General features: G+C 72.0%; 46 protein-coding genes (1 of these 46 running past the window's edge). 23 read left to right on the forward strand and 23 right to left on the reverse strand.

What is annotated here, in order from left to right:
- Positions 1-4: 4 nt before the first annotated feature.
- Both M1E25_RS17820 and M1E25_RS17825 read right to left on the reverse strand, forming a co-directional pair.
- Positions 5-1,225, reverse strand: coding sequence for an acetyl-CoA C-acetyltransferase (locus tag M1E25_RS17820; protein WP_251416677.1), 1,221 nt, complete (start codon positions 1,223-1,225; stop codon positions 5-7).
- Positions 1,226-1,446: 221 nt separating this feature from the next.
- On the reverse strand, positions 1,447-2,508 hold the full coding sequence (locus M1E25_RS17825) for an SGNH/GDSL hydrolase family protein (protein WP_251416680.1): 1,062 nt from the start codon (positions 2,506-2,508) through the stop codon (positions 1,447-1,449).
- A 172-nt stretch (positions 2,509-2,680) separates the two neighbouring features.
- On the opposite strand from M1E25_RS17825, the gene M1E25_RS17830 reads away from it, so the two are divergent.
- The 3 genes from M1E25_RS17830 (at position 2,681) to M1E25_RS17840 (ending at position 6,786) form a co-directional block, all read left to right on the forward strand.
- Positions 2,681-4,069, forward strand: coding sequence for a cystathionine beta-synthase (locus M1E25_RS17830; protein ID WP_251416683.1), 1,389 nt, complete (start codon positions 2,681-2,683; stop codon positions 4,067-4,069).
- Between the two features lie 325 nt (positions 4,070-4,394).
- A complete protein-coding gene (locus M1E25_RS17835; protein WP_251416684.1) occupies positions 4,395-5,783 on the forward strand; it encodes an acyl-CoA synthetase in 1,389 nt (462 codons plus the stop codon).
- A 157-nt stretch (positions 5,784-5,940) separates the two neighbouring features.
- Complete coding sequence (locus M1E25_RS17840) at positions 5,941-6,786, forward strand: MurR/RpiR family transcriptional regulator (protein WP_251416687.1); 846 nt, start codon at positions 5,941-5,943, stop codon at positions 6,784-6,786.
- 23 nt (positions 6,787-6,809) lie between these two features.
- Here the strand turns inward: M1E25_RS17840 and M1E25_RS17845 are convergent, their stop codons facing one another.
- Together M1E25_RS17845 and M1E25_RS17850 are read right to left on the reverse strand one after the other, a co-directional pair.
- Positions 6,810-8,201, reverse strand: coding sequence for an APC family permease (locus M1E25_RS17845; protein ID WP_251416689.1), 1,392 nt, complete (start codon positions 8,199-8,201; stop codon positions 6,810-6,812).
- 45 nt (positions 8,202-8,246) lie between these two features.
- Complete coding sequence (locus tag M1E25_RS17850; protein WP_251416691.1) at positions 8,247-9,629, reverse strand: type III PLP-dependent enzyme domain-containing protein; 1,383 nt, start codon at positions 9,627-9,629, stop codon at positions 8,247-8,249.
- 145 nt (positions 9,630-9,774) lie between these two features.
- Between M1E25_RS17850 and hutU the strand changes: the two genes are divergently transcribed.
- Genes hutU through hutI form a run of 4 tightly spaced genes read left to right on the forward strand, consistent with a single transcriptional unit; the run spans position 9,775 to position 15,232 of the window.
- A complete protein-coding gene (hutU, locus tag M1E25_RS17855) occupies positions 9,775-11,454 on the forward strand; it encodes a urocanate hydratase (protein WP_251416693.1) in 1,680 nt (559 codons plus the stop codon).
- Positions 11,455-11,471: 17 nt separating this feature from the next.
- Positions 11,472-12,683: an allantoate amidohydrolase gene (locus tag M1E25_RS17860; RefSeq protein ID WP_251416821.1), complete on the forward strand. Its 1,212-nt coding sequence runs from the start codon at positions 11,472-11,474 to the stop codon at positions 12,681-12,683.
- Positions 12,674-14,020 carry a formimidoylglutamate deiminase gene (locus M1E25_RS17865; protein WP_251416695.1) on the forward strand — a complete coding sequence of 449 codons (1,347 nt, stop codon included), beginning with the start codon at positions 12,674-12,676 and terminating at the stop codon, positions 14,018-14,020. Before M1E25_RS17860 ends, M1E25_RS17865 begins: the two co-directional genes overlap by 10 nt.
- A gap of 42 nt (positions 14,021-14,062) precedes the next feature.
- Entirely contained in the window at positions 14,063-15,232 is a 1,170-nt protein-coding gene (gene hutI / locus M1E25_RS17870; protein ID WP_251416698.1) for an imidazolonepropionase, read from the forward strand.
- Between the two features lie 117 nt (positions 15,233-15,349).
- Here hutI and M1E25_RS17875 read toward each other — a convergent pair whose 3' ends face one another.
- Positions 15,350-16,285 (reverse strand): RNA polymerase sigma factor SigF, encoded by a 936-nt coding sequence (locus M1E25_RS17875; RefSeq protein ID WP_251416699.1) that lies wholly within the window; start codon positions 16,283-16,285, stop codon positions 15,350-15,352.
- A gap of 242 nt (positions 16,286-16,527) precedes the next feature.
- Between M1E25_RS17875 and M1E25_RS17880 the strand changes: the two genes are divergently transcribed.
- Both M1E25_RS17880 and M1E25_RS17885 read left to right on the forward strand, forming a co-directional pair.
- The gene (locus M1E25_RS17880; protein WP_251416701.1) at positions 16,528-16,896 is read left to right on the forward strand and encodes an STAS domain-containing protein; all 369 of its coding nucleotides are present in this window, start codon (positions 16,528-16,530) and stop codon (positions 16,894-16,896) included.
- Between the two features lie 171 nt (positions 16,897-17,067).
- Positions 17,068-17,556: an ATP-binding protein gene (locus M1E25_RS17885; protein ID WP_251416703.1), complete on the forward strand. Its 489-nt coding sequence runs from the start codon at positions 17,068-17,070 to the stop codon at positions 17,554-17,556.
- A gap of 127 nt (positions 17,557-17,683) precedes the next feature.
- Here M1E25_RS17885 and M1E25_RS17890 read toward each other — a convergent pair whose 3' ends face one another.
- From M1E25_RS17890 to M1E25_RS17900, 3 genes are all read right to left on the reverse strand, one after another.
- Positions 17,684-19,198, reverse strand: a complete 1,515-nt coding sequence (locus M1E25_RS17890) for a DEAD/DEAH box helicase (protein WP_251416705.1) — start codon at positions 19,196-19,198, stop codon at positions 17,684-17,686.
- Positions 19,199-19,376: 178 nt separating this feature from the next.
- The gene (locus M1E25_RS17895; protein WP_251416707.1) at positions 19,377-19,580 is read right to left on the reverse strand and encodes a cold-shock protein; all 204 of its coding nucleotides are present in this window, start codon (positions 19,578-19,580) and stop codon (positions 19,377-19,379) included.
- A 280-nt stretch (positions 19,581-19,860) separates the two neighbouring features.
- Positions 19,861-21,387, reverse strand: a complete 1,527-nt coding sequence (locus M1E25_RS17900) for a peptide MFS transporter (protein WP_251416708.1) — start codon at positions 21,385-21,387, stop codon at positions 19,861-19,863.
- Positions 21,388-21,711: 324 nt separating this feature from the next.
- On the opposite strand from M1E25_RS17900, the gene M1E25_RS17905 reads away from it, so the two are divergent.
- Positions 21,712-22,395: a response regulator transcription factor gene (locus tag M1E25_RS17905; protein ID WP_251416710.1), complete on the forward strand. Its 684-nt coding sequence runs from the start codon at positions 21,712-21,714 to the stop codon at positions 22,393-22,395.
- A 22-nt stretch (positions 22,396-22,417) separates the two neighbouring features.
- Positions 22,418-23,671 (forward strand): sensor histidine kinase, encoded by a 1,254-nt coding sequence (locus M1E25_RS17910; RefSeq protein ID WP_251416712.1) that lies wholly within the window; start codon positions 22,418-22,420, stop codon positions 23,669-23,671.
- A gap of 40 nt (positions 23,672-23,711) precedes the next feature.
- Here the strand turns inward: M1E25_RS17910 and M1E25_RS17915 are convergent, their stop codons facing one another.
- Positions 23,712-24,284 carry a GtrA family protein gene (locus M1E25_RS17915; RefSeq protein WP_372501018.1) on the reverse strand — a complete coding sequence of 191 codons (573 nt, stop codon included), beginning with the start codon at positions 24,282-24,284 and terminating at the stop codon, positions 23,712-23,714.
- A 151-nt stretch (positions 24,285-24,435) separates the two neighbouring features.
- On the opposite strand from M1E25_RS17915, the gene M1E25_RS17920 reads away from it, so the two are divergent.
- From M1E25_RS17920 to M1E25_RS17930, 3 genes are all read left to right on the forward strand, one after another.
- Positions 24,436-25,575, forward strand: a complete 1,140-nt coding sequence (locus tag M1E25_RS17920) for a 5-(carboxyamino)imidazole ribonucleotide synthase (RefSeq protein WP_308290440.1) — start codon at positions 24,436-24,438, stop codon at positions 25,573-25,575.
- Between the two features lie 65 nt (positions 25,576-25,640).
- A complete protein-coding gene (gene purE / locus M1E25_RS17925; protein ID WP_251416828.1) occupies positions 25,641-26,138 on the forward strand; it encodes a 5-(carboxyamino)imidazole ribonucleotide mutase in 498 nt (165 codons plus the stop codon).
- 40 nt (positions 26,139-26,178) lie between these two features.
- Positions 26,179-27,375: a dipeptidase gene (locus M1E25_RS17930; RefSeq protein ID WP_251416714.1), complete on the forward strand. Its 1,197-nt coding sequence runs from the start codon at positions 26,179-26,181 to the stop codon at positions 27,373-27,375.
- 25 nt (positions 27,376-27,400) lie between these two features.
- Here M1E25_RS17930 and M1E25_RS17935 read toward each other — a convergent pair whose 3' ends face one another.
- The 3 genes from M1E25_RS17935 to M1E25_RS17945 form a co-directional block, all read right to left on the reverse strand.
- Positions 27,401-27,760 carry a VOC family protein gene (locus M1E25_RS17935; protein ID WP_251416716.1) on the reverse strand — a complete coding sequence of 120 codons (360 nt, stop codon included), beginning with the start codon at positions 27,758-27,760 and terminating at the stop codon, positions 27,401-27,403.
- Positions 27,761-27,902: 142 nt separating this feature from the next.
- A complete protein-coding gene (locus M1E25_RS17940; protein ID WP_251416718.1) occupies positions 27,903-28,619 on the reverse strand; it encodes a hypothetical protein in 717 nt (238 codons plus the stop codon).
- 114 nt (positions 28,620-28,733) lie between these two features.
- Complete coding sequence (locus tag M1E25_RS17945; RefSeq protein ID WP_251416720.1) at positions 28,734-30,074, reverse strand: UDP-glucose dehydrogenase family protein; 1,341 nt, start codon at positions 30,072-30,074, stop codon at positions 28,734-28,736.
- Between the two features lie 173 nt (positions 30,075-30,247).
- On the opposite strand from M1E25_RS17945, the gene M1E25_RS17950 reads away from it, so the two are divergent.
- A complete protein-coding gene (locus M1E25_RS17950) occupies positions 30,248-31,408 on the forward strand; it encodes an acyl-CoA dehydrogenase (RefSeq protein WP_251416722.1) in 1,161 nt (386 codons plus the stop codon).
- Between the two features lie 68 nt (positions 31,409-31,476).
- Here the strand turns inward: M1E25_RS17950 and M1E25_RS17955 are convergent, their stop codons facing one another.
- From M1E25_RS17955 to M1E25_RS17965, 3 genes are all read right to left on the reverse strand, one after another.
- Complete coding sequence (locus M1E25_RS17955; RefSeq protein ID WP_251416724.1) at positions 31,477-32,547, reverse strand: DNA polymerase III subunit beta family protein; 1,071 nt, start codon at positions 32,545-32,547, stop codon at positions 31,477-31,479.
- Positions 32,548-32,676: 129 nt separating this feature from the next.
- Positions 32,677-33,279: a Uma2 family endonuclease gene (locus tag M1E25_RS17960; RefSeq protein WP_251416726.1), complete on the reverse strand. Its 603-nt coding sequence runs from the start codon at positions 33,277-33,279 to the stop codon at positions 32,677-32,679.
- A gap of 201 nt (positions 33,280-33,480) precedes the next feature.
- A complete protein-coding gene (locus M1E25_RS17965) occupies positions 33,481-34,686 on the reverse strand; it encodes an LCP family protein (protein WP_251416728.1) in 1,206 nt (401 codons plus the stop codon).
- Between the two features lie 130 nt (positions 34,687-34,816).
- Between M1E25_RS17965 and M1E25_RS17970 the strand changes: the two genes are divergently transcribed.
- The gene (locus tag M1E25_RS17970) at positions 34,817-35,365 is read left to right on the forward strand and encodes an acyl-CoA thioesterase (RefSeq protein WP_251416732.1); all 549 of its coding nucleotides are present in this window, start codon (positions 34,817-34,819) and stop codon (positions 35,363-35,365) included.
- 69 nt (positions 35,366-35,434) lie between these two features.
- Here the strand turns inward: M1E25_RS17970 and M1E25_RS17975 are convergent, their stop codons facing one another.
- Positions 35,435-36,949, reverse strand: a complete 1,515-nt coding sequence (locus M1E25_RS17975) for an LCP family protein (protein WP_251416735.1) — start codon at positions 36,947-36,949, stop codon at positions 35,435-35,437.
- Positions 36,950-37,157: 208 nt separating this feature from the next.
- On the opposite strand from M1E25_RS17975, the gene M1E25_RS17980 reads away from it, so the two are divergent.
- Positions 37,158-38,189 carry a glycosyltransferase family 2 protein gene (locus M1E25_RS17980; protein WP_251416737.1) on the forward strand — a complete coding sequence of 344 codons (1,032 nt, stop codon included), beginning with the start codon at positions 37,158-37,160 and terminating at the stop codon, positions 38,187-38,189.
- A 108-nt stretch (positions 38,190-38,297) separates the two neighbouring features.
- On the opposite strand, the gene M1E25_RS17985 is transcribed toward M1E25_RS17980, so the two are convergent.
- The 4 genes from M1E25_RS17985 to M1E25_RS18000 form a co-directional block, all read right to left on the reverse strand.
- Positions 38,298-39,743 carry an LCP family protein gene (locus M1E25_RS17985; RefSeq protein WP_308290441.1) on the reverse strand — a complete coding sequence of 482 codons (1,446 nt, stop codon included), beginning with the start codon at positions 39,741-39,743 and terminating at the stop codon, positions 38,298-38,300.
- Positions 39,744-39,968: 225 nt separating this feature from the next.
- On the reverse strand, positions 39,969-41,651 hold the full coding sequence (locus M1E25_RS17990) for an LCP family protein (RefSeq protein ID WP_251416741.1): 1,683 nt from the start codon (positions 41,649-41,651) through the stop codon (positions 39,969-39,971).
- Positions 41,652-41,861: 210 nt separating this feature from the next.
- Positions 41,862-43,085, reverse strand: coding sequence for an LCP family protein (locus M1E25_RS17995; RefSeq protein ID WP_372501025.1), 1,224 nt, complete (start codon positions 43,083-43,085; stop codon positions 41,862-41,864).
- A gap of 147 nt (positions 43,086-43,232) precedes the next feature.
- Complete coding sequence (locus tag M1E25_RS18000) at positions 43,233-43,988, reverse strand: TIGR03089 family protein (RefSeq protein ID WP_251416743.1); 756 nt, start codon at positions 43,986-43,988, stop codon at positions 43,233-43,235.
- A gap of 140 nt (positions 43,989-44,128) precedes the next feature.
- Between M1E25_RS18000 and M1E25_RS18005 the strand changes: the two genes are divergently transcribed.
- The 3 genes from M1E25_RS18005 to M1E25_RS18015 all read left to right on the forward strand — a co-directional run bounded on the left by M1E25_RS18005 (position 44,129) and on the right by M1E25_RS18015 (position 47,753).
- Positions 44,129-45,520, forward strand: a complete 1,392-nt coding sequence (locus M1E25_RS18005) for a peptidoglycan recognition protein family protein (RefSeq protein ID WP_251416745.1) — start codon at positions 44,129-44,131, stop codon at positions 45,518-45,520.
- 87 nt (positions 45,521-45,607) lie between these two features.
- Positions 45,608-46,690, forward strand: coding sequence for a mannose-1-phosphate guanylyltransferase (manB, locus tag M1E25_RS18010; RefSeq protein ID WP_251416747.1), 1,083 nt, complete (start codon positions 45,608-45,610; stop codon positions 46,688-46,690).
- Between the two features lie 115 nt (positions 46,691-46,805).
- A complete protein-coding gene (locus tag M1E25_RS18015; RefSeq protein ID WP_285830913.1) occupies positions 46,806-47,753 on the forward strand; it encodes a DNA-3-methyladenine glycosylase family protein in 948 nt (315 codons plus the stop codon).
- A gap of 136 nt (positions 47,754-47,889) precedes the next feature.
- Here M1E25_RS18015 and M1E25_RS18020 read toward each other — a convergent pair whose 3' ends face one another.
- The 3 genes from M1E25_RS18020 to M1E25_RS18030 are packed head-to-tail and all read right to left on the reverse strand — an operon-like array spanning position 47,890 to position 50,809.
- Complete coding sequence (locus M1E25_RS18020; protein ID WP_251416749.1) at positions 47,890-49,257, reverse strand: coenzyme F420-0:L-glutamate ligase; 1,368 nt, start codon at positions 49,255-49,257, stop codon at positions 47,890-47,892.
- A complete protein-coding gene (gene cofD / locus M1E25_RS18025) occupies positions 49,254-50,234 on the reverse strand; it encodes a 2-phospho-L-lactate transferase (protein WP_251416752.1) in 981 nt (326 codons plus the stop codon). The genes M1E25_RS18020 and cofD overlap by 4 nt, the downstream gene beginning before the upstream one ends.
- Before the next feature lie 32 nt (positions 50,235-50,266).
- On the reverse strand, positions 50,267-50,809 hold the full coding sequence (locus tag M1E25_RS18030) for a cysteine dioxygenase (protein ID WP_251416754.1): 543 nt from the start codon (positions 50,807-50,809) through the stop codon (positions 50,267-50,269).
- 712 nt (positions 50,810-51,521) lie between these two features.
- On the opposite strand from M1E25_RS18030, the gene M1E25_RS18035 reads away from it, so the two are divergent.
- The 3 genes from M1E25_RS18035 to M1E25_RS18045 all read left to right on the forward strand — a co-directional run.
- A complete protein-coding gene (locus M1E25_RS18035; RefSeq protein WP_176161945.1) occupies positions 51,522-51,785 on the forward strand; it encodes a WhiB family transcriptional regulator in 264 nt (87 codons plus the stop codon).
- 277 nt (positions 51,786-52,062) lie between these two features.
- Positions 52,063-55,836 carry a glycosyltransferase gene (locus M1E25_RS18040; RefSeq protein ID WP_251416833.1) on the forward strand — a complete coding sequence of 1,258 codons (3,774 nt, stop codon included), beginning with the start codon at positions 52,063-52,065 and terminating at the stop codon, positions 55,834-55,836.
- Positions 55,833-57,355 carry the 5' portion of a DUF5719 family protein gene (locus M1E25_RS18045; RefSeq protein WP_251416756.1) on the forward strand. Its footprint extends 7 nt past the window's final position, so the window shows 1,523 of its 1,530 coding nt (coding positions 1-1,523); it begins with the start codon at positions 55,833-55,835; the stop codon falls past the right edge of the window. The genes M1E25_RS18040 and M1E25_RS18045 overlap by 4 nt, the downstream gene beginning before the upstream one ends.

The following is a 57,355-nucleotide window of genomic DNA, read 5'->3' on the forward strand; positions in this document are numbered from 1 at the left end:
CAGCTCAGCTCAGCCGCTCGATGACCATCGCCATGCCCTGGCCGCCGCCCACGCACATCGTCTCCAGGCCGAACTGCTTGTCGTGGAACCGGAGCGAGTTGATCAGCGTTCCGGTGATGCGGGCGCCCGTCATGCCGAACGGGTGGCCGACGGCGATGGCGCCACCGTTCACATTCAGCTTGTCCAGGTCGACGCCCAGATCGCGGTAGGAGGGGATCACCTGGGCCGCGAAGGCCTCGTTGATCTCCACCTGGTCGATGTCACCGATCGTCAGCCCCGCCCGCTTGAGCGCCTGCTTCGACGCCTCGACCGGCCCGAGGCCCATGATCTCGGGAGAGAGGCCGGAGACGCCCGTGGAGACGATGCGGGCCAGCGGGGTCAGGCCGAGTTCGCGGGCCTTGGTGTCGGACATGATCACCAAGGCGGCGGCGCCGTCGTTCAGCGGGCAGCAGTTGCCCGCGGTGACCAGGCCGTCGGGGCGGAAGACCGGCTTCAGGCCCTGGACGCCCTCGAGCGTCACACCGGCGCGCGGCCCGTCGTCCTTCGACACGACCGTGCCGTCAGGGGTGGTGATCGGGGTGATCTCCCGCTCCCAGAAGCCGTTCTTGATGGCCTGTTCGGCCAGGTTCTGGGAACGGACGCCGAACTCGTCCATGTCCTGACGGGTCACGCCCTTGAAACGCGCCAGGTTCTCCGCGGTCTGCCCCATGGCGATGTACGCGTCCGGGACCAGGCCGTCCTCGCGGGGGTCGTGCCAGTCCGTGCCCTCCTGCTCGGCACGCGCCGCGGTCCGGGCCTCCGCGTCGGCGAACAGCGGGTTGTGCGTTCCCGGCATGCCGTCGGACGAGCCGTTGATCTGTCGCGACACCGTCTCCACGCCGGCGGAGACGAAGACGTCGCCCTCGCCCGCCTTGATCGCGTGCAGGGCCATGCGGGAGGTCTGCAGCGAAGAGGAGCAGTACCGGGTGATGGTGCAGCCCGGCAGGTGGTCCATGCCCATCTGCACGGCGACGATCCGGCCCAGGTTGTGCCCCTGCTCGCCGCCGGGCAGGCCGCAGCCGAGCATCAGGTCGTCGATGTCGCGGGGGTCGAGTTCGGGAACCTTCGCCAGCGCGGCCTTGACGATCTCTGCGGTCAGGTCGTCCGGGCGCACGTCCTTCAGCGAGCCCTTGAAGGCCCGCCCGATCGGCGAACGGGCTGCGGAAACGATCACGGCTTCGGGCATCACGGCTCCAGAGAGACGAAGAAGGCAGGACTGTGGGGGAAGTTACCCGTACGTACCGCTGAGGTCACGGGACGGGTGCTGTGACGCGGAACTCTTTTCTAAGCGTACGCTCAGCTTCCGCGCCGCGGGCGGCTCCGGCCGTTCCGGTCCGGGACCGCAGCCTGCCCTGCCGCGGCGGTCCGCCCCCACCGGTCCGCCCGCCGACCGCGGTCCCGAACCGGTCACCGGCGCCGCAGATGGAATCCGTTCGACGCCGGCTCCGGACCGGCGGAAGCCAGCTCCTCCTCCGGCGTCTCGTCCGTGAGGTTCCGCCGGCGCCGGTGCTTGAGCAGCACCCAGGGAGCCCGGATACCCAACCGCGTCGCCTCCACGACCTCCGTACCGCTCTCGGATGCCGCCCGGGCCGCGGCCTCGGCCACCGGCAGGATGCCCTCGTGGCGGAACGTGTCGACCCGCTCCTCCTCCGGCCAGAGCCCCAGGGCGGCGCACACGGTGGGGAACATGGCCATCGCCGCGGTCGCGTACCCCTCGGCGGACGGGTGGTAGTTGTCCGGGCCGAACAGCTCGTGCGGGTTCGCCGCGAACTCGGGGCCCAGGAGGTCGCCGAGCGAGACCGTACGGCCGCCCTGCTCGACCACGCCGATGGTCTGGGCGGCGGCCAGCTGACGGCTCATCCTCCGTGCCACCCAGCGCAGCGGCTGGTAGACGGGCTCGATGGTGCCGAGATCCGGGCACGTGCCGACGACCACCTCGCAGTTCGCGGCGCGAAGCCGTCGGACGGCGTCGGTGAGCAGCCGCACCGAGCGGGCAGCGGGCATGCGGTGCGTGACGTCGTTCGCGCCGATCATGATCACGCAGACGTCCGGGGTGAAGTCCGGGTCGGCCAGCAGCAGGGTCACCTGCCGGTCGAGGTCGTCCGACTGTGCACCGGAGAGCGCGACGTTGTGCAGGTCGACAGGGCGCTCGGCCACCGCCGCCAGCCCCGAGGCGAGCAGCGCGCCGGGCGTCTGCCGTGGCCGGTGCACGCCCTGGCCGGCGGCCGTGGAGTCCCCGGCGAAGCCGAGCCGGAGCGGACGGGCGTCCGACTGCCGGGCGAAGACCGCCCCGTACCGTCCGTCCGCGCGCGGCGGTACGTCCGACGAGCCGCCCACGAGTCGCTTCGCCAGGCTGGCCTCGGTCAGCAGCAGGCCGACGGCGGCCCCGCCGAGCAGCCCGAGTCCGCCCCCGCCGTAGGCGGCGGCGGCAGCGATGCGTCTGGCGACTCTCGCTCTCGACATGGACATGTGCCCCGATCGCCTCCCGCTGTGACCGTCTCCGCTAACAGCTTGTTGCCCGGTCCTGCCCCGAGTGCAACTCTCCACACTCCCTGTCGGGCGCGCAATTAGGCTTGGCGCCACGGGCACGAGACAGCGGCTGCCCCCGACTGCGGAGATCCCGCCGAATCTGGAGAACGTCGTGCAGTATCACGATTCGATCATTGAGCTTGTCGGAGACACCCCGCTCCTGCGGCTCAACAAGGTGACCGAGGGCATCCGGGCGACCGTCCTGGCCAAGGTCGAGTACTTCAACCCCGGTGGCTCCGTGAAGGACCGGATCGCAGTCCGCATGATCGAGGCGGCCGAGGCATCCGGTGCGTTGAAGCCGGGCGGCACCATCGTGGAGCCGACGTCCGGCAACACCGGTGTCGGACTGGCGATCGTGGCCCAGCAGAAGGGCTACAAGTGCATCTTCGTCTGCCCGGACAAGGTGTCCACGGACAAGATCAACGTCCTGCGGGCCTACGGAGCGGAGGTCGTCGTGTGCCCGACGGCCGTGGACCCCGAGCACCCCGACTCCTACTACAACGTCTCCGACCGGCTGGTCCGCGAGACGCCGGGCGCCTGGAAACCCGACCAGTACAGCAACCCCGACAACCCGCGCTCGCACTACGAGACGACCGGCCCCGAGCTCTGGGAGCAGACCGAGGGGAGGATCACGCACTTCGTGGCGGGCGTCGGCACCGGCGGCACCATCGGCGGCACCGGCCGGTACCTGAAGGAGATCTCCGAGGGACGGGTGCGGGTCGTCGGCGCCGACCCCGAGGGTTCGGTGTACTCCGGTGGATCCGGGCGGCCGTACCTGATCGAGGGCGTCGGTGAGGACTTCTGGCCGAGCGCCTACGACCCCGAGATCCCCGACGAGATCGTCGCCGTCTCCGACAAGGACGCGTTCCGGATGACGCGGCGGCTGGCACGCGAGGAGGGGCTGCTGGTCGGCGGCTCCTGCGGCATGGCCGTCGTGGCGGCGCTGGAGGTCGCGAAGAAGCTGACCGAGGACGACGTGGTGGTCGTGCTCCTGCCGGACAGTGGCCGCGGCTACCTCAGCAAGATCTTCAACGACGAGTGGATGAACGACTACGGCTTCCTCGACGAGACCGGGTCGTCGGCGCGCGTCGCGGACGTGCTGAAGAACAAGGAGGGCAGCCTGTTGCCCTCGCTCGTCCACATGCACCCCGACGAGACCATCGGCGAGGCGATCGACGTTCTGCGCGAGTACGGCGTCTCGCAGATGCCCATCGTCAAGCCGGGCGCCGGGCACCCGGACGTCATGGCGGCCGAGGTCATCGGGTCGGTCGTGGAACGGGAACTGCTGGACGCCCTGTTCACCCAGCGGGCCGTCCTCGGCGACTCGCTGGAGAAGCACATGAGCCCGCCGCTGCCGCAGGTGGGCTCGGGTGAGCCGGTCGAGGACCTGATGGCCGTCCTGGAGGGGGCCGACGCCGCGATCGTGCTGGTCGAGGGGAAGCCGACCGGGGTGGTGAGCCGGCAGGACCTGCTGGCGTTCCTCGCGAAGAACCCCAAGTAGCGGCAACCGGCAGCAGCCGGACGACGACCGGAGGGCCCGGCGGTGCGGACGCGCCGCCGGGCCCTCCGCGTTGCCCGCCGGCGGCCCGCCGCCGGGTGGCCCGACGGGCGGTACGGAGGTGTCACACGCACGCCGTATGCGCCTGACACCGCTGGTGCATCGCCAGGGGACCGGCGCCGCCCCCGCCCGCCGCTGCCGCGGCTCCCCGGCATCGGCAACGGCGCGCGGTGTGGGTAACGTCGGGGCCCGGTGCCGGTGGCAGCGGGATCCGGCGGCGCCGGCGTCCGCCACTGCGAAAAGCGCCCTCGACTGACAGGAGCCGTTCGTGTCCACGCCTCTGCTGCCGGCCCTCCACCGTTCCGAAGGCGACAGCCCCGACGCGGTCACCGTCGCCGGGCGGTCCTGCTCGCGCGAGCAACTGCTCGGCGCAGCGGGTGCGGTGGCGCGCCGGATCGCGGGAGCGCCCGCCGTCGCGGTCCGTGCGGACGCCTCGCTGGAGACGGTGGCGTCCGTCGTCGGGGGCCTGCTCGCCGGGGTCCCGGTGGTGCCCCTGGCCCCGGATGCCGGTCCGGTCGAACGCGGGCACGTCCTGCGCGATTCGGGGGCCGGGCTCCTGCTCACCGCCGAGCCGCGAGCCGTCGAGTGCGCGGAAATCGAGACCGTACGGGTCGACGCCGCCGAGCGGGCGGACTGGACGGGCACCGAGCCGGACCCGGACACCACCGCCATGATCCTCTACACCTCCGGTACCACCGGCTCGCCCAAGGGCGCCCTCCTGCCGCGCCGGGCGCTGGCCGCCGACCTGGACGGGCTGGCCGAGGTCTGGCAGTGGACGGCCGAGGACACGCTCGTGCACGGGCTGCCGCTGTTCCACGTGCACGGGCTGGTGCTCGGTGTGCTCGGGGCGCTGCGCACCGGCAGCCGGCTGGTGCACACCGGCCGGCCGACCCCGCAGGCCTACGCCGAGGCGGCGGGCAGCCTCTACTTCGGGGTGCCGACCGTCTGGTCCCGGGTGGCCCGGGACCCGGACGCCGCCCGCCGGCTGAGCGGTGCCCGGCTGCTGGTCTCCGGCAGCGCGCCGTTGCCCGGACCGGTGTTCCGCGATCTGGCCGCGCTCACCGGGCAGCAGCCCGTGGAGCGGTACGGCATGACGGAGACCCTCATCACCGTGGCCGCGCGGGCCGACGGGCCGAGGCGTCCGGGGTACGTCGGCACGCCCATCCCCGGGATCGAGACCCGCATCGCGGGCGAGGACGGCTCCGGGATCGGTGAACTGCAGCTCACCGGAACGACGTTGTTCACCGGTTACCTGGGCCGTCCGGAGGCCACCGCGGAGTCCTTCACCGCCGACGGCTGGTTCCGCACCGGGGACATCGCCGCGATCGAGGACGACGGCAGCCACCGCATCGTCGGCCGCAGTTCCACCGACATGATCAAGTCGGGCGGCTACCGGATCGGCGCGGGAGAGGTGGAGAACGCCCTGCTGGACCATCCGGCGGTGGCCGAGGCGGCCGTCGTCGGGGTCGAGCACCCCGACCTCGGGCAGGAGATCGTGGCGTACGTCGTCGCCGACGGGGTGGGCGAGCGCGAGCTGATCGACTTCGTGGCCGGTCATCTGTCGGTGCACAAGCGTCCGCGGAAGGTCCGCTTCCTGGACGCGCTGCCCCGCAACGCCATGGGCAAGCCCCAGAAGCGGCTGCTCCCGGGGCTCTGAGCCCCCGGTCCGGCAGACGGACCCGCCTTGCCCCGCTGTATGGACTCATGCAGAGTTCTCGCATGCTGAATACTTGCTGTGGGGGCGCGGAACGGCTCCGGCCGGAGGGGCCGCCGGAGCCGGCCGGGCAGCCGGGGGCAGCCGACGGGAGAGGCCGATGAGCGACGCGAACACCGGTGCGTCGACCCGGCTGCAGAAGCTGTTCGAAGGCCACCGGCTCACGCCCACGCAGCGCCGGATCGCGCACTGCATGGTGCGCAGGTCCGCCGATGCCCCGTTCCTGTCGAGCGTCGAACTGGCCGAGCTCGCGGGCGTCAGTCAGCCGTCCGTGACCCGGTTCGCCGTCGCCCTCGGCTTCGACGGCTACCCCGCGCTGCGCCGTCATCTGCGGGAGGTCGCGCCTGCCGAGCCGGCCACCGGGGCGCGGACCCGCAACGCGTACCAGCAGGCCGTGCTCGCCGAGATCGAGAACCTGCGGCACCTGGAGGCGTTTCTCGCCGACCCGGCACCGGTGGTGCGCGCCGGACGGATGCTCGCCGCCTCCGTCCCGCTGCCGGTGCTCGGCCTGCGCGCCGCCTCCGCCCAGGCGCGCGGGTTCGCCTACTTCGCGGCCAAGGTCCACCCCGACGTGCGGGTGCTCGACGAGGGCGGCTCGATGCTGGAGGACCGCATCGACGCCGCCGTGCGCGCCGGCGGGAGCACACTGCTGTGCTTCGCCCTGCCCCGTCACCCCCGCGAGGTCGTGGACGCGCTGGGGCACGCACGCCGGGCCGGGCTGGCGGTGGTGACGGTCGCCGACAGCGCCTTCGCGCCCATCGCCGCCCACACCGACCTGCTGCTCCCCGCCGCCGTCGGCACCGGCCTGGCCTTCGACACCCCCTGCGGGCCGATGCTGCTGGGCCGGGTGCTGCTGGAGGCGATGTGCGACGCCCTGCCGGACGCCCAGGCCCGGCTGGAACAGTTCGACGCCCGGGCCGCCGAGCGGGGTCTGTTCGCCGATTGAGCGTCCGGCAGGTGCCGCGGCGGTCAATCGCCGTGCATCCGGAGCACCAGCTTGTTCACCCCCCACAGCGCGATGCCGACGGCGAGCAGGACACCCGCGCGGATGTAGACCTCTGCGGCGCGGTCGGCGAGCGGGCTCGCCAGGATCAGGGCCGTGACCGCGCCGAGCACGGGAAGGGCCGTCGGGGTGCGGAAATGGGCATGTTCCACCCGGTCCCTGCGCAGCACCAGCACGGCCACGTTGACCACCGCGAAGACGCACAGCAGCAGGAATGACGTGGTGTCACCCAGCCCCTCGATCTCCCCGGTCGACACCAGCCCGACGGCGATGGCCGCCGTGAAAAGGATTCCGGCGATCGGGGTGCGGCGACGGGGCAGGACCCGTCCCATGACGCGGGGCAGGATCCGTTCGTTGGCCATGCCGTAGCAGAGCCGCGAGGCCATCATGATGTTGATCAGGGCGGAGTTGGTGACCGCGAACAGCGCGATGGCCGCGAAGAGCTGCGGCGGGAAGTCGACGCCGCCGGCCTTGACGACCTCCAACAGCGGGCCGGACGACCCCGCCAGCGTGCCGGAGTCGACGAGCAGGGACGAGACCAGGGCCACCAGCACGTAGACCACGCCGGTGACGGCGACCCCGATGAAGATGGCCCGGGGGAAGGACCGGGCGGGGTTCTTGGTCTCCTCGGCCATGTTGACCGAGTCCTCGAAGCCGACGAAGGCGAAGAACGCGAGCGCGGTCGCTCCGAGCACGCCGCTCGCGAGCGCACTGCCGGAGCCCCCGGCCTCGAACTCACCGAGCCGGGAGGGGTCGCCCTCACCGGAGAACACGGCGAACGCCCCGATCGCGAGGATGATCAGGAGCCCCGACACCTCGACGAGGGTCATCACCACGTTGGCCTTCACCGACTCCGAGACGCCCCGCAGGTTCAGGGCCGCCAGGGCCAGGACGAACAGGATCGCGACGAGTGTCGGCGACACGTCCACGAATTCCGCGAGGTAGTCGCCTCCGAAGGCACGGGCGGCGGCGCTCGCCGAGGACAGCCCGGAGCACATGACCATGAAGGCCACGATGAAGGTCAGGAAGGGGACCTTGAAGGCCTTCTGCGTGTAGAGGGCGGCGCCGGCGGCCTTCGGGTACTTGCCGACGAGTTCGACGTACGAGGCCGCGGTCAGGATCGCCAGGACGAAACCGATGGCGAACGGCAGCCACAACGCCCCGCCGACCTTGCCGGCCACCTTGCCGGTGGTGGCGTAGATGCCGGTGCCGAGGATGTCGCCGATCACGAAAAGGATCAGCAGCCTTGGCCCGATGGCGCGTTTCAGCGGAGTGCCGTCGCCCGCCGTGTCCGGTGCTGTGCCCGGCGCGGGGCCGGAGGCGGCGCCGGGGGACGAGGAGTCGGAGGGTGTCTGCATGGCCCAAGACTTCCCCGGCCGCCGCCGCTTTCACCCGGCGCCCGGTCAGAGATGCCGCACCAGGGCGTCACGGTGCTCGCCGCCGCTCTCGGCCACGATCTCCGCGGTCGTCTGCGCCGAGCGCGCCGGCGCGAACCGCACCCCGCCAGGGGCCTCCGGGTCCGTCCTGAAGCCGTGCACGGCGGGCCGAGGCAGACTGTTGTACGCGAAGTGGTGCGAGAAGTAGTACGCGCCGGTGTCCAGCAGGGCGGCCAGGTCGCCCGCCTCCAGCATCGGCAACTCCCGCCCCTCCGCGACGAGATCGCCGGCGAAGCAGCACGGCCCGGCGACGTCCTGCACCACCGGCGGGCCCTGTTTCGGGCGGCCCGCGGAGTCGAAGCAGGCGACGCGGATCGGCCACGCATCGGGTGCGTAGACGGTCCGGGTGGCGAGCTGAGCCCCCGCGTGGGTCACCGCGATCGGGCGGCCGCCGGCCGACTTGGCGTACTCGACACGCGCCAGCACCAGCCCGTGCTTGGCCAGCAGGGACCGGCCGAACTCGGTGATCAGCCCGTACCGCCCGTCGAACAGTCCGGGAACGGTGTCGCGCAGCACCCGGGCGTAGTCATGGAAGGTGGGAGTGGCCTCGTCGGAGGCGAAGTTGACGGGCAGCCCGCCGCCGATGTTGACGGTGTCGATCTGCTGCCGTCCCGCCGCGGCGTTGATCTCCTCGGCCAGTTCGTACGTCTCGCGCACGCCGTCGGCCATCCGCTCCAACGCAACGCCCTGGGAGCCCACATGGGCGTGCAGCCGGGTCATCCAGGGGCGGTCGAGGTAGGCGCGCACCACCCGGTCACGGGCGCCCTCGTCACGCAGGGCGACGCCGAACTTGGAGGTGGCCGTGGCGGTGCTCAGGGCCTCGATGCTGCCGGCGCCGACCTGCGGGTTGACGCGCAGGCCGATCGGGGCGGGCGCCGGTTCGTTCCCGACGAGCGCGTCGATCCGCTCCAGCTCCTGCGGGTTGTCGGCGTTGACGGCGATACCCAGCCCGAGCGCCTCGCGCAGCTCGTCGGTGGTCTTGGCGGGCGAGTCCAGCACCGTGCGCGAGGCGGGCACTCCGGCGGCGCGCGCCAGGGCGAGTTCCCCGGGGCTCGCCACCTCGCAGCCCAGGCCCTCGGCGGCGAGCAGCCGCAAGACCGGCACGAGGGAGCCGGCCTTCACGGCGAAGGCGTGCAGAACCGGCGTTCCGGGCGCGGTGGTCTCCTCGAAGGCGTGGCGCAGCTCCGCGGCCGAGTTGCGGATTCCCTCGACGTCCAGCAGGCCGGTGACCGGTTCGCCGGTGCCGATCAGGCCCTGTTCCACAGCGGCTCGGACGGCCTGTTCCCGGCGTCCCGCGGAGGCGGTGGCGAGGTGGTTCGCGGTGTCCCTGATCGTCTCGCTGGAGGTCATGCCCCCACTCCATCACCCGTGGCCCGGCTTGCCCAGTGGGTCCCGCGTCCGGAGTGCGGCGGCGTGCGCCCCTCCGTTGTTGACTAGAGGTATTCACCAGCGACAAAATGTGAATACATCGATCCAGTTCAGTGAGGAGCGACCGATGCCGGGACCGCGACCTGTACGAGCGCCGCGTGGTACGGAACTCAGCGCCCTGGGGTGGCAGCAGGAAGCCGCTCTGCGGATGCTGCAGAACAACCTCGACCCCGAGGTCGCCGAGCACCCGGACCGGCTCGTCGTCTACGGCGGCACCGGCAAGGCCGCTCGCGACTGGCGCTCCTTCGACGCCATGGTCCGCACGCTGCGCACGCTGAAGCAGGACGAGACGATGCTCGTCCAGTCGGGCCGCCCCGTCGGCGTCATGCAGACCCACGAGTGGGCGCCGCGGGTGCTCATCGCCAACTCCAACCTGGTCGGCGACTGGGCCAACTGGGAGGAGTTCCGCCGCCTCGAGCAGCTCGGTCTCACCATGTACGGGCAGATGACCGCCGGCTCGTGGATCTACATCGGCACCCAGGGCATCCTGCAGGGCACGTACGAGACGTTCGCCGCCGTCGCCGAGAAGAAGTTCGGCGGCTCCCTCGCAGGCACCGTCACCCTCACCGCCGGGCTGGGCGGTATGGGAGGCGCCCAGCCGCTGGCCGTCACCATGAACGGCGGCGTGGCGATCTGCGTCGACTGCGACCCGCGGGCCATCGAGCGCCGCATCGGGCACCGCTACCTCGACGTCCGGGCCGACAGCCCCGAGCACGCCCTGCGGCTGGCGGTGGAGGCGCGGGACGCCCGCCGCCCGCTCTCCATCGGCCTGCTCGGCAACGCCGCCGAGGTGCTGCCCCGGATGCTCGCCGAGGGAGCCCCGGTCGACATCGTCACCGACCAGACCAGCGCCCACGACCCGCTGGCCTACCTGCCCGTCGGCGTGGACTTCGCCGACATGGCCTCCTACGCGGCGGAGAAGCCCGCGGACTTCACCCGGCGGGCCCGCGAGTCCATGGCCCGCCACGTCGAGGCCATGGTCGGCTTCCAGGACGCCGGCGCCGAGGTGTTCGACTACGGCAACTCCATCCGCGGCGAGGCACAACTCGCCGGTTACGAGCGGGCGTTCGACTTCCCGGGCTTCGTGCCCGCCTACATCAGACCGCTCTTCTGCGAGGGCAAGGGCCCCTTCCGGTGGGCCGCCCTCTCCGGCGACCCGGCCGACATCGCGGCCACCGACCGGGCGATCCTGGAACTGTTCCCGGAGAACGAGTCCCTGGCCCGCTGGATCCGGCTGGCAGGGGAGCGGGTGCACTTCCAGGGCCTGCCCGCCCGGATCTGCTGGCTCGGCTACGGCGAGCGCGACCGGGCCGGCGAGCGCTTCAACGAGATGGTCGCCGACGGCACCCTGCGCGCCCCGCTGGCCATCGGCCGCGACCACCTCGACTGCGGCTCCGTGGCCTCCCCCTACCGGGAGACCGAGGCCATGCTCGACGGCTCCGACGCCATCGCCGACTGGCCGCTGCTCAACGCCATGGTCAACGTGGCCTCCGGCGCGTCCTGGGTGTCGATCCACCACGGTGGCGGCGTCGGCATGGGCCGCTCGATCCACGCCGGTCAGGTCACGGTCGCCGACGGCACGCCGCTCGCCGCCGAGAAGATCCGCCGCGTCCTGACCAACGACCCGGGCATGGGCGTCATCCGGCACGTCGACGCCGGCTACGACCGGGCCGCGGAGATCGCCGGCGAGCGCGGCGTGAGCGTACCCATGCAGCAGGGACCGGAGAGCGAGGGCACGGACGCGTGAGCGCGGACTTCCACGAGATGTGGTCCGGGCTGCTGCCGGTCGGCCGCCACCCGGACACCGGCGGATACCGCCGGTACGCCTGGACCGGCGCCGACGCCGACTGCCGCGCCTGGTTCCGTGACCAGGCCGAGTCCCGTGGCCTCGGCTACGAGGTCGACCGCAACGGCAACCAGTGGGCCTGGCTCGGCGACCCGGCCGCCGGGGACGCCGTCGTCACCGGCTCGCACCTGGACTCCGTGCCCGACGGTGGCGCCTTCGACGGGCCGCTCGGCGTCGTCTCCGCCTTCGCCGCCCTCGACGAGCTGCGCGCCCGGGGCGCCGAGCCCGCCGGGCCGCTGGCCGTGGTCAACTTCGGCGACGAGGAGGGCGCCCGTTTCGGCCTCGCCTGTGTCGGCTCCCGGCTCGCCTCCGGACACCTCACCGCGGAACGCGCCCGCGAACTGCGCGACGCCGACGGGATCACCTTGCCGCAGGCCATGGAACGGGCGGGTCTCGACCCCGACTCCCTGGGACCCGACCCCGAACGCCTCGCCAGCATCGGCGCGTTCGTCGAACTCCATGTGGAACAGGGCCGGGCCCTCGCGGACGACCCGCGCCGGGGCGGCGCCCCGGTGGGCGTCGCCTCCGCGATCTGGCCGCACGGCCGCTGGCGGTTCGACTTCCGCGGCGAGGCCAACCACGCGGGCACCACCCGTATCGGCGACCGTCGCGACCCGATGCTCGCCTACGCCGCCGCCGTGCTCGCCTCCCGCGAGACCGCGGCCCGGGCCGGCGCCCTCGCGACCTTCGGCAAGGTGTCCGTCGAACCGGGCGGGGTGAACGCCATCGCCTCCCTGGTCCGCGGCTGGCTCGACAGCCGTGCCGCCGACGAGGAGACACTGGCCGAGGTCGTCGCCGCCGTCGAACGGGCCGCAACCGACCGGGGGACATCGGAGGGCGTCTCCGTGCAGGTCACCCGAGAGTCGTTCACCCCGGTCGTGGAGTTCGAGCACGGCCTGCGGGACCGGATCGCGGCCCTGGCCGGCGGGGACGCCGGCCCCGTCCCCGTGCTGCCGACCGGAGCCGGACACGACGCCGGCGTTTTGTCCGGCTCGGTGCCGACCGCCATGCTGTTCGTACGGAATCCCACCGGGATCTCGCACTCGCCCGCGGAGAGCGCGGCCGAGGACGACTGCCTGGCCGGGGTGATCGCACTCGCCGACGTACTGGAGGGCCTGGCGTGTCCCTGACGGCGCAGACGTACTGGGCGGAGCACGCCTGGCTGAACGGCACCGTGGAGCCGGGCGTGCTCATCGAGACGGGCGCGGACGGCCTCATCCGGTCGGTGCGGCCCGCCGTGCCCGCCCCGCCGGCCGGGGCGGTCAGCCTGCGCGGTCTGACCCTGCCCGGCCTGGCCAACGCCCATTCACACGCCTTCCACCGCGCGCTGCGCTCCACCGTCCAGGTCGGTTCCGGCACCTTCTGGACCTGGCGCGAGAGCATGTACGCCACGGCGGCGGCCCTCGACCCCGACTCGTACTTCGACCTCGCGCGGGCCGTCTACGCGGAGATGGCGCTGGCGGGCATCACCTGCGTCGGCGAGTTCCACTACCTCCACCACGCCCCCGGCGGCACCCCGTACGACGACCCGAACGCCATGGGGCAGGCGCTGATCGCCGCCGCGGCCGAGGCCGGCATCCGGATCACCCTGCTCGACACCTGCTACCTCTCCTCCGGGTTCGGCACCGCGCCCAGCCAGCAGCAGGAGCGCTTCAGCGACACCACTGCCGAGCAGTGGGCGGAGCGGGCGAGCGCACTCGGGAGCGGCCGGGGCGTGCGCATCGGTGCGGCCGTCCACTCGGTGCGCGCCGTCCCCGCCCGCGAGCTGGGCACGGTCGTCCGGTGGGCGGAGGAACGACGTGCCCCGCTGCACGTCCACCTCTCCGAGCAGACCGCCGAGAACGACGCCTGCGTCGAGGCCCACGGCTTCACCCCCACCCGGCTCCTCGCCGACCACGGGGTGCTGGGCCCGCGCACCACAGCCGTGCACGCCACCCACCTCACCCAGGGCGACATCCGCCTGCTCGGCCGGTCGTCCACCGGCGTCTGCATGTGCCCCACCACCGAGCGCGACCTCGCCGACGGCATCGGTCCCGCCGCCCGGCTCCAGGCGACCGGCTGCACGCTGAGCCTCGGCAGCGACAGCCACGCCGTCATCGACCTGTTCGAGGAGGCCCGCGCCATGGAACTGGACGAGCGGCTCCGCACCCGGGCGCGCGGCCACTGGACCGCTGCCCAGCTGCTGCGCGCCGCCACGGTCGACGGCCACAGCGCCCTGGGCTGGCCGGAGGCGGGCCTGCTGGAGACCGGCATGCTGGCGGACTTCACCACAGTGGCGCTGGACTCCGTGCGCACCGCGGGGCCGGTGCCGCGGCTCGGCGCCGAGACGGCCGTGTTCGCCGCGACGGCGGCTGACGTCCGGCACACCGTGGTGGCGGGCCGTCACATCGTGTGCGACGGTGCCCATCAGCTCGTCAACGACGTCCCCGCCGCCCTCGCCGAGTCGATCGCGGCGCTGCGTCCCTGACGGACCGCCGCTCGTCACACCTCCCAGGAGCCCTGCCCGCCCATGGCCACCGCCGTCACCCACATCGCCGCACTCGTCACCAACGACCCGTCACTCGGCGACGGTCCTCTGGGGATCGTCCACGACGCCGCACTCGTCATCGACGGCGAGCGGATCGCCTGGGTGGGCAGGACGGCCGACGTCCCCGCCACCGACAACCGGGTGGTGGCCGAAGGCCGGGCCGCCGTCCCCGGATTCGTGGATTCCCACTCCCACCTGGTCTTCGCCGGCGACCGGACCGAGGAGTTCAACGCCCGCATGTCCGGGCGCAGTTACACGGCGGGTGGTATCCGCACGACCGTCGCCGCGACCCGCGCCGCGTCCAACAACGTGCTGCACGCCAACGCCGGGCGCCACGTCCGGGAGGCACTGCTCCAGGGCACCACCACGATCGAGATCAAGTCCGGGTACGGGCTCACCACCGAGGACGAGGCCCGCTCGCTGTCGATCGCCGCCGCGCACACCGACGAGGTCACCTACCTCGGCGCCCACATCGTCGCCCCGGAGTTCGCCGACGACCCGGCCGCGTACGTCGAGCTGGTGACCGGTCCGATGCTCGACGCCTGTGCCCCGTACGCCCGTTGGATCGACGTGTTCTGCGAGACGGGCGCGTTCGACGGTGACCAGGCCCGCGCGGTCCTGACCGCCGGCGCCCGGCGCGGCCTCGTCCCCCGCATCCACGCCAACCAGCTCTCGTACGGGCCGGGGGTGCAGCTCGCCGTGGAACTCGGCGCAGCCTCGGCCGACCACTGCACGCACCTCACCGATGACGACGTCGCGGCCCTCGCGGGCAGCGACACCGTCGCCACGCTGCTGCCCGGCGCCGAGTTCTCCACCCGTGCGCGCTACCCCGACGCCCGCCGGCTCCTCGACGCGGGCGCCACCGTCGCGCTCTCCCCGGACTGCAACCCCGGCTCCTCATATACGAGTTCAATGGCGTTCTGCATTGCCGTCGCCGTGCGGGAGATGGGGATGACGCCCGACGAGGCGCTGTGGTCGGCCACCGCCGGCGGGGCCCGTGCCCTGCGCCGGGACGACGTGGGCCGGCTGGCGCCCGGGGCCCGCGCCGACGTCGTCCTGCTGGATGCGCCCTCGCACGTGCACCTCGCCTACCGGCCGGGGGTTCCGCTGGTGTCCGCGGTCTGGCGGGCCGGCGAACTCGTGCGCTCCTGAGCACCATCCCGGCACGCACCCGGACCCGCACCCGGACACGGCGAAGGGGCCTGCCACACGGCAGGCCCCTTCGCAGGTGATGCGGCGACGCCCCGTTCCGGGTGACGCCGGACGAGGTCACTCCTCGACCATCAGTCCCTTGCGGAGTCTGGTCAGCGTGCGCGTCAGCAGACGGGAGACGTGCATCTGCGAGATGCCCAGCTCCTCGCCGATCTCGGCCTGGGTCAGGTTCGAGACGAAGCGCAGCGAGAGGATCTGCCGGTCGCGCGGGGCGAGTTCGGCGATCAGCGGCTTGAGCGACTCGACGTACTCGACGCCCTCGAGGCCGTTGTCCTCGTAGCCGAGACGGTCGGCCAGGGTGCCCTCGGAGTCGTTCTCCTCGGGCTGGGCGTCCAGGGAGCTCGCCGTGTACGCGTTGCTCGCGGCCATGCCCTCGACGACCTCGGCGTGGCTGAGGTCCAGACGGTCGGCGAGTTCGCCGACGGTGGGTGCGCGGTCCAGCTTCTGGGCGAGCTCGTCGCCGGCCTTCGCCAGGTCGAGCCGCAGCTCCTGAAGGCGGCGCGGCACCCGCACGGACCAGCTGGTGTCACGGAAGAAGCGCTTGATCTCGCCGATGATGGTCGGCATCGCGAAGGTCGGGAACTCGACCCCGCGGCTCAGCTCGAAACGGTCGATGGCCTTGATCAGGCCGATGGTGCCGACCTGGACGATGTCCTCCATGGGTTCGCTGCGCGAGCGGAACCGCCCGGCGGCGAACTTCACCAGGGCCAGATTGAGTTCGACCAGGGTGTTGCGGACGTACGCGTACTCGTGCGTCCCCTCCTCGAGCGACTCGAGGCGCGCGAAGAGGGTCTTGGACAGAGCCCGTGCGTCAAGGGGCCCCACCTCGTCGTAGGCCGGGATCTCCGCGAGCTCGGCGAGCCAGTCCTCGGACGTGATCGCGCTGTCGTTGTCGATCCCCGGCACCGGGGTTGCCGACGTCGCCGTCCGTGCGCTCTCCCCGAAGGCGGGGGGAGCCCAGTCGGTATGCGGTTCGTCGAGCTGGGGTGACATGGTCTCCTCCGTCGTTCTCGGCATCGGCTGCCGACGGCTGTGTTCCGGTCCTGAACTGCGCGGCGCCTCCGTGGCACACCGTGGCCGAACGTTTCCTTACTAGGCCTACCGGTTCCACCCTGCACAAAGCAAGGTCGCGTTCATCACCATTGCCTCTTTCCCGGGCATCTTCGGCTACCGGGCTGCGTATCCAAGGCGTAGTGTTCGCAGTGCGCCGTCACAAGCGAACAGAAGGGGTGCGCATGGACCGCGGGACTGTTGGCAGTACCAACAGGGGCCGGCTTCGTGTCGACGTCCGTCGGCAGGAAGCGACTGCCGTGGTGACGCCTGCAGGAGAGCTGGACCACCACACGGCCGACCTGCTTCGGGAGCCGTTGGAGGGGTGTGTCGCCGAGGGCGCCACCCGGATCGTCGTGGACTGCTCGGAGCTGGAGTTCTGCGACTCCACCGGACTGAACGTGCTGCTGGGGGTGCGCCTCAAGGCCGAGGAGGCCGGGGGAGGCGTCCATCTGGCGGGTATGCGGCCGGTGGTTGCCCGGGTGTTCGAGATCACAGGTGCGGACCTGGTCTTCACCGTGCACGAATCACTGGAAGCGGCCCTTGCCGACTGACTTCACGCGGGCTGGGAACTGCTCCAGGTGAGGTCGCGTAGCGCGGCTCACATTCATCCGTGGGCAGAAACGGGTGTTCTCCGGGATCGGCCGGGCAGGAGACCAGCTGAATCCGTTGGATCTGTCAGGAATGCCATCGTGAAATCGGCGAATCGGTGAGGTGAAACGCTGATGAGCACCACGCGTCCGTACTCGCCGGGCGAACGCGGACCGGAGTCGGGTGCCGTGTCATCCTCTGCCGTTGAGCTGACCACGCAGACGCGCAGACTGGTGCTGGCGGGTGCCAGCGGCATTGTCCCCGCCGCCCGTGACTTCACCCGGCAGGCGCTGTACGACTGGGGCTGGCTGCCCGCGGCCACCGCGGACAAGCAGGCCGCCGCCGAGGACGTACTGCTCGTCGTCTCCGAGCTGGTGACCAACGCCTGCCTGCACGCCGAGGGGCCCGAGGAACTCCGCGTGGCCTGCACCGGGAAGGTCCTGCGCCTCGAAGTCGCCGACGGCGGCAGCGGCGCCCCGGCCCCCCGTACCCCGCACCGGGCCGGACGCCCCGGCGGGCACGGCATGTTCATCGTCCAGCGTCTGTGCCTGGACTGGGGGGTCGTGCGCAACGCAGGCGGCCCCGGCAAGACCGTGTGGGCGGAGCTGGCCGCACCCGCATAGAGCCATCACCCGGCCCCGGGCCGGAGGAGAACCGCTGCCGGCGCAGCGAGCGCAGTCCAGGCCACCTCGGGTGACCTGGACTTTTCGTGTGTCCCGGTGGCCCACCATCACCGGTGGACCGGGCCCGTCAGTCCGTCCGGGCCGCGCCCGTCCGGCCCCGGCCGCCACGCCGGCGACGGCTCCGCCCCTCTCCGCTGCGCTTGCGGTGCGGCGGACCGTCCGAGGCCCGCGGCTGCTGCCGCTTTCCGGCCGGAGCCTGTGCGGGGGCCGGCCCGGCCAGGGCCACGGGCTCACCCGACGGGGGACGGGCCCCGGTGATCCGGGCGAGTTCGGGGGCCCCGGGGCGCACCCGTGCCGTGCCGGGCGTGATCCGCGCCTGCGACATCAGCCGGGACACGTCCCGGCGCTGATCGGGGGTGACCAGGGTGACGACGGTGCCGGACTCGCCGGCGCGGGCCGTGCGGCCGCCCCGGTGCAGATAGTCCTTGGCCTCGGTGGGCGGGTCGACGTTGACCACGAGGTCGAGACCGTCGATGTGGATGCCCCGGGCCGCAACGTTGGTCGCCACCAGGGCGGTGGCCCGGCCGGTGCGGAAGTGCTCCAGCGTCCGGTTCCGCTGCGGCTGCGACTTCCCGCCGTGCAGAGCGGCGGCCGGCACCCCCGCGGCCAGCAGGTGCTTGGTCAGCCGGTCGGCTCCCCGCTTGGTGTCCACGAACATGATCGTGCGGCCCTCGCGGGCGGCGATCTCGATCGTGGTGGCGCGCTTGTCGGTGACCTCCACGTGCAGGAGGTGGTGCTCCATCGCGGTCACCGTCGCGGCGGACGGGTCGACCGAGTGCATGACCGGGTCGACGAGGAATCGTCGCACCAGTTTGTCCACGTTGCGGTCCAGCGTGGCCGAGAAGAGCATCCGCTGTCCGTCCGCGGAGACCTGCTCCATGAGCCGGGTGACCTGGGGGAGGAAGCCCATGTCCGTCATCTGGTCGGCCTCGTCGAGCACCGTGATCGCGACCCGGTCGAGGGAGCAGGACCCGCGGTCGATCAGGTCGGCCAGCCGCCCGGGTGTGGCGACGAGCACCTCGGCGCCCTTGCGCAGCGCGTCGGCCTGACGGTTGATCGACATGCCGCCGACCACGGTGGCGATCCGCAGCCCCAGTGCCCCCGCGTAGGGGGTGAGCGCCTCGGTGACCTGGGCGGCCAGCTCGCGCGTCGGAACCAGGACGAGGGCCAGTGGACGCTTGCTGTCCGCCCGCCGGCCGGCCGTACGGCTCAGCAGCGGCAGCCCGAAGGCGAGGGTCTTGCCGGAGCCGGTGCGCCCGCGCCCCAGGACGTCCCGCCCGGAGAGCGAGTCCGGGAGCGTCGCGGCCTGGATGGGGAACGGCTCACGCACCCCGTTCGCGGCCAGTGCGTCCGGCAGGCCGGGCGCGAGCGGGAGCTCGGCGAAGGTGGCGGCCGGCGGAAGCGACGGGGTGCCGGGCGCGCCGCCCGGACCCTGCATCGCGTCGGAGCCGCGTGGCTCCGGTACGCGGCTTCCGGCCGCTCTGCCGTTACCGCCCTTCTTCGGCGACGCGGTGGACCGGTCGGCCGGGGTGCCGGGGCGGCGGCGGGGCCGGCTGCGGCGTGGTGCGGTGGGCTGTGTCATGGAAGACCTTCCTGGAAAACGCGGAGCGGGCCGTGCGAAGCGCGGCCCGGGCGCCGTCTCGGCGCGGGCGCCGCGGCAGGAGCAGGGCGCCGGACGGGAGACGGGCCTCGCGCGTGGGAAGGGGCCCGCACCGTGCGGTGCGGGCCCCTTCCTCGAAGTGCTCAGAGCACTCGGCGCATCAGAGCGGGCGGATGTTCTCCGCCTGCGGGCCCTTCGGGCCCTGCGTGACGTCGAACTCGACCTTCTGGCCCTCGAGGAGCTCACGGAAGCCCTGGGCGTTGATGTTCGAGTAGTGGGCGAAGACGTCGGCGCCGCCGCCGTCCTGCTCGATGAAGCCGAAGCCCTTTTCCGAGTTGAACCACTTCACGGTTCCGGTGGCCATGTTGTCTCCTTCATGGGGCTGGATTCGCGGACTGCACTCTGCGGACCGCGCGTCGCCGAGATGATTGCCCCACTCCGGGGAGAACCCGGAATCCGGGAGAGCCCCGGTAAAACAAAATGCGCCCAGTGATCACAATCCACCAGGCGCACACGAAGTTCATGGGTACCACAACTGCAACACCAAGAAGACTAACACAGCTGGTGGGCGCCACGTGCCGGACGCGAAGCGGGCCGGCACGGGAATCCCGTGCCGGCCCGCCTGCCTGAGGTGGGGCGAAGCCCTACTTCACGCTGCCCATCAGGGCACGGATCTTCTTCTGCGCGACCAGGAAGGCCAGGCCGGTGAGCATCGCGATGACCGCCCACATCGTGTAGTAGGCGGCGTCACCCATCGGCTCGTTGAGGCGGACCGTCCAGCCGTTGAGGGCGTTGCCGGTGGCCGTGGCCAGGAACCACAGACCCATGATCTGGCTCATGAACTGCGGCGGGGCGAGCTTGGTGGACAGCGACAGGCCCACCGGGGACAGGCACATCTCACCGAGGGTCTGGACCAGGTAGACGCCCAGCAGCCAGAAGACGGTGACCTTGCCGGTGCTGCTGCCCGCCGCGGCCGCGCCGGCCAGGCCCATGAGGACGAAGGAGCCGCCGATGAGCAGCATGCCGAGCGCGAACTTCACGACGGTGTTCGGCTCGCGGTTGCGCTGCGCGAGGCGGACCCAGGCAGCCGCGAACAGCGGGGCCAGGATGATCACGTAGACCGGGTTCACCGACTGGTACCAGCTGGCGGGGAACTCCCAGCCGCCGACCATGCGGTCGGTCTTGGTGTCGGCGAAGATCGTCAGCAGCGAACCGGACTGGTCGTAGATCATCCAGAACAGCACGGCGGTGGCGAAGAACCACACGAACGCCTTGATCTTCGGACGGTCCTCGGCCGTGAGCTCGGGGCTGCGGAACATGACCGCGAAGTACAGGATCGGGATGACCACGCCGAGTACGGCCATGGCGTTGACGATGTGCTCGATGTCGTAGGTGCCCAGTGCGACATCCACGACGACCGCCACCGCGGCGATGCCGGCCCACAGCAGGACCTTCCGCAGGACGGTGCGCTTCTCCTCGGGGGAGGCCGGCGTGGGCGCGACCCTGCCGACGTCGCCGAGGTGGCGTCCGCCGATGACGTACTGGACGAGGGCCAGCGTCATGCCGATGCCCGCGATGGCGAAGCCGAGGTGCCAGTTGACGTTCTCGCCGACGGTGCCGACCACCAGCGGCGCGGCCATGGCGCCGACGTTGATGGCCATGTAGAAGAGCGTGAATCCGGCGTCGCGGCGGGCGCTCTCGCTCTCCTTGTACAGGCCGCCGACCATCGCGGAGATGTTCGGCTTCAGCAGGCCGGTGCCGACCGCGATCAGCAGCAGGCCGAAGAAGAAGGACGTGTCGGAGGGGATGGCCAGCACGAAGTGACCCGACGCGATGACGACGCCGCCGACCAGGACGGCCTTGCGGGCGCCCCACAGGCGGTCGGCGACCCAGCCGCCGGGCATGGCGAGCATGTAGACCAGGGCGTTGTAGACGCCGTAGATCGCCGCCGCGAGAGCCTCTTTCTCCTTGAGCGGGCCGTCGAGGACGCCGGCGATCAGGTAGAGGACGAGGATGGCGCGCATTCCGTACCAGGAAAAACGCTCCCACATCTCGGTCATGAACAGAGTGGCCAGGCCGCGGGGGTGGCCGAAGAAGGTCTTGTCACCCGCAGGGGTCACCTGCTGGGTGCCCCCGGGCTCGGGGGACTCCTTCGTCAGGCTTGACGCCATGGTCGTTCCTTGCTCGCTCGGGACGCGGCCGGAAAACGGTCGCATCCGGATGGGGGGAAGGTGCTTCGCCGTCAGGGCCGGTGGTTCTGCACCGGGCAGATGCATATCTGCGTGTCGGCACGCGAAAAGCGCTCATGGGTGCTATGAGCGCTTCGCCACCTTAGGGCACGCAGGACCGTCTCAGGATACGGGTGAGACATGGATCACAGGTTGACGGGGGGTTGATGGCGCACATTCGAAGGTTCCGGGGCCGCCGTTGAGGTGAACCGCAGGGGCCGGTACCGGCGGCCCCGCGGTGCAGACCACGCGGACTACCATCACCTCATGACCCGAGTACTGCTCGCCGAGGATGATGCGTCCATCTCGGAGCCGCTCGCCCGTGCCCTGCGCCGTGAGGGGTACGAGGTCGAGGTCCGGCAGGACGGCCCCTCCGCCCTCGACGCCGCCCTCCTGGGTGGAATCGACCTGATCGTCCTCGACCTGGGACTGCCGGGAATGGACGGACTCGAGGTCTGCCGGCGACTGCGCACCGAGGGTCACGGGTTCCCGGTCCTGGTACTCACCGCCCGCGCCGACGAGGTCGACACCGTCGTCGGGCTGGACGCCGGTGCCGACGACTACGTCACCAAGCCGTTCCGGCTCGCCGAGCTGCTCGCCCGCGTGCGGGCCCTGCTGCGGCGCGGCGCGGCCGAGACCCAGCAGCCGGCCCCCGCGGGGACCCACGGCGTCCGCATCGACATCGAGTCGCACCGGGTGTGGATGGGCGAGGAGGAACTCCAGCTCACCGCGAAGGAGTTCGACCTGCTGCGGGTGCTGGTCCGGGACGCCGGCCGGGTCGTCACCCGGGACCAGCTGATGCGCGAGGTGTGGGACACCACCTGGTGGTCCTCCACCAAGACGCTCGACATGCACATCTCCTGGCTCCGCAAGAAGCTCGGCGACGACGCCGCCAATCCTCGCTACATCGCCACGGTCCGCGGGGTCGGGTTCCGTTTCGAGAAGAGCTGATGGGGGCCGGAGCGGTGGAACCATGCGCCGTCGCCTGATCAACTCCACGCTGGCCGTGGTCCTTGTCGTGATCGCCGTCTTCGGACTGTCGCTGGTGCTCGTGGAGACGCGGACCATCGAGAACAGCGCCCGGGAGAGTGTCGACTCCGAGGCCGTGCGGCTCCTGTCCATCGTCGACAGCAGGCTCGGCGGTGGCGAGCGCGTCGGGCCGGACGTGCTGCGCGACCAGATCGGTTCCGACCGCTACGCCCGGATCGAGATGCCGGGCCGGCCGGTCATCGAGATCGGCAAGCGGCCGACGGGCGAGGTCATCGAGGCCGAGGAGACGGGCGCGGAGGGCGAGAAGGTGCTCGTCCAGGAGTCCACGGCGACCGTGACCCGCGAGGTCGGGCGGACGCTCGTGATCATCCTGGCTGTCGCCCTGCTGGCCGTGATCGCCGCGGTGCTGCTGGCCGTCCGGCAGGCCCACCGGCTCAGCGCACCGCTCACCGATCTCGCCGAGACCGCGGAGCGTCTGGGATCCGGCGACCCGCGGCCGCGCCACCGCCGCTACGGCGTCGCGGAGCTCGACCGGGTGGCCGACGTCCTCGACGGCAGTGCCGAGCGCATCGCCAGGATGCTCACCGCCGAACGCCGGCTGGCGGCCGACGCCTCCCACCAGCTGCGCACCCCGCTGACGGCCCTGTCGATGCGGCTGGAGGAGATCACCGTCACCGACGACCCCGACATCGTCAAGGAGGAGGCCACGATCGCCCTCGGGCAGGTCGAGCGGCTCACCGACGTGGTCCAGCGGCTGCTCACCAACTCCCGGGACCCGCGTACCGGATCGGCCGTCGCCTTCGACCTCGACGAGGTCGTCAAGCAGCAGATCGAGGAGTGGCGCCCGGCCTGCCGCAGCGCCGGCCGGGCCATCGTGTGGACCGGCCGCAAGGCGATGCAGGCTGTCGGCACCCCGGGCGCGGTCGCCCAGGTCCTCGCCACGCTGATCGAGAACTCGCTGATGCACGGGTCCGGGACGGTGACGCTGCGCACGCGGGTCACCGGCAACCAGGTCGTCGTCGAGGTGACGGACGAGGGGCCCGGCGTGCAGCCGGAACTCGGCGCGCGGGTCTTCGAACGCACGGTCAGCGGACGCAACTCGACCGGGCTGGGACTGGCCGTGGCCCGGGACCTGGCCGAAGCCGACGGCGGCAGGCTGGAACTCCTCCAGCAGCGTCCTCCGGTGTTCGCCCTGTTCCTGGGACGCGAGGCCGGGTCCCAGGAACACGAGCACTGACGGACGGTTCGCGGTTCCCCTTACCGCGGCGGGGGTCTCGTCACTGCGGCCGATCGGCCCGGTTGCGCGAACGCGCGCCCACGACGGCCGTCGCTCCCGCGGCTCCGAACGGCTCGGCGCCCGCCGGCACGGTGTCCGGCAGGGGCAGCGCCCTGAACACCCAGGTGCGGTAGGACCAGAACCGGAAGACCGTGCCGAGGCCCAGCCCGACGATGTTCTTCGCGACGTTGTCGGCCAGGGTCGAGGTGAAGCCGAAACCGTAGTGGGACAGCGCCAGGACGCCGTTCTCGAGCAGCAGGCCCATGCCGCTGAACAGCAGGAACAGGGTCAGCTCGCGACTGCGGCGGTTCTTGTCGGCCCGCCGGTACGTCCAGTGCCGGTTGCCGACGTAGTTCGTGCCGATGGCGATCACGGTGGCGATCACCCCGGACCGCACCACGGCCAGCCCGAACACCTGGACGCAGAGGTTGAAGACGACGAAGTTCACCAAGAAGCCGAAGGCGCCCACGGTCCCGAACTTCGCGGCCTCACCGGCCAGCCGCTGGAGCCGCGAACCCATGCGCCGTGCACCCATAGTGATCGTCTGGCTCCGTTGCTCGGCGGTGTGCCACATGGCCGGTTCCTCATGCTAACCAGCGGTCTCTCCCGTCACCGCCGGGACACATCCGCCCCCCGGGTGACGCGTCCCGTCCGCCCGCCCCTGGCCGCCCCCGGCCCCCCGGGCCCGGTCCGGTCCCGGGCGGCCGGACGGATACCCTGGTGGCGTGACGTTCCCGGTAGTCGGCATGGTCGGTGGCGGACAGCTCGCGCGTATGACGCACGAGGCAGGCATCCCCCTCGGCATCAGGTTCAAGCTCCTCAGCGACACCCCGCAGGACTCCGCTGCGCAGGTGGTCAACGACGTGGTCGTGGGCGACTACCGCGACCTGGAGACGCTGCGCGCGTTCGCGGCGGGCTGCGACGTGGTCACCTTCGATCACGAGCACGTCCCCACCGAGCACCTCCGGGTGCTGGAGGCCGAGGGCATCCCCGTCCGCCCGGGCCCCGACGCACTGGTCCACGCCCAGGACAAGGGCGTGATGCGCGCCGGGCTGGACGCCATCGGCGTCCCGTGCCCCCGGCACCGCATCGTCGAGGACCCGGCGGACGTCACGCGGTTCGCCGCGGAGGGAACAGGATTCCCCGTCGTCCTCAAGACGGTGCGGGGCGGCTACGACGGCAAGGGTGTCTGGGTCGTCCGCGACGAACAGCAGGCCGCCGAGCCGTTCCGGGCCGGCGTTCCGGTGCTCGCCGAGGAGAAGGTCGACTTCGCCCGGGAGCTCGCCGCCAACGTGGTGCGCTCCCCGCACGGCCAGGCCGTCGTCTACCCCGTGGTGGAGTCGATCCAGGTCGACGGGGTCTGCGACACCGTGATCGCGCCTGCCCCCGGTCTGCCCGAGGAGCGCGCCCTCGAGGCGCAGCGCATCGCCCTCGACATCGCCGCCGAGCTGGGCGTCGTCGGGCATCTCGCGGTCGAGCTGTTCGAGACCCGCGACGGCCGGGTCCTCGTCAACGAACTCGCCATGCGTCCGCACAACTCCGGGCACTGGACCCAGGACGGGGCGGTCACCTCGCAGTTCGCCAACCACGTGCGGGCCGTGCTCGACCTGCCACTCGGCGACCCGCGTCCCCGGGCGTCCTGGACCGTCATGGCCAACGTGCTCGGCGGCGACTACCCCGACATGTACTCGGCGTACCTGCACTGCATGGCACGCGACCCGCAGCTCAAGATCCACATGTACGGCAAGGACGTGAAGCCGGGCCGCAAGGTCGGCCACGTCACCACGTACGGCGACGACCTGGCGGACGTGCGCGAGCGCGCCCGGCACGCCGCCGGCTACCTGCGAGGAACGATCACCGAGTGAGCGCTCACCACTCCCCGGACCGCACGGCCGGGGACTCCGCCGGCAAGGCGACCGTCGGCATCGTCATGGGATCCGACTCCGACTGGCAGGTGATGGAGGCAGCGGCCAAGGCCCTCGACGAGTTCGAGGTGCCCTACGAGGTCGACGTCGTCTCCGCCCACCGGATGCCGCGCGAAATGATCGAGTACGGCGCGCGGGCCTCCGGCCGCGGCCTCAAGTCGATCATCGCCGGCGCGGGCGGGGCCGCGCATCTGCCCGGCATGCTCGCCTCCGTCACCACGCTTCCCGTGATCGGCGTGCCGGTGCCGCTCAAGCACCTCGACGGCATGGACAGCCTGCTGTCCATCGTCCAGATGCCGGCCGGGGTCCCCGTCGCCACGGTGTCGGTGGCCGGCGCCCGCAACGCCGCGCTTCTCGCAGTCCGCATGCTCGCCGCCCACGACGACGACCTGCGCGACCGCATGCGGCAGTTCCAGGACGAACTGAACGAGCAGGCCACCGAGAAGGGCAAGCGGCTGCGCGCCCGGGTCGACAGCGCCGCCTCGTTCGGCTTCGGCAACTGAACCGGTAGCAGAACCGGAATCCGAAAGGAACCGAACGACCGTGACGGACCACCTCGACCGGGCCCGCGAACTCCTCGCCGCCCACCCCGTCGTCGACGGCCACAACGACCTCCCCTGGGCCCTGCGCGAGCAGGTGCGCTACGACGTCGACCGGCGCGACATCGCCAAGGACCAGAGCGCCCACCTGCACACCGACATCCCCCGGCTGCGGGCCGGTGGCGTCGGCGCCCAGTTCTGGTCCGTCTATGTCCGCGCCGACTACGCCGGTGACGCCGCCGTCAGCGCCACCCTCGAACAGATCGACATCGTCGGCCGTCTCATCGAGCGCTACCCGGACGACCTGCGCCTGGCGCTCACCGCGGACGACATGGAGACCGCGCGCAGCGAGGGCCGGATCGCCTCCCTCATGGGTGCCGAGGGCGGGCACAGCATCAACTGCTCGCTCGCCACCCTGCGCGCCCTGCACACCCTCGGCGTCCGCTACATGACGCTCACCCACAACGACAACATCCCGTGGGCGGACTCCGCGACGGATGCCGAACGCCTCGGCGGCCTCTCCCGGTTCGGCGAGGAGGTCGTCCGGGAGATGAACCGGATCGGGATGCTCGTCGACCTCTCCCACGTCTCCGCGGGCACCATGCGCGACGCCCTGCGGGTCAGCGAGGCGCCGGTCGTCTTCTCCCACTCCTCGGCCCGTGCGGTGTGCGACCACCCGCGCAACATCCCGGACGACGTCCTCGCGCTGCTGCCCGCCAACGGCGGGCTCGCCATGGTCACCTTCGTCCCGAAGTTCATCCTGCCCGCGGCCATCCGGTGGACGGCCGCGGCGGACGAGAACATGCGCGCCCACGGCCTGCACGCTCTCGACACCACCGAGGCCGGGATGCGCGTCCAGCGCGAGTTCGAGGCGGCCGAGCCGCGGCCCGTCGCCACCGCTGCCACCGTGGCCGACCACCTCGACCACATGCGCGAGGTGGCCGGCATCGACCACATCGGCATCGGCGGGGACTACGACGGGACGGCCTTCACCCCCTCCGGGCTCGACGACGTCGCCGGATACCCCAACCTCGTCGCGGAACTGCTCCGCCGCGGTTGGTCCGAGGCCGACCTGGCCAAGCTGACCTGGCAGAACGCGGTGCGGACGTTGCGCGCCGCGGAGGACGTCGCCCGGAGGCTCAAGGCCGACCCGGTACGCGGCAGGCCCTCCGACGCGACGATCGCGGAGCTCGACGGCTGACGTCCCCCGCGCCGGCGGCCGGGCGTCAGTCGATGCAGAGGCAGAACGGATGCCCGGCCGGGTCGGCGAAGGTCCGGAAGCCGTGCCTTCCCCCGTGGTCCTCGAGGAGGGTGGCGCCGAGCGCGAGCGCCTGCTTCTGCGCGGTGTCCAGGTCGCCCACCACAAGGTCGAGGTGGAACTGCTGGGGCCGGGCCGGGTCGGGCCACTGCGGCGGAACGTGGCCCGGGACCTTCTGGAACGCCATGGCCACGCCCACCCCCTTCAGGTCCACCCACGCGTCGTCCGAGGCATCCACCTCGCCGCCGAGCAACTCCGCGTAGAACGCTGCGAGAGCGGCGGGGTCGGGGCAGTCGAGCACGACGGTCCCCAGGTCGGCGATGGGCATGGGCATTCCTTCCGTCACGGCGCCGTACGTCTTCGGCCGGCGGCCTCTGCCGGAATGTCTACTACGCCCGGGCGCCGCAGGTGTCGCGCTTTCCCGGATCCGCACCGCCCGGGGGACCGGCCGGCGCCGGGCCCCGTCCGCTTCACCGGAGCGCCTCCGCGGCCTCCTGCCGGTGCTCGGCGAATTCGTCAGCGTACTTCTGCGCGGCCGGGACCTGCCAGTACGGGCCTCCGTTGTAGCGGGCGGCCAGCTCGCGGTACTGGTCCGGGGTCATCTCCTCGGGCGGCACGTCGGCGAACCGGCTCTCCGCCTTGAGGCTCCTGAGGTACCCGGCCGAGATGAAGACCGCCTGGGCCGGGTCCCGCAACGCGGTGGTCAGCTCCGTGCGCTGGGCCTCGGTGAGACGCGCCGGGTCGTAGCCGAGCACTTCCGCCGCCCGCCGGGTCTGCACGGCCATCGGCCCGAACGAGGTCTTGTCGCGGTCTCCCGCCAGCCGCCAGGGAAGGTCCTCCGGATCCACCGGGACCCACGAACTGCGGGCGGCGTCGCGCAGCGTGACGGTGATGTCGTCGAGGACGTACGGCTTGCCGCCGACCTCCTGCCAGGCGATGGCAGCCACCATGTCCGCGGGCAGCCCGTTGTCCCCGGCCGCGGCGCGGATCAGTTCGCGGTGGCGGGTGATCCACCGGCGCGGGCCGCCCAGCCGGTCCTTCAGCCAAGTGCTGTCGCCCGGCGGCAGTCCGGTCAGCCGCTCCCGCACCGCCCGGAGGGCGGGCGAGACCGTCGACTCACCTGAGCCCGCCCCGCCGGAGGTGTGTGCGTCGTCGCCGCTGCCCGTCGTGAAGAGTTCGGGTGTCATGCGTTCCCCTCTTCCCGCTGGGGCGGCGGGTCATCCCGGGCCGGTCCGGTACGGCGACGCCCGTGGCGAGCACGCACCGCCGGAACCGGTTTGCCCGGTTCCGGCGGATCGAGCTCAGGCTCGCGGGCGGCCCATGGCGCGGAACGTCCAGCCGGCCTCCCGCCAGCGGTCGGCGTCGAGGGTGTTGCGGCCGTCGAGGATCCGCCGCTCGGCGACGACCTCGCCCAGCTCGGCCGGGTCGAGCTCGCGGAACTCGCCCCACTCGGTGAGGTGCAGGACGACGTGGGCGCCGCGTACCGCCTCCAGCGCGCTGTCCTCGTAGCGCAGTGTCGGGAAGACGCGGCGCGCGTTGTCCATGCCCTTGGGGTCGAAGACCGTGACCTGACCGCCCTGGAGGTGGATCTGACCGGCGACGTTGAGAGCGGGGGAGTCGCGCACGTCGTCGGAGTCCGGCTTGAAGGTGGCGCCGAGGACGGAGACGCGCTTGCCGAGGAAGCCGCCACCGACGGCCTCGCGGGCCAGCTCGACCATGTGTCCGCGCCGGCGCATGTTGATGGAGTCGATCTCGCGGAGGAACGTCAGGGCCTGGTCGACGCCCAGTTCTCCGGCACGGGCCATGAAGGCGCGCAGGTCCTTCGGCAGGCAGCCGCCGCCGAAGCCGATGCCGGCGCGCAGGAACTTCTTCCCGATCCGGTCGTCGTGGCCGAGTGCCTCGGCGAGCTTGACCACGTCACCGCCGGCGGCCTCGCAGATCTCGGCCATCGCGTTGATGTAGGAGATCTTGGTGGCGAGGAAGGAGTTGGCGGACGCCTTGACCAGTTCGGCCGTCGGGTAGTCGGTGACGACGAACGGCGAGCCCTCGGCGATCGGCGTCGCGTAGATCTCGCGCAACTGCTTCTCGGCCTGCTCGCTCGCGACGCCCACCACGATCCGGTCGGGGTGCAGGGTGTCCTTCACCGCGAAGCCCTCGCGCAGGAACTCGGGGTTCCACGCCAGTTCGGCACCCTCGCCCGCGGGGGCCAACTCGGTGAGCCGGGCCGCGAGCCGCTCGGCGCTGCCGACCGGGACCGTGGACTTGCCGACGACCAGGGCGGGCCGGTGCAGGTGGGGGGCGAGCGAGGCGAAGGCGGTGTCCACGTAACTCATGTCGCAGGCGTACTCGCCGTGCTTCTGCGGGGTGTTCACGCAGACGAAGTGCACGTCGCCGAACTCGCCGGCCTCCTCGTAGGAGGTGGTGAAGCGCAGCCGTCCGCTGGAGCCCTCCAGGCCGGCCACGTGCTTGTGCAGCAACTCCTCCAGTCCGGGCTCGAACATGGGTACCCTGCCCTCGGAGAGCATCGCGACCTTCTCCGGGACGACGTCCAGGCCCAGCACCTCGAAGCCGAGCTCGGCCATGGCCGCGGCGTGCGTGGCGCCGAGGTAGCCGGTGCCGATCACGGTGATCTTGGGTGCCATGCGGGGCTCTCCTGAGGGACTCGTGGGCTGCGGGCCCCGAGCATAGTCGGCGGCCCGTCAGCGGATGAGGCCCCGGCACGGGGCTGTCGGGAAGCTCACGTGTACCGGCGCGGCCCCGGCCCGTAGAATCGGGTTACTTAACGGTAGTTAGCTTTTTGGGGAGTGAGGACACCTTGGCGGGATCGACTGATTTCGACCTTTTCCGGCCGTCCGAGGAGCACGACATGCTCCGGGAGTCGGTGCGCTCGCTCGCCGAGGCGAAGATCGCGCCGTTCGCAGCCGAGGTCGACGAGGAGGGACGCTTCCCGCAGGAGGCGCTGGACGCCCTCGTCGCCAACGACCTGCACTCGGTGCACGTCCCCGAGGCGTACGGCGGCGCGGGCGCGGACGCGCTGGCGACCGTGATCGTCATCGAGGAGGTCGCCCGGGTCTGCGCCTCGTCCTCCCTCATACCGGCCGTCAACAAACTCGGCTCGATGCCGGTCATCCTGTCCGGCTCCGAGGAGCTGAAGAAGAAGTACCTGGGTCCGCTGGCCAAGGGCGACGGCATGTTCTCGTACTGCCTCTCCGAGCCGGACGCCGGCTCCGACGCCGCCGGCATGAAGACCAAGGCGGTCCGGGACGGCGACGGCTACGTCCTCAACGGCGTGAAGCGCTGGATCACCAACGCCGGGGTCAGTGAGTACTACACGGTCATGGCCGTCACCGACCCGGAGAAGCGCTCCAAGGGCATCTCCGCGTTCGTCGTCGAGAAGTCCGACGAGGGCGTCTCGTTCGGTGCACCGGAGAAGAAGCTCGGCATCAAGGGGTCGCCGACCCGCGAGGTCTACCTCGACAACGTGCGCATCCCGGCCGACCGCATGATCGGCGAGGAGGGTACCGGCTTCGCCACTGCGATGAAGACCCTCGACCACACTCGCGTCACCATCGCCGCGCAGGCGCTGGGCATCGCCCAGGGCGCCCTGGACTACGCGAAGAACTACGTCAAGGAGCGCAAGCAGTTCGGCAAGGCGATCGCCGACTTCCAGGGCATCCAGTTCATGCTCGCGGACATGGCGATGAAGCTCGAGGCCGCCCGTCAGCTGACCTACGCGGCCGCCGCCAAGTCCGAGCGCACCGACGGCGACCTCACCTTCTTCGGTGCCGCCGCCAAGTGCTACGCCTCGGACGCGGCCATGGAGATCACCACCGACGCGGTGCAGCTGCTCGGCGGGTACGGCTACACCCGTGACTACCCGGTCGAGCGCATGATGAGGGACGCCAAGATCACGCAGATCTACGAGGGCACGAACCAGGTCCAGCGGATCGTCATGGCCAGGAACCTGCCCAAGTAACCGGCAACGCAGGGACATTGCAGCTCAGGGGCACTCTGCGGGGTGCCCCTGAGCGCGTCACGCGCCGGTCAGGAGAGCCGGACGGGCATCAGCAGGGAGAACGTCCCCGGGGCATCGGCGTCCCGGATCGCCAGCGGAGCGATCGGACCGCCGAGCTCCAGGACCAGCTGCTCCGGCGACCCCGCCCCGATCGCCTCCAGCAGGTAGGCCGGGTTCAGTGCGACCCGCAGACTGCCGCGATCGCTGCCCTCGTCGCTGTCCGCCGCCACGGCCAGTGCGCCGTCCGGACGGACGGTGAGAACGGTGATCTCGTCACCCTCGGGCCGCTTGCGCGTCCCACCGCTCAGCACGGCATCCCGCAGAGCGGCGGGGGAGACCTCCACCCGGTGGTCGGTCTCGAGCCGGGTCAGCCGTCGGTAGTCGGGGAAGACCCCCTCCAGGCCGGCCCCCTCGATGCGTCGTCCGGCGATCTCCAGTGCCACACGGTCGCCCTCGACGGTGAGGGTCACCGTGCCCTCCTCCGAGTCCGTGAGGAGCGCCCTCATGCCGTCGACGACCGGAGCCGGCACCGTCGCGCTCGCATCCGGCCCCCTGCGGTCGGTCACGGTCGCCTGCGAGACGGCCAGGCGGAAGCGGTCGGTCGCGACCACCCGGAGCACCGGCCCGTCGAGGTCGAAGAACACCCCGCCCAGCAGCGGAAGTCCGGGGTCGGTCGAGGCGGCGAAGCGCACGGCGTCGAGTGCTCCGGCGAGCTCGGCTGCGCGGACGGTCAGTCGAGTTGCCGTGATGGGCGTGTTCATGGGGTTCTCCCTCTGGTCGAGTAGTGCCCGGACCGTGGAGAGCTCCCGGCGCGCGTCGCTGAGACCGTCCTCGAGCCGCCGCAGATGCCGGTCCAGCACGCGCCGGGCCTCGCCCGAACTGGGCGGCGCGCCGAGGACCTGCCGGATCTCGGCGAGCGGCAGTCCCACCCGCCGCAACCGGCACAACAGCCTGGCGTCGTCGAGCTGACCGGCGGAATACCAGCGGTAGCCGGTGTGCGGGTCCACCCGGGCCGGGCCGAAGACGCCGGCGCCGTCGTAGAACCTCAGGGCGCTCACCGACAGCCCGCTCTCCCGGGCCAGTTGACCAATGCTGCGCATGTCGCTCTCCACGTCCACCGACCCTGGGGCCTCGACCATGTCGAGGGTCAAGAATGGCCGGTCGGCCGCGGGGCCGGGGGAGGAGGAACGCTGCGGATCCCGCCCGGGGACGGACCGCTCGCCCGGTGGTCAGTCCCGGTCGAGGTCGGCGAGCAGCGTGGTGACGTCGAGGTCGACGGCGAAGGCTCCGGCGACGTCGATGCTGCTCCTGCCGGTGACCGCCGCGGTCTCGCGGTAGCCGTCCCCGTCGAGTTCGTGGACGAGGACGGTCGGCTCGGGGTCCAGCTCCACGCGCCAGTAGGCGGGCACTTTGGCCTGGGCGTAGAGCGCCGGCTTGAGGATCCGGTCGGCGGCGCGGTTGTGGGGGGAGACGATCTCCACCGTGAGCACGACCGCGTCGAGGGAGACCGCCACTGTTTCTCGCCGCACGGCAGACCGGTCGACCACCACGAGGTCGGGGATGAGCAGCCGGGACTCGCCGATGACGTTCGTTCCCTCGGCGGCGAGGAAGGGTGCCTCGGCCGTGGCGATGGAGCTGCGGATCTGCCGGTGGAGCGTGGATGAGGCAATCTGATGCGCCCAGCTGGGCGCGGGGGACATCATGAGGACACCGTCCACCAGTTCGTAGCGGGCGCGTGCCGGATGCTCGGGCAGGGCGAGGACGTCCTCGACGGTCCACGGCCCTTCGTGTTCGTCGACGCAGTCGTGCCGGGCGACGCTCATCGTCGTCATCACCGCCTCCTCGCGTTCCTCGGCATCAGCATCGCATGCGGGTGTTGACGCCGCCCAGGATTGCCTCCCGGGGAAGCGGCCGGGTGGTTTCACCGGCCCGCCACTCGCGCGAGTGAACGACGGACGGACGCGCGTCCCCGGAACGCCGCCGGCCCCGGCGCGCGAGGCGCCGGGGCCGGTACGGGAGCGAAAGGGGGGCGGTCAGCGGTTGCCCTTGACCGTCACCTTCTCGTCGTTCTTCAGCTGCGAGACGAGCTGCTTGACCTTGGGCATGTCCCAGCTCAGCGAACCCATCGGCGCCGAGCCGGCGATCGGCATGTTCATCTGCTTGCCCTCACCGCCCTGGATGTCCTTCATCGCGAAGAACATCGAGCCGACGTTCCACAGGCTCATGTCCTTGTCCACGACCAGGGTGTCCAGACCGGCACCCATGACCGGGTAGAGCTTGAACGGGTTCAGCAGGGTGCTCGGCGTCGCCGTCTGGTTGGCCAGTGCGGAGAGGAACTTCTGCTGGTTCTTGGTCCGGTCCAGGTCGCTCTGTGCGAGGGCGTACCGGGTGCGGACGAAGGCGAGGGCCTGGCTTCCGTCGAGGGTCTGCTTGCCTGCCCTGAGGTCGGCGCCGGACTTCTCGTCCTTGATGGCCCGGGGGAGGTTCATCTCCACGCCGCCGACCGCGTCCACGATCTTGGCGAAGCCGCCGAAGCCGATCTCCGCATAGTGGTCGATCTTCAGGCCGGTGTTGTACTCGACGGTCCGGACCAGGAGCGGCGCGCCGTCCATCGAATAGGCGGCGTTGAGCTTGTTCCGGGTGGCCGGGTACTGACGCCCGGTCTCCGAGCCCTTGAACGCGGGAATGGTGACCCACGAGTCACGCGGCAGGGAGATCACTGTGTTCCCGTTGCTGCCGACGTGCAGGATCATCATCGAGTCGGTCCGTTTGCCGGCGGCGGAACCGGTGTGCAGGTTCTTCTTGTCCTGCGCGGTCATGCCCTCGCGGCTGTCGGAGCCGACGACCAGGTAGTTCGTGCCGGAGCCCGTCTCCGGACGGTCCTCGACCTTGCCCAGGTCGACCTCGCGCCGCAGCTGGGAGTCGGCCCAGAAGTACGTGCCGACGGATATCGCGAGGATGACGACGAGCAGCGTCACGATCATGCGCTTGAAGCGGCGTCCGCCTCCGGGACGGCGGTAGTCCCCCGGCCCCGGTCCGCCGCGGCCCCGGCCGCCGCCGTAGACCTCGCCCGGGCCGTAGCCGTCGTACCCGTCGTGGCCGCGGGGGCCGGGCACCGACGGGCGGGGGGACATATGCGGCGGAAGCGGCGGCTCCGCATGGGGCCGGCCGCCGCGGCCACGGGCGGCCATGCCGCCGTGTCCGAACCGATCTCTGCTGTCGCCGTTCCAATCGCTCATGCGGGAAAGTGTGCCTGTCGGACCCTGCACATCGACAGGGCGGGTGTCACATCACGGCGAGGCTGTAGCAGAGCTGATGCAAAGCGGCCCGCTGCGGATCGGGAGGTCTGCGGCGCATAAGGTTGAGGTCATGACCGTTCAGGCCCAAGCCCAGGAGGGCGAGATTCCGGGCAAGCCGACTGCTGCCTCCCGCACCACCTTGTCCCACATCATGACGGGCAATGACACCAATCTTCTGGGCACGGTCCACGGTGGCGTGATCATGAAACTGGTGGACGACGCCGCCGGCGCGGTGGCAGGGCGGCACTCCGAGGGTCCTGCGGTCACCGCCTCCATGGACGAGATGGTGTTCCTGGAGCCGGTACGAGTCGGCGACCTCGTCCATGTCAAGGCTCAGGTCAACTGGACCGGCCGGTCCTCCATGGAGGTCGGCGTCCGGGTCCTCGCGGAGCGCTGGAACGAGTCGACCCCCGCGACGCAGGTCGGCAGCGCGTACCTGGTGTTCGCCGCGGTCGACGCGGAGGGCAAGCCCCGCGCCGTACCGCCCGTCGTCCCCGAGACCGAGCGTGACAAGCGCCGCTACCAGGAGGCGCAGATCCGCCGCACCCACCGGCTGGCCCGCCGCCGCGCGATCAAGGAACTGCGCGACCGGCGTGCGGCGGAGGGCATCGACGACTGAGACCCGCCCGTCCCGGCGGCCCGTGCCGCGGGCCCCGGGCATGCACCGCCACCGGCCACGCCGGGACCGTCATCGGCGTTCCCCGCCGTCGCCGGCCCGCTTCGTGCGGCAGACCACCTCGTCGCCGGTGAGCGCCGCGAACCCGTTGCCGTCCGCCTCCTCGGCGGCCCGCACCCGTTGCACCCGCTGCCGGTCGTCACCGAGGGTCACCCGCATCCCCGGCCCCTGGCCCGGAACGGGAACCAGATCCGCCCCCGGCAGAGCCGCGGCCAGCGTCCGCGCGGAACGGTCCCACCCCGGGTCGTACGCGATCACCGTCCGGCCGGGAGCGGCCACGGCGTTGCCCGGTGGCCCGCCGGCGGCGAACCCGGTGGCACGCAGCGCCCGGTCCACCTTCCGGGCCAGCCCCTTGCGGTGCGTGCCGTTGAAGACCTGGACCCGGACCCGGCGCGGGGAGATGTCGACGATCTCGGACTTCCCGCCGCTCTGACGCCGTGCCCTCAGCGGCCGGTCCTCCCGCACCGCCCGGAAGAGCCGGGCGGCCCTCTCGTCGTCCCACTTCACCGTGTCGCCGATGCCGGGCACCGGGAAGCCGGGGTCCTCGACGGGCACCGAGGCGAACTCCGACGACGCCGGGGTGAACCCCCGCATGGCCCGTCCGAGCGCGACCAGTTCGTCCGGGCCGAAACCGCTGTCGGCGCGCACCGAACCCAGCAGGGCCGAGGCCACGCGGTTGAAGGCGACCGGGTTCACCAGCACCCCGCTCTCGGTGACCCGGTGCACGAGCGCGGCCAGAAAGCGCTGCTGGCGCCGCATCCGGGCGAGGTCGGCGCCCTCGTCGATGTGCCGGGAGCGCACGTACTGCAGGGCTTCGCCGCCGTCCAGGGTGCTCCGGCCGGCCGGGAGTGCGAGCCCGGTGTGGTCGTCGTTCAGCGGGACGGGGGTGCAGACGTCCACACCGCCGACCGCGTCGACGGTCTTCATGAAGCTGGAGAAGTCCACCTCGATGTAGTGGTCGATGTGCACGCCGGTCATGTGCTCCACCGTGCGCACGGTCAGGTGCGGGCCGCCCCGGGCATAGGCCGCGTTGAGTTTCGCCACCTCGGGCGGACGCTTCCGGCCGGTCACCGGGTCGGTGTGGCCGGGCAGCTCGGCGTACGAGTCGCGCGGCAGGCTGATCACGGTGGCCCGCTCCCGGTCCCCCGACAGATGGACGAGCATGATCGTGTCGGTGCAGTGGCAGGGAGCGCCGCCGAGCCGGTACCGCTGTCGCTCCTCCCGGGTGATCCGGTCGCGTCCGTCCGTGCCGACGACGAGGAAGTCCAGACCTTCGCCGCCCCGTGGCCGGTCGCTCAGCCCCTCGAAGGGGTCGATGCGGTCGATGCCGGTGTCCAGGCCGGTGACCACCGCGTGCCCCACGCCGCCCGCGGCCAGGAGCAGCAACGAGATGCCGGCCGCCACCCGGAGCCCCCAGCGGCGGCGAGTGGGACGTCCGCGCCGGCGCGGCCGGTGTGTCCGGCGGTCGAGGAGACGCGGACGTCCGGCGAGGGCACGGGGGCGGGGGGAGCGAGCCGGTCCGGTCATGGGGTCGGGCACCTCCGCGGCAGGGCTGGGCTGAGGGCCCCGGGCCGGATCGTGCCCGGACCTGGGACGACCCCGGGCAGCCCCCGAGGACCGCGGACCACCGTAGGTCGGGCGACGGTGCCGCCCGCGCCCCCACGCCGCCCGCCGCTGCGCCGGCCACCCGGGCGGGGTGCGGCGGCGTCCCTCGTTCGCGGTAACGTGACGTGCGATGAACGCATCTGCTGAACAGCGATTTCCGGCCGTTTCCGTGATCATGCCGGTGCTCAACGAGGAACGTCATCTGCGGACGGCGGTCCGGCACATCCTGGAACAGGAGTACGCCGGAGAGCTGGAGGTGGTGATCGCCCTCGGCCCGTCCACGGACCGGACCGACGAGATAGCCGCCGAACTCGTGCGCGAGGACGGCCGGGTCACGACGGTGCCCAATCCCACCGGCCGGACCCCCGCTGCGCTGAACGCCGCGATCAAGGCGTCCCGGCACCCCGTCGTCGTCCGCGTGGACGGACACGGCATGCTGTCGCCCGACTACATCGCCACGGCCGTGCGCCTGCTGGACGAGACCGGCGCGCAGAACGTCGGCGGGCTCATGCACGCCGAGGGCGAGAACGACTGGGAGCGGGCCGTCGCCGCCGCCATGACGTCGAAGATCGGCGTCGGCAACGCGGCCTTCCACACCGGCGGCGCGGCCGGCCCGGCCGAGACCGTCTACCTCGGCGTCTTCCGGCGCGAGGCGCTGGAGCGCCAGGGCGGCTACAACGAGGAGTTCATCCGGGCCCAGGACTGGGAGCTGAACTTCCGGATCCGCGAGGCCGGCGGGCTGATCTGGTTCTCCCCGGAGCTGAAGGTGTCCTACCGGCCGCGGCCCTCCCTGCGTGCGCTGGCCAAGCAGTACAAGGACTACGGGCGGTGGCGGCACGTCGTCGCCCGCTTCCACCAGGGCTCGATCAACCTGCGCTACCTCGCCCCGCCTACCGCGGTGCTGGCCATTGCGGCCGGTCTCGTCGTGGGTGTCGCACTGACTCCGTGGGGCCTGGTGGTGCCGGCGGGATACCTCGCGGCGATCACGGCCGGATCGATACCGGCGGGCAAGGGCCTGCCGCCGAAGTCGAGGATGTGGATTCCCGTGGCCCTGGCGACGATGCACATGTCCTGGGGCTGGGGCTTCCTCACCAGCCCGCGCTCGCTGGCCCGGAAGGTCATCGCGAGCCGCCGTCCGGCGGTGACGGCCGCCGAGTCCTGACCGGTCGCGTTCCGGACCCGGCGGAGAGGGGCGGTGCCACCGTGCGTGGACACTGCCAACAGTGTCCGCCGTGCGTGGCACCGCCCCTCTCCGCTGTCCCGCCGGCGGCTACCAGACGTAGCTGTCGTTGACCTTCATGCAGGCCTTCCGGTCGTCGCCGTTGATGGCGTCCGCGCTCTCCGGCGCCTTGTTCCCGTCCCTCGCGGCGTCCTCCGGGTAACGGTCGCCCTTGGGCCAGTCCGCGCCGATGACCACCTGGACCTGCTCGGAGTCGTCCGAGAGCTTCACCAGCCGTGACGGGACCCCGAGCGCCTTCGCCACGGCGAGCGCGTCGCCCCGCAGGGCGGTCTGGGGGTAGGTGACGGCGGTTCCGGGCCGGGAGGTGAGGCCGGTGTCCGCGGTCGCCTCGGTCCAGCCCAGGTCGGAGAGGGCGGCGGTGATCTCGCCCGCCCGTCCCGGCTCGGCTCCCCCGGGCGCCGAGGCGGTGCCGTTCGTGACCGTGATCTTCAGCGCGTCCTTCGGCGTGCCGGGTGAGGCTTGCGGCTCCTGCTTCTTCTTCCGGTCCTTGCCGTCGAGCGCGATGTCGCTGCGGAGAAGGGAGAAGACCTGCTCGGCGTCGCCCGGCTTGGGCAGGACGTAGCCGGCCTGGGGGCCGTAGACGAACGGCATCGTCGTCATCGTGATGCGCTCGGTGGGCACCCGCTTCAGGTCGTTCGCCAAGTCGTAGAGCTTGCTCACCGTGCCGATGCTCTCGTCCACGGTGAGTGCGCCGACGGCGGCCTCCGCGAGCCTGCGGAGCTTGTCGGGGTCGGTGAGCTTGGTTCCCGCCTTGAGCTCGCGCACCATCGAGTTCATGTACATGTGCTGGGCGCGGGCCCGGCCGATGTCGCTGCCGTCCTCGAATCCGTAGCGGGTGCGCAGCCACTGCAGGGCCTGCTCGCCCTGGACCCGGGTGGTGCCGGCCCTGAGCTTCAGTCCGGAACCGTGTCCCTGGCTGTCGTGGGAGTAGATGTTCTTGTCCACGCAGACCGGGACGCCGCCGATCGCGTCGGCCATCCGCACGACGCCGGCGAAGTCGACCATCATGAAGTGGTCGATGTAAACACCCGTCAGTTCCTTCCAGGTGGCCACGGCGCATCCGGGGCCGCCGTGCTGGAGGGCCTGGTTGATGGGCGCCATGGCCTGCTCGCGGTAGACCGTGCCGTCCTCCGGATCCGTGCACTCCGGAATGGTGACGCGGGTGTCGCGGGGGATGCTGACCACCGACATGCTCCTGCGGTCGGCGGCGACGTGGACGAGCATCTGCACGTCCGCGAGCGGTTTGCGGCCCGCGTCCTTCCTGGCCCCGCCGAGCCGGACGTTCTCCTCGCCCTGCCGGCTGTCGGAGCCGATCAGCAGGATGTTGAGCGGCGACTGCCCGGCGGCGTTGGGCGCGGGCTTGCCGATCTTGTTGTCGCCGAGGTCGAGCCGGCCTTTGCGCAGGGTGTTGTCGAGGTGCCGCAGATAGAGGTATCCCGCCCCGGCCGTCGCGAGCAGCAGCAGTGCGACGGCCACGGCGAGTATGCGGAGTATGCGTCTGCGGCGCCGTCCCGGAGGTCTGCCCCCGGTGTCGTCCCCGTCCGGGCCCGGCCGGTCGCCGCCCTCGGGGCGGTCCCCGGGCGGTGGGCCGGACTCCGGGGACTGCGAGCCGCGTTGATCAGGTAGCCGGTCGACACTGCTCCGCGGCATGGGACCTCCCCGTCCCTTCAGTTGTGTTCGGTCTTCCCCGGATCCGTGGACCTACCGGACGCAGAGGTTCTTGTCGTTGGCCCGGACCTGCGGGACGTCCTTGGGCGCCTTGGTGGGGGCGGAGATCGGCGTGCCCGCGGCCTGGAAGTCGGCGCCCAGGACGAGGGTCATGTTCTCCATCGGCCCGGCGTCCTCCTTGCCCTGCTTCAGGGCGGACGCCGGCAGACCCATCATGTCGGCGAGCCGACGGGCCTGGTCGGCCTGGTTCGGCGCGAACTCCAGCGTCGTCTTGTCCTGCTTGCCCCCGGTGGCGTTGCCGCCGTTGCTCGACCGCGTCACACCCTCGGTGTTCTGCAGCCAGTCGACGGTGTCCTGAGCGGCGCCCAACGGGCCCCCGCCGTTGAGGACTTCGACGCGGACCGCGGACGGCTCGGCCATCGGCCCCTCGAGCAGCTCGGCCTGCTTGTCCTTGGCGGCCTTCTTCTTCTGCTTCACCTCGGTCAGCGAGACGTCGTTGCGGACCATGGAGAAGATCGGCTCGGCCTTGGGCTTGTCCAGCAGCACGGTCGCGCCATCGGTGTTGTCCACCACCGGCACCGTGACGAAGCTGATGTTCGCCAGGTTGACGCGCTTGAGGTCCTTGGCGAGGTCGACGAGTTTGCCCACCTTGCCTATCCCGGTGTCGACGGTCAGCGCCTTCGTGGCGGCGTTGGCCAGGTCGTAGAGCTTGGACGGGCTGCTCAGGGTGTCCCCGGACTTCATCGTCTTGATCATGGAGCTGAGGAACTGCTGCTGCAGCTTGATGCGGTCCAGGTCGCTGCCGAAGCCGACCGCGTGCCGGGTGCGGACGAACGCGAGCGCCTGCTCGCCCTTCACCTTGTGCCGGCCTGCGCCGAGCCGGAGGTGCGACTTGGGGTCGTTGAGGTCCTTGGTCAGGCAGACCGGGACGCCGCCGACCGCCGTGGAGAGCGTCTTCACCGCGTTGAAGTCGGCCATCATGAAGTGGTTGATCTTCACTCCGGTCATCTTCTCCACGGTCCGCCAGGTGCAGCCGGGGTCGCGGCCGGACTGGCCGAGGCTGGTGTTGAACCGGACGCCCTGCTGCCCGGCGATCACCTTCTTGCTCCCGTCCTTCTGCACGGTGGGGCAGTCGGGGATGTCGGTGATCATGTCGCGGGGGATGCTGAGCGCGGTGGCGTTCGTCCGGTCCTTGGAGACGTGGAAGAGGATCGTGGTGTCCGCGTGGCCGACGCTCCCGGCGTCGCCGTAGCCCTTGTTCTTGCCGGTCCGGTTGTCGGTGCCGATGACGAGGATGTTCAGCGGGCCGTTGCTGGACGCGGCGTTGTTCATCCCGACGTCGACCTTGTCGATGTTGCCGTCGAGGTGGTTCATGAAGGCGTACGCACACGCGGTGCCGGCGACCAGCAGGAAGGCGGTGATGCCGCCGGTCCAGTACAGGGCCTTCTTCCGGCCGCTCTTCTCGGGCCGGGGCCTGCGGCGGCCGGCGGGCGGCGGGGCCACGGCCCCGCGACGCCCGCGCTGCGACGGCACGTCACGGCGCCGGGAGCGGCCCGGCGTCTCGTGGGTCCGGCCGGAGGCTCTGCGCTGAGCCGGAGGCGACTGTCGCCCTGCGGTATGGTTCGATCGCAGTTCGTAGTCACCGGTGTTGGGGTCGAACACCCACTGGTCTGCGGGGTCGTAGTCACCCGCTCGTCCACGGCCTTGCGCGTCCACGGTTTCCTGAGTCCTCCGTCGGTACCACGCGGCGCCTCCCCCGGCGCCCGGTCATCGATTGCCGGTGCGCGGCTTCCCTGGCCGTCGGCACCGGATCGCTCACCTTATCCGCCCAGCTCACAGTCGGGCGACGGCGGTGGCAAAAACCTCCTCCCTTACACGCGGGCAATCCGCCCAATCCCGCCGCCGGATCGAGCGGCCCATATTTCGCTATTGATCACATGTGTCCCGATCTGCCGTGGTTCCCCGGTAGGTTGTCGGCGGTGTCGCCGGCGGGCGGGGTGAAGCGGATGCGGTGCCCGCCGCCGAAGCCTCGTCAACTTCCTCCGCGGACGCGGGATCGTCATCACTGCCGCGCTCACCGGCCCGGTTGCGCTCCGGGGTCACCTCCACCGGTTCGTCGTCCCGCAGACTGCCGAACAGCTCTGCCGCGTCGGGCTGGGTCAGTTCGTCCCGATTGGGGTTCGGCGGGTACGGGCGGCGCGGCACTGTGAGGAAACGCACATGGTCCGTGGGGACGTCGCGGAGTGCGGCGGCGAGCTCGTACAACTCTTCGAGCGAATCCAGCCCGGCGTCGGTGGTGATCGACGATGTCGCCGCGTCCAGCACCGGGTACAGGCGGGCCGGGTTCAGCAGTACGCCGTTGCTCTGCACCTTCTTCACCAGTGCGGCGAGGAACTGCTGCTGCCGGTCCATGCGGTCGGTGTCGCTGCCGTCGCCCAGGGCATGGCGGGCGCGGACGTACCCGAGGGCGTCCTCGCCGGCCAGCACCTGGCGTCCGGCGGGAAGTTCGAGATGTGCCGCGGTGTCCTTCACCGGGTACTTCAAGCAGACCTCGACGCCGTGCACGGCATCGATGAGCCCGGTGAAGCCGGTGAAGTCGACGATCACGTGATGATCGATGCGGATGCCCGAGAGCTTCTCCACCGTGCGAATGGTGCAGGCCGGTCCACCGGCCTGGAACGCCGAGTTGAACTGGGCGAATCCGGGCTGCGTCGGTTCGCCGTCGGGGCCGGTGCAGGCGGGGACGGTCACCATCAGGTCGCGCGGGATGCTGACCGCCGTCACGCTCTCGCCGCCGGCCGCGAGATGCAGCAGGATCGTGGTGTCCGACCGCTGGGTCCCGGTGTCCCGCCCGTACCGGCCGTTCCCGTCGCCGCGGTTGTCCGAGCCGATGAGCAGGATGTTCCGCGCCTCGGCCACCCGCGCCGGCGGGCGCTCGTGCTCGTGGCTGCGCAGCTCGGCCGCGGTGGAGGTGTCCGTGGTGATGTTCGCGTCGAGTTCCCTGACCAGACCCCAGCCCACGCCGGAGGACGCCGCCAGCAGCGCCACCGCGCCCAGGGCGGCCCAGCGCAGTCGGTGCCGACGGTCCCCGACGTCCACGGCCCGGGCCGTCGGGGAGGTGTCGGGGCTGTCGGTCACGTCGGTGTCCATCCCTCACGGAGTCGGCTCCCTCGGCCGCGGGATTCCGCCGGCCGAAGAGGAAGACCCGTGAGGACGCCGCTTGGTTGTACGGCTGCGGCGATGCCCGCGACGTTCCTGCCGGTCAGCGGGCCGTGCGCGCCGGACGGGGCGGCCCGGTCAGCGAACGATGCCGGTGACCCGCTCACTCTTCCTGCGCTGCTCCAGCGCCTCCGGTGCCAGCGCGTCGAGATTGCGGCACAGCACGATCGAACCGCCGGCGGCGAGCGGCGCGAGCAGCCCGGCCGACAGGCCCTCCCAGGTGTCGTACGGCAGCGCGGACAGCAGGCGCGAACCGCTGCCCGTTCCCCGGCGCGCGGCGTCCTTGCGGGCCCGCTCGACCGTGTCGGCGGCGGTGAGCTCTCCCGCGCCCCCGAAGGCGAGTGCGGGAGCGTCGGGATCCACCGGGGCGTACGGAGCGAAGCGGTCGCCCTGGCTCGGCACCTCGACCGCGTAGTCGGCGAAACCGGCCGGTGGCTGCGGGAAGCGGGCGCCCAGTGGGCGCAGGCTCAGCGCCACGCGCTCGCCGGTGCAGGCCCGGGCCGCCTCGAGGGTGTCCGGCCCGGCCACGACCAGGTCGGCGGCCGACGGATCTCCGTCCAGGTCGGCGACCACACCGGTGGACGAGCAGGCGAGCACCCACACGGCCGTCTGCCAGTGGGCGGGCAGCAGCAGCGCGAGCCGGTCGCCGGGCTGCGCCGCAAGATCGTCCTGCAGCAGGTTGGCCGTCTTCGCCACCCAATTGGCGAAAGTCGCCACCGAGAGTTCGACGCGTTCTCCGGTTGCGTCGTCGTAGAAGGTCACCAGGGGGCGGGCCGGGTCCGCGGCGAGCGCGGATCGCAGCAGGTCGGCGGGGGTGCGATCGATGGCGTTCACGCGCGCAAGGGTACGCGGACCCACCGGCGGCGCCGGAGGGAGGCGATGAGCCCGTACGGGTGGCGGCTGCCCCGATCGAGCCGACAGGTCGTCACATCACCAATGGACATATTTGTCTGACTATGTACACGATCATTGGCATGCGTGCACTCCTTGCTTCCTCGATCGGCGTCGCCTGCGCAGCCGCCCTGGCATTCCCGCTCGCGATGCCCGCCGGCGCGACCGCAACCCCGGTCGCCTTCACCGAACCCGCAGGCTCCACCCGTGCGTCCGCGACCGACTCCCGGGACACGGACCGGGTGGAGAAACGCGCCTCGCTCCCGGGCGCCACCCAGTCGCTTCCGCTCGAGCCCCTGGACGCCGACCAGGCACGTGCCCTGGTCGACCTGCCGGGGGCCGCGGGCGCCAAAGGCCTGACGGAGCGGGAGGTCAAGCCGTTCTCGCTGGTCGGAATCGTCTGGGAGGACGCCGACACCGAGCTCCACGGCCGGGTGCAGGTGCGCACCCGGTCCACCGAGACGAAGAAGTGGTCCGAGTGGCAGGCGATCGAGCCGCACACCGACGACGTTCCCGACCCCGGATCGCCCGAGCCCGGAGCCGCCCCTGTCCGCGGCAGCACGGCCCCGCTCTGGGTCGGCGCGTCCGACGGCGTGGAGGTCCAGGTCCTGCCCGACGGGACCTCGGAGCGCTCGGGCGGCGAGGCACCGGCCCTGCCCGACGGCATGCACCTCGAACTCATCGATCCCGGCGCCGACCCGGCCGCGGAGGACACCACGGGTGCCCCCCTGTCCGAGGAGGCCGCCGAGAGCTCCGCCGCGAACGCCCCGCTCGCCGCTCCCGGCGCCAAGGAGATCCCCGCCGAGACACCCTCGACGAGCGACACGGCGGAGGCGTCCGGAACCGGCACCGACCGCGGCGCCACGGCCAAGCACATCGGGCCCCGGCCCGGCATCGTCACCCGGGCCGGCTGGGGCGCCGACGAGAAGCTCCGGGAGCCGGGCTTCCGCTACACCAGCACGGTCAAGGCCGCGTTCGTGCACCACAGCGCCTCCGGGAACGGGTACAGCTGCTCGCAGGCGCCCGCGCTGATCCGCAGCATCTACCGCTACCACGTCAAGAGCAACGGCTGGCGTGACGTCGGATACAACTTCTTCGTCGACAAGTGCGGCAAGATCTACGAGGGCCGCGCCGGCGGGGTCGTCCAGCCCGTCATGGGCGCCCACACCCTGGGCTTCAACAGCAACACCATGGGCATCGCGGTCCTCGGCACCTTCACGTCCGCCGCACCGCCCAAGGCAGCACTCGACGGGGTCGCCAAACTGACGGCGTGGAAGCTCGGCCTGTTCGGCCGCAACCCCGGCGGCACCACCACGCTGACGTCCGCCGGCGGTAAGTACAAGGCGGGCACCAAGGTCAAGATGAAGGTCATCTCGGGCCACCGTGACGGCTTCGCCACCGAGTGCCCCGGCGCCAAGCTGTACGCGAAGCTCGGGACCATCCGCAGCACGGCATCCCGGCTCCAGGGCCGCTGACACGCACGGATGGCCGCAGGGCGAGCACAACCGTCCGCATAAACTGACCGCCGACCGGCCGACCCCAGCAGGAAGCAGAGCCCCAAGGTGACAGAAGCGATCCTCCTGGTCGGCGGCAAGGGCACGCGGCTGCGCCCGCTCACGGTGCGCACGCCCAAGCCCATGGTCCCGGCGGCCGGTGTCCCGTTCCTCGCCCACCAGCTGGCCCGCGCCCGGGCCGCCGGCGTCGAGCACGTCGTCCTCGCCACCTCGTACCTGGCGGAGGTCTTCGAGCCCTACTTCGGTGACGGCTCCGATCTCGGACTCCACCTGGAGTACGTCACCGAAGTGGAGCCGCTCGGGACCGGCGGCGCGATCCGCAACGTGGCCTCGCACCTGACCTCAGGCCCGGACGAGCCCGTGCTGATCTTCAACGGCGACATCCTCACCGGGCTGGACATCCGGGCGCTTGTCGACACCCACACCACGAGCGGCGCCGACGTCTCCCTGCACCTGACCCGGGTCGACGACCCCCGGGCCTTCGGACTCGTCCCCACCGACGACACCGGCCGCGTCACCGCCTTCCTGGAGAAGCCGCAGACGCCGGAGGAGATCGTCACCGACCAGATCAACGCCGGCGCCTACGTCTTCCGGCGCTCGGTGATCGACTCCATCCCGCACGACCGCCCGGTGTCCGTCGAGCGCGAGACCTTCCCCGGACTCCTCTCCGACGACGCACACCTTCAGGGCATGGTCGACTCCACGTACTGGCTCGACCTCGGAACCCCGCAGGCCTTCGTCCGCGGGTCCGCGGACCTGGTCACCGGGCGCGCCCCCTCGCCCGCGGTGCCGGGCAGGCGCGGGGAGCGCCTGGTCCTCGAAGGCGCCGGGATCGCCGCCGACGCCAAGCTGAGCGGCGGCACCGTCGTCTGCGACGGGGCCCGGGTCGGAGCCGGGGCCCGCGTGCACGGCAGCACCGTCCTGGCGGACGCCGTCATCGCCGATGGAGCGGACGTGCGGGACTCGCTGATCGGCGAGGGGGCGTACATCGGCGAACGCACCCTCCTGGACGGTGCGGTGATCGGCGACGGCGCTCACATCGGCGCGGACAACGAGTTGCTCGAGGGCGTCCGCATCTGGTGCGACGCCAGGATCGGCGACGGCGCGGTCCGGTTCTCCAGCGACCAGTAGTTCCGCCCGGCGGCCACCGGGGACCGCGGCGGGACCGCTCACTGCGGGAACTACGCTCGTACGCGTGACATCCGACTCCGACCGGCCCACCCGCAGCACCGTGCGCGCGGGAGCCCTGCGCGTGCCACCGGCCCGGTCGTCGCGTACCGGTGCTGCGACCCACCGCCGCTGGACGCCGCCCTATCCGCTCCACCTCGGGCTCACGATCGGTCCGCTGCGCCGCGGACCGGGCGACCCCGCCTTCCGGGTGGACGCCGGCTCGGTCTGGCGCGCCGCCCGGACTCCCGCGGGCGCCGGGACGCTGCGGCTGGCTCAGCGCGCCGGCGGCGAGATCGAGGCCGAGGCATGGGGGCCCGGGGCGGACTGGCTGCTCGACGGCCTGCCCGCGCTGCTCGGCGCCGGCGACGATCCGGCGCAGTTCACGGCCCGGCACCGGCTGCTCCACGAGACCGGGCGGCGGCACCCCGGTATGCGCCTCACCCGTACCGGCCTGGTGCTGGAGTCGCTCATCCCGTCGGTCCTGGAGCAGAAGGTCACCAGCGACGAGGCGTACCGGGCGTGGCGCCTGCTCCTGCGGCGTCATGGCGAACCGGCCCCCGGCCCGGGCCCGGCGGAGCGGATGCGGGTGCTGCCGGACGCGCGGTCCTGGGCCCTCATCCCGTCGTGGGAGTGGCACCGGGCGGGCGTCGACGGCAAGCGTTCGGCGACGATCGTGCGCGCGGTGCGGGTCGCCCGGCGGATGCAGGAGGCCGCGGCGATGGACCTCCCCGAGGCGCTCGCCCGGCTCCAGGCGATCCCGGGCATCGGCCCGTGGACGGCGGCGGAGACACTGCAGCGCAGCAATGGTGCCGCGGACGCGGTCACCGTCGGAGACCTCCATCTGCCCGGAACGGTCGGCTATGCGCTGGCGGGCGAGCGCGGCGCGGACGACACGAGGATGCTCGAACTGCTCGCGCCGTACGCGGGCCAGCGCCACCGCGCCTGCCGGCTCGTCCTGCTGAGCGGACGGATCCCGCCGCGCCGCGCCCCGCGCATGGCCGTCAACGACATCCGCCGCATCTGACCCCGGCCGGTCCCGAGCGGTCCGGGTCGGCGCATCCCCTTCTGCATCAAGGGAGTCGGCGCGAGCCGACGGGCCCCGCCGGCGGTTCCGGTGAAGAGAGCCGGCAGCGCGGTGCGTCCGGGCGGAGGCCCGGCGGTCACCGCACCTCGACGAACCCCGCGGGGTCCCGTTCCCCGCGGGCGGGCGGTGCAGCCGCCGGGTGCCCCACGGCCACCGCTCCCATCGGGTCCCAGCCCGCGGGCAGGTCCAGCACCTCGCGGACCACCTCGCGGCAGAACATCGTGGAGGAGACCCACGCCGAGCCGAGCCCTTCGCCGGCCAGGGCGACCAGCAGGTTCTGTACGCCGGCTCCGGCGGCGACCACGAACATCTCGCGTTCCGCGGCGGCCCGGCGCTGGTCCGGGTAGGTGTGCGACCCGTCCATGACCAGGCAGGGCACCACCAGGTACGGGGCCTTGCGCAGCACGTCGCCGCGCCGTACCCGCTTGGCGATGCTCGCCTCGCCGAACCCGTCGCCGCGCAGGTCGGCGATCCAGGCGTCCCGCATGGCGTCCAGCAGCCGCACCCGGGAACCCGGCGACTCGAGCAGCACGAACCGCCATGGCGTGGTGTGGTGCGGTGCGGGCGCCGTCACGGCGGAGGCCACGGCGCGGCGCACCGCGGCGCCGTCCACCGGCCGGTCGGTGAACTCCCGTACGGTGCGCCGGAGTCGGATGGCCTCCCGGACCGCCTCGGAGGTGCCGAGCCGGAACATGTCCTCGGCGGCGCTGCGGACCAGCGGCCGCGCGCCCGGGTCGCCGCCGTCGTCCGGAGTGCGCAGGAGGTGCGGGAGCCCGCGCACGACGGCCACCGGCAGCCCCTTCGCCTTGCCCTTCACCAGGTCGCCGGCCGCGGCCAGTTCGTCGGCGGTGGCGACTACGGTCATGCCGAGCGGGTTGCCGTGCGTGTCGGTCCCGCCGCGCAGGTCGTCCAGGACTCGCAGCCCGGATGCGCCGATCGCCACGTCGGTGAGCCCGTTGCGCCAGGGCCGCCCGAAGGTGTCGGTGACGACGACGGCGACATCGACGCCGAGCGCGTCCCGCAGCCCGGCCCGGATGGCCGCGGCGGAGGCGTCGGGGTCCTCGGGGAGCAACAGGACGGTGCCCGCAGGGGTGTTGGAGGCGTCGACGCCGGCCGCGGCCATGACGAAGCCGTTGCGGTTCTCCACGATCCGGGTCGGTCCGCGGCGTGCGACGACACGCACGGTCTCGCTGTCGATGGCGCTCTCGCGGTCGGCTGCCTCGACGATCCGTCCCTCGGCCTTGCTGACGATCTTCGAGGTGATCAGGAGCACGTCGCCGTCGGCCAGACCCGCTCCTGGAGCCGCGGCCCCCGGGGAGGCGTCCGTGGCCGCGGAGATCAGCTTCGCGAGGTCGTCACCCGGCTGCACCTCGGGGATGCCCGGCACTGCCCAGACCCGGAATCCGGGCCCGGAGGCCGCCGCGGGGGAGAGAGGCCCGCTCATGCGCGGACCTCTTCGGCCAGCGCGAGCGCGTCGGCGGCCATGCGCCGCGTCGCCTCGAGGTCGGTCATCATCAGCGGCACGGCCCGGCACCGGATGCCCGCCGCCTCGACCTCGTCCACGACGGCGGCGTCGGTGGTGTCGACCAGCCATCCGTCGAGCAGCCCGGAGCCGTAGAACCGGGCCACGGCGGAGGCCGTGGACTCGACGCCCACCGCTGCGAGCACCTTGTCCGCCATCCCGCGGACCGGCGCGTCACCGACGATCGGGGAGAGCCCGATGACGGGCACGCCCGCTTCGGCGATGGCCGTTCGCACGCCCGGCACGGCCAGGATCGTGCCGATGCTGACGACGGGGTTCGACGGCGGGAAGAGCACCACGTCCGCCGCGGCGACGGCCTCGAGGACGCCGGGGGCGGGCTTGGCGTTCTCCGCGCCGACCGGCACCACCGCGTGGGCCGGGACCCGGGCGCGAAGCCGGACCCAGTACTCCTGGAAGTGGACGGCCTTGCGGGCCGGTTCGCCGTCGCTCTGCGGAGCCTCGGGGTCGTCGACGAGCACATGGGTCTCGACCCGGTCGTCGGTCATCGGCAGCAGTCGCACGCCCGGCTGCCACCGGGTGCACAGGGCCTCGGTGACGGCGCTCAGCGGGTAGCCGGCGGCGGTCATCTGCGTCCGGACGATGTGGGTGGCGAAGTCCCGGTCGCCGAGCCCGAACCACTCCGGGCCGACGCCGTAGGCGGCCAGCTCGTCCTTGACGGCGAAGGTCTCGCCGGCCCGGCCCCAGCCCTGCTCCTCGTGGATGCCGCCGCCCAGGGTGTACATGACGGTGTCGAGGTCGGGGCAGACCTTGAGGCCGAAGAGATGGATGTCGTCGCCGGTGTTGCCGATGACGGTGATGTCCGCGTCGGGGGCGGCTGCCTTGAGACCGCGGAGGAACCGGGCGCCGCCGATCCCCCCGGCCAGAACCACAATGCGCATGGCCACAGTCTCTCAGCGCGGCGGGTGCCGCGTCAGCCGCGGGTGCCCTCGAGAGCGGCCGGCGCGCGATCGTCGTCCGGACGGGCCGCGGCGGGCTGCGCCTTCCGGGGGTGCATCGGCATCTCGGTGAGCCCGGGATGGTAGAGGTGCAGGCTGACGGCCGGTGCGAGCGTGTCGTTGACCACCTCGTGGATGTGTCCCGCGGGCAGGACGCGGAGGTCGCCGGGCCGCAGGACCCGGGGCCGGTCCGGCGTACCCGGGCCGGGCGAGTGCTCGGTGAGCTCGCCGTCGAGGACGGTCAGGAGTCCGGCGGAGCGGCCGTGGCCGTGGCGGCCGCTTCCCTGGCCGGGCACCCAGCTGAGCAGCCACAGCTCGTAGCCGGGTCCGGTGCGCAGGCGGTGGTACCAGCGGCTCGTGGCGTCGTACGCGACCAGGGGCGACCAGGCGGTGCGGTCGGCGGCGACGGCCCTGAGCAGCCCGGCGTACTCGGCGAGGGTGGTGGGGTGCCGCGGGACGGGCGGAAGGAGGTGGGGGACGGCGAGCAGGTCGCCGGCGATCTGGACGTCGCTGTTCATGGACGAGGTTCCTCGCGTGTGCTGGAGCGCGGCAGGGGTGTTGCCCTGAAGTGCGCGATGCGTGATGCACGGGCGCCGGACGTGGCGGCGGAGAGGTGGCTGATGCCCGGGCCGTGGGGGGCCGGGAGCGTCAACAGCCGGAACAGCGACAACAGCGAAGAACGCGCGAACGCAGACAGTGCGCAGGGGCAGCCCAGCGGTCCTCGGCGCCGCACCGGGTGCGGACGCGAGTCCTGGAGAGGGCATGCGTCACTGACATGCATCCAAGGAGATCGGTTCTGGCGGCGCGATGTCAACCTGATGTGCGTTCTCTCGCATGTGTTTCACCTCATCTGATTGCTCTGCCTGGTGAAAGGTTTGTGCAGGAGGGCGTGGGGACAAGTGCGCAACAACCGGCGCCCCACGTGCAGCCGGCCTTCCGGCTCCGGGTCACGGTGTGCGGAACGGCGGATCGTGGGGCAGCGGCCGGGCCAGTGGCCGTGACGTCCCGCCTGACGGGCGTTCATGGCGGAGATGCGAGCCCAGGGTTCGGACTTTTATAGCGTTTTGAATACTTTTCGCTTCTCTTGGTTCCGGAGAGTGAATAAGGGGCTCATTAGCAGATCTCGGCTTGACTGCCGCGGATCGGCACACTTGTAATTTCACTCGTGTCGTTCGGTCGTCATCGATAACGACATTGTCACGGGGCAGCAAAGACAGACGAGGGGCGCGCATGACCGAGTTGTTCCAGCAACTGCTGGTCGAGGAGGCGGACGAGGAGCTCGGGTGGCAGGAGCGCGCTCTGTGCGCCCAGACCGATCCCGAGTCGTTCTTCCCCGAGAAGGGCGGTTCCACCCGTGAAGCCAAGAAGGTCTGCTTGGCCTGTGAGGTCCGTTCCGAATGTCTCGAATATGCACTCGCCCATGACGAACGTTTCGGAATCTGGGGCGGTCTGTCGGAGCGTGAGCGGCGACGTCTGAAGAAGGCCGCTGTCTGACTCGCTGTCCGAAGCCCCGTCAGCCCGCCGATCCCCGAGTACGGCGGCAGCTGCACCCCGGCGACGGAACCGCCCGCCGGACAGCACCGGACAAACACCCAGCACGGACCCCGGTCCGCCTCCCCGCTCGGACGGGTGAGGCGGACCGCTTCGCACACGCCGCACCGGCCCGGCGGGTGAGCCGTTAGTGTGGTGGCCCGTCCGAGACGCGCGCCAACGACCCCGACGGGCAACGGGCGTGTCCACCACAGTCCAGCGAACCGGGGCCCGTACCTCGATGTCCGTGCACAGTCATTCGGCAGCCGGCCGCCCGGCAGCCACCACGGCCGCAGCGTCCTCCGCCGGCACACCGGAATTCCCGCGGCACGTCGTCACTGCCGTGCTCGTCGCCCACGACGGCGCCCGCTGGCTCTCCCAGGCGATCGCCGGCCTGGCAGGTCAGACACGTCCCGTCCAGAACTTCGTCGCCGCCGACACCGGCAGCGCCGACGAATCCGCCGCCCTGCTCGCGGAGTCGTTCGGCCCCCACCGCGTTCTGCACCTCGCCCGCCGTACGAGCTTCGGTACCGCCGTCGACGAGGCCGCCCGCACCGCCGGCGTCCTCACCCCCGATGACCTGCCCTACCTCAAGCGCCCCAGCGGCTGGGACCCCGTCACCCGCACCTGGCGCGACGAGGCGTACGACATGCCGGAACTCCCGCACGGCGAACCCGTCCAGTGGCTCTGGCTGCTGCACGACGACTGCGCACCCGAGCCCGAAGCGCTCGCCGAACTCCTGCGCGTCGCCGACGCCGCCCCCTCCGCGGCGATCGTCGGCCCCAAACTGCGCAGTTGGTACGACCGCAGGCAGCTGCTCGAGACCGGCGTCAGCATCGCCAACAGCGGTCGCCGCTGGACCGGGCTCGAACGCCGCGAACAGGACCAGGGCCAGCACGACCAGGTGCGCCAGGTGCTGTCCGTTTCCACCGCCGGCATGCTCATCCGCCGCGACGTGTGGGAGGAGCTCGGCGGATTCGACCGTCGACTGCCCCTCATGCGTGACGACGTGGACCTCTGCTGGCGCGCCCAGGCGGCCGGCCACCGGGCGCTGGTCGCGCCCGAGGCCGTCATGCGGCACGCCGAGGCCTCCGCCCGCGAGCGGCGGCCGATCGACTGCGTCGGCCGTTCGGTCGCGAGCCCGCACCGCGTGGACAAGGCCGGTGCCGTGTACACGCTCCTGGTCAACAGTTCCGGCCGCGGGCTCCCGTGGGTCCTGCTCCGCCTGGTCCTCGGAACCCTGCTGCGCACCCTGGCCTATCTCGTGGGCAAGGTCCCCGGACAGGCCCTCGACGAGATCACCGGGCTCCTCGGCGTCCTGCTGAGGCCCGAACGGATCCTCGCCGCACGGAGGATGCGGGGTAAACCCGCCGTCGAACACCGCGAACTCAGGCCGCTGTTCCCGCCTCCCGGCGCCACCGTCCGTGCCACCTTCGAGCAGGTCGTCGGGAACTTCGGCGGCCGCTCCGAGCCCGACCTGGCCTCCGGCGGCCGGCACGGCGCCGTCGAGACCGGCCCCGGGGGCGACGACGCGGAGTTCCTCGAGGTCGAACAGTTCGCCCGGCTCAAGCGGATCGCCCGCAGGCCCGGTCCGGTCCTCTTCCTCGTCCTGCTGTTCGTCTCCCTCATCGCATGCCGCGACCTGCTCGGTCCGGGGGCCCTGTCCGGCGGCTCCCTGCTGCCCGCGCCGAGCGACGCCTCCGACCTGTGGGGCAGCTTCACCGCGTACTGGCATCCGGTGGGTATCGGAGCCACCGATTCCGCCCCGCCCTACCTCGCTGTCTTCGCGCTGCTCTCCACCCTCCTGTTCGGCAGCACCGGCCTGGCGATCACGCTCTTCCTCGTCTGCTCGGTCCCGCTGGCCGGCTTCACCGCCTACTTCGCGTCCCGCCCGCTCGTCGAGTCCAAGGCGCTGCGGGCCTGGGCGAGCGTCGCCTACGCGTTCCTGCCGGCCACGACGGGTGCGCTCGCGGGAGGACGGCTGGGCACAGCAGTCCTCGCGATCGTCCTGCCGCTGATGGCCCGGACCGCGGTGGCCTCCGCCGGACTCCGCCTGCGTCCCGGCCAGCGCCCGAGCTGGCGCGCCGTGTGGGCCCACACGGTCCTGGTCACGTTCTCCTCGGCCTTCACCCCGATCGTCTGGCCGATCGCGCTGTGTCTGGCCGCGGGTGTCCTTCTGCTGCGCTTTCTGCGCGATGAGAAGGACCAACTCCCGGCCTACGGGCTGCGTTTCCTCTCCGTCGTCGTCACGCCGTTGGTCGTACTGGCGCCGTGGTCACTCGCACTGCTGACGCACCCCGGCGCACTGCTGACCGAGGTCGGCCAGACCGTGGGCAACGGTGGCGCCTCCGCGTTCGAACTCCTCGCGCTCAGCCCCGGCGGGCCCAAGGCGGACAGCGGGCTGCTGCTCATCGGCGTGGTGCTCGCGGCGTTCGCGGCCCTGCTGCGCGGTGAGCGCACCACCGCCATCCGGGTCGCCTGGACCGTGGCCCTCGTCGGCTTCCTCTTCGCGGCGCTCTCCAACAGCGTCGCCTGGGCCGGACCGGCCACGCTCGTCTACGGTCTCGCGCTGATCTGCGCGGCCGCCGTCGGCGCCGAGGGAGCGCGCCAGCGCGTCGCCTCGCAGAGCTTCGGCTGGCGCCAGCCGGTCGCCGGCCTGATCGCCCTCGCGGCCGCAGCCGCCCCGCTCCTCACCGCGGCCGGCTGGATGACCGGCGGCGCAGCCGGGCCGGTGGAACGGCGGGACCCCGTCCAGGTCCCGGCGTTCGTCGCGGAGGAGAGCCGTACCCGCGACCAGGCGCGCACGCTGGTACTCGGCGGTTCCGGTTCCCGTGTCTCCTACACCCTCGTCCGGGGGTCCGGAGGACGCCTCGGTGACGCAGACATCGCCGCCGAGGCCGGAACCCCCCCGCGACTCGCCGACATCGTCGCCAACCTCGTCGCCGGTTCCGGGGCCGACCAGACAAGCCGCCTGAGCGGATACGCCGTGCGCTACCTGCTGGTCCGCGACGGCGCCCCCCGCGAAATGACCCGAGTCCTCGACGCCACCCCGGGCCTCACCCGGCTCAGCCAGCAGGACGGGGGCTCGCTCTACCGCGTGGACCAGCGGGTCTCCCGGGTGGCCGTGGTCGATCCGGAGAGCGCCCGCGGTCAGGACTCCGCTTCCGGGCGCGAGCCGGTCGCCGTGGCGGCCGGTCCGGTCGAGGCCCACACGAACGTCCCGTCCGGCCCGGCCGGGCGCGTCCTGCGCATCGCTGACAAGGCCGACCCCGGCTGGCAGGCCACCCTCGACGGCAAGCCGCTGAAGCCCGTCACCGTCGACGGCTGGGCACAGGGCTTCGAACTGCCCGCGAACGGCGGACGTCTGGACCTGACCGTCAACACGCCACTGACCCACACCGGCTGGCTGGCGGCTCAAGGGCTGCTGGCGGCCGTGGTTCTCGTGCTGGCCCTGCCCGGCCGACGCCGCGAGATCGACGACGACCTCCCGGAAACCGCCGCCGACGCGGTGCCGGCCCAGCCGGCGGAAGGCGAAGGACGGCGAGCCCGGCGACTGCGCGCCGCGGCCGAGGCCGAGCAGGGCGTCCGGCCGGCAACCGGCGCGGCGCGCCGACCGGAGGAGCCCTTCGCTGCGGCAGCCGACGAGAGCGGCTACTGGGCCGAGGTCCCGGAGCACCACGACGTCCCGCAGCAGCCCGCGTACGCCGACTGGAACGACCCGGCCTACGCCGGCGGCGGTCACCACGACGCAGGCCACCCGCAGAGCGGTGGGTACGGCGGCTACCCGGCGGACACGTACCCGTCCGGTCCCGCCGACCCCTACGGGCCGGGTTCGTACGGGGGCGAGCAGCAACCCGCGCAGACCGGTCCGTACGGCGGCCCCGATGGTGCGGACCCGTACACGGACCCGTACGGCTACACCCGTCCCGCTGCGCCCGGCGGACCCCAGGGCGAGACGACGTACGGTGACGGCGGCGTGCCGGAACCCCGCCGCGACGGGAGCGAGTACCAGTGACACCCAGCAACCTCCCCCTGATCGGGGCCTTCGGGGCTCTGGCGCTCCTCACCGGCGTCGCAGCCGTCGCGGCTCCCGGCCCGGAGGCCGCCGAAGCGCCGGCCGCCCGGCTGCCGGTCCAGCGTTCGGCGCTCGTGTGCCCGGCACCGACCGCGTCGGATCTCGCCGAAACCCAGTACACGGCCTTCACCCCCGGCGGCGGGAAGGCGAAGCCGGGCGGCGGGGGCGCAAGCGCCGGGCTGCTTCCCGCGACCACCGCCACCGGACTCGGAGGCCGCAAGGACGGCAAGGCCGGAGCGGACGGCAGAGCCGGCCGGGGCAAGGACGACAAGCCTGTCGTGCCGCTCGAGTCCCCCGGCTCGCCGGTCGTCGCCACGACCTCCGACTCCAGTGCCCCCGCGCTGACCGGGACCGCTGACGGGGCGCTCGCCCCCGGCTGGACGGTGCAGCAGACGAGTGTGGTCGCGGCGGGCCGGGGCCGGGGGGTCCTCGGGACCGCCTGCACCGCCCCCGACACGGACTTCTGGTTCCCGTCGGCCAGCACGGCCAAGGAGCGGCAGGACTTCGTCCACCTGACGAACCCCGACCCCACCGCGGCCGTCGTGGACCTCGAGTTGTACGGCAGGGGCGGCAAGCTCAAGACCACCGTCAGCGACGGCATCACCGTGCCGCCGCGCTCCACCGTCAAGGTCCTGCTGTCGACCCTGACGCAGAAGCCCACCACGAACGTCGCCCTGCATGCCGTGGCGCGCGCCGGCCGGGTCGGTGCGGCGGTCGAGGCCCTCGACGACCGGATCGGCGGGGACTGGCTGTCGCCGGCGGCCGACCCGTCGGGCAGCGTCGTCCTGCCGGGAATCCCGAAGGACGCCACGTCCGTGCGGCTCGTCGCCCTGGCGACCGGCGAGGACGACGCCGACCTCAAGGTGCGACTGGCCGGCCCATCAGGCCGGCTGACGCCCGCCGGGCACGAGACGCTGCACGTCAAGAGCGGGATGACGTCAGCGATCGACCTGGGCGACCTGACGAAGGGCGAGCCCGGCTCCCTGGTGCTCACCCCTGCGGACGGCGGCAGCGGCGCTCCCGTGGTCGCAGCCCTGCGCGTCACCCGGGGCAAGGGATCGGACCAGGAGACGGCGTTCGTGCCCGCCGTCGAGCCGCTGCGCGACCGGGGCACGGTCGCCGACAACCGGGCCAAGCGCTCCACCCTCGCGCTGGTCGCGCCCGGGCGGACGGCGAAGGTCAAGGTGACGGTGTCCGCAGGCAGCGAGGGCGGCAGCCCGGTTTCCCGGACGTACACCGTCAAGGGCGGGACGACCAAGGCCGTCGAGCCGCCGTTCCCGTCCTCGGGCAAGGGCAGTTACGCACTGACCGTGGAGCCCGTGTCCGGCGGTCCGGTGCACGCGTCGCGGATGCTCGCGATCCCGCAGGGCGGCATCCCCATGTTCACCGTCCAGACGATTCCGGACGACCGAGGGACGGTGAACGTCCCGCACGCCGAGCAGGACCTGTCCCTGCTCAA

Origin of the sequence: Streptomyces meridianus, assembly GCF_023703325.1 — a bacterium.
GTDB lineage: Bacteria > Actinomycetota > Actinomycetes > Streptomycetales > Streptomycetaceae > Streptomyces > Streptomyces meridianus.

Excerpts from the sequence above, each read along its gene's own strand:
- M1E25_RS17820 (WP_251416677.1), bottom strand. The coding sequence starts at position 1,225 with ATGCCCGAAGCCGTGATCGTTTCCGCAGCCCGTTCGCCGATCGGGCGG.
- M1E25_RS17825 (WP_251416680.1), bottom strand. The coding sequence starts at position 2,508 with ATGTCCATGTCGAGAGCGAGAGTCGCCAGACGCATCGCTGCCGCCGCC.
- M1E25_RS17840 (WP_251416687.1), top strand. The coding sequence starts at position 5,941 with ATGAGCGACGCGAACACCGGTGCGTCGACCCGGCTGCAGAAGCTGTTC.
- M1E25_RS17845 (WP_251416689.1), bottom strand. The coding sequence starts at position 8,201 with ATGCAGACACCCTCCGACTCCTCGTCCCCCGGCGCCGCCTCCGGCCCC.
- M1E25_RS17850 (WP_251416691.1), bottom strand. The coding sequence starts at position 9,629 with ATGACCTCCAGCGAGACGATCAGGGACACCGCGAACCACCTCGCCACC.
- hutU (WP_251416693.1), top strand. The coding sequence starts at position 9,775 with ATGCCGGGACCGCGACCTGTACGAGCGCCGCGTGGTACGGAACTCAGC.
- M1E25_RS17860 (WP_251416821.1), top strand. The coding sequence starts at position 11,472 with ATGTGGTCCGGGCTGCTGCCGGTCGGCCGCCACCCGGACACCGGCGGA.
- hutI (WP_251416698.1), top strand. The coding sequence starts at position 14,063 with ATGGCCACCGCCGTCACCCACATCGCCGCACTCGTCACCAACGACCCG.
- M1E25_RS17875 (WP_251416699.1), bottom strand. The coding sequence starts at position 16,285 with ATGTCACCCCAGCTCGACGAACCGCATACCGACTGGGCTCCCCCCGCC.
- M1E25_RS17880 (WP_251416701.1), top strand. The coding sequence starts at position 16,528 with ATGGACCGCGGGACTGTTGGCAGTACCAACAGGGGCCGGCTTCGTGTC.
- M1E25_RS17885 (WP_251416703.1), top strand. The coding sequence starts at position 17,068 with ATGAGCACCACGCGTCCGTACTCGCCGGGCGAACGCGGACCGGAGTCG.
- M1E25_RS17890 (WP_251416705.1), bottom strand. The coding sequence starts at position 19,198 with ATGACACAGCCCACCGCACCACGCCGCAGCCGGCCCCGCCGCCGCCCC.
- M1E25_RS17895 (WP_251416707.1), bottom strand. The coding sequence starts at position 19,580 with ATGGCCACCGGAACCGTGAAGTGGTTCAACTCGGAAAAGGGCTTCGGC.
- M1E25_RS17900 (WP_251416708.1), bottom strand. The coding sequence starts at position 21,387 with ATGGCGTCAAGCCTGACGAAGGAGTCCCCCGAGCCCGGGGGCACCCAG.
- M1E25_RS17905 (WP_251416710.1), top strand. The coding sequence starts at position 21,712 with ATGACCCGAGTACTGCTCGCCGAGGATGATGCGTCCATCTCGGAGCCG.
- M1E25_RS17910 (WP_251416712.1), top strand. The coding sequence starts at position 22,418 with ATGCGCCGTCGCCTGATCAACTCCACGCTGGCCGTGGTCCTTGTCGTG.
- M1E25_RS17915 (WP_372501018.1), bottom strand. The coding sequence starts at position 24,284 with ATGTGGCACACCGCCGAGCAACGGAGCCAGACGATCACTATGGGTGCA.
- purE (WP_251416828.1), top strand. The coding sequence starts at position 25,641 with ATGGGATCCGACTCCGACTGGCAGGTGATGGAGGCAGCGGCCAAGGCC.
- M1E25_RS17935 (WP_251416716.1), bottom strand. The coding sequence starts at position 27,760 with ATGCCCATCGCCGACCTGGGGACCGTCGTGCTCGACTGCCCCGACCCC.
- M1E25_RS17940 (WP_251416718.1), bottom strand. The coding sequence starts at position 28,619 with ATGACACCCGAACTCTTCACGACGGGCAGCGGCGACGACGCACACACC.
- M1E25_RS17945 (WP_251416720.1), bottom strand. The coding sequence starts at position 30,074 with ATGGCACCCAAGATCACCGTGATCGGCACCGGCTACCTCGGCGCCACG.
- M1E25_RS17955 (WP_251416724.1), bottom strand. The coding sequence starts at position 32,547 with ATGCGCAGCATTGGTCAACTGGCCCGGGAGAGCGGGCTGTCGGTGAGC.
- M1E25_RS17960 (WP_251416726.1), bottom strand. The coding sequence starts at position 33,279 with ATGACGACGATGAGCGTCGCCCGGCACGACTGCGTCGACGAACACGAA.
- M1E25_RS17965 (WP_251416728.1), bottom strand. The coding sequence starts at position 34,686 with ATGAGCGATTGGAACGGCGACAGCAGAGATCGGTTCGGACACGGCGGC.
- M1E25_RS17970 (WP_251416732.1), top strand. The coding sequence starts at position 34,817 with ATGACCGTTCAGGCCCAAGCCCAGGAGGGCGAGATTCCGGGCAAGCCG.
- M1E25_RS17975 (WP_251416735.1), bottom strand. The coding sequence starts at position 36,949 with ATGACCGGACCGGCTCGCTCCCCCCGCCCCCGTGCCCTCGCCGGACGT.
- M1E25_RS17980 (WP_251416737.1), top strand. The coding sequence starts at position 37,158 with ATGAACGCATCTGCTGAACAGCGATTTCCGGCCGTTTCCGTGATCATG.
- M1E25_RS17995 (WP_372501025.1), bottom strand. The coding sequence starts at position 43,085 with ATGGACACCGACGTGACCGACAGCCCCGACACCTCCCCGACGGCCCGG.
- M1E25_RS18005 (WP_251416745.1), top strand. The coding sequence starts at position 44,129 with ATGCGTGCACTCCTTGCTTCCTCGATCGGCGTCGCCTGCGCAGCCGCC.
- M1E25_RS18020 (WP_251416749.1), bottom strand. The coding sequence starts at position 49,257 with ATGAGCGGGCCTCTCTCCCCCGCGGCGGCCTCCGGGCCCGGATTCCGG.
- cofD (WP_251416752.1), bottom strand. The coding sequence starts at position 50,234 with ATGCGCATTGTGGTTCTGGCCGGGGGGATCGGCGGCGCCCGGTTCCTC.
- M1E25_RS18030 (WP_251416754.1), bottom strand. The coding sequence starts at position 50,809 with ATGAACAGCGACGTCCAGATCGCCGGCGACCTGCTCGCCGTCCCCCAC.
- M1E25_RS18035 (WP_176161945.1), top strand. The coding sequence starts at position 51,522 with ATGACCGAGTTGTTCCAGCAACTGCTGGTCGAGGAGGCGGACGAGGAG.
- M1E25_RS18040 (WP_251416833.1), top strand. The coding sequence starts at position 52,063 with ATGTCCGTGCACAGTCATTCGGCAGCCGGCCGCCCGGCAGCCACCACG.